This window comes from Streptomyces sp. NPDC005878 (assembly GCF_040629815.1).
Lineage (GTDB): Bacteria > Actinomycetota > Actinomycetes > Streptomycetales > Streptomycetaceae > Streptomyces.
Genome location: NZ_JBEXWK010000007.1, coordinates 115,343 through 173,013 on the forward strand (window position 1 = coordinate 115,343; position 57,671 = coordinate 173,013).

General features: G+C 72.2%; 45 protein-coding genes and 1 tRNA gene (2 of these 46 running past the window's edge). 23 read left to right on the forward strand and 23 right to left on the reverse strand.

The window, feature by feature from the left end; genetic code table 11:
• Window positions 1-195 carry the start of an acyl-CoA dehydrogenase family protein gene (locus ABZ404_RS14160; RefSeq protein ID WP_358834120.1) on the reverse strand. It extends 807 nt beyond the left edge of the window, so only the first 195 of its 1,002 coding nucleotides appear in the window; its start codon is at window positions 193-195; its stop codon lies off the left edge, out of view.
• Complete coding sequence (locus ABZ404_RS14165) at window positions 192-1,340, reverse strand: acyl-CoA dehydrogenase family protein (protein WP_358834121.1); 1,149 nt, start codon at window positions 1,338-1,340, stop codon at window positions 192-194. Before ABZ404_RS14165 ends, ABZ404_RS14160 begins: the two co-directional genes overlap by 4 nt.
• A gap of 60 nt (window positions 1,341-1,400) precedes the next feature.
• Here ABZ404_RS14165 and ABZ404_RS14170 point away from each other — a divergent pair, with 60 nt between their 5' ends.
• From ABZ404_RS14170 to ABZ404_RS14190, 5 genes are all read left to right on the forward strand, one after another.
• The gene (locus tag ABZ404_RS14170) at window positions 1,401-2,189 is read left to right on the forward strand and encodes an SDR family oxidoreductase (protein WP_358834122.1); all 789 of its coding nucleotides are present in this window, start codon (window positions 1,401-1,403) and stop codon (window positions 2,187-2,189) included.
• A 22-nt stretch (window positions 2,190-2,211) separates the two neighbouring features.
• Complete coding sequence (locus ABZ404_RS14175; protein ID WP_358834123.1) at window positions 2,212-2,823, forward strand: TetR/AcrR family transcriptional regulator; 612 nt, start codon at window positions 2,212-2,214, stop codon at window positions 2,821-2,823.
• A gap of 29 nt (window positions 2,824-2,852) precedes the next feature.
• The gene (locus ABZ404_RS14180) at window positions 2,853-4,010 is read left to right on the forward strand and encodes an acetyl-CoA C-acetyltransferase (protein ID WP_358834124.1); all 1,158 of its coding nucleotides are present in this window, start codon (window positions 2,853-2,855) and stop codon (window positions 4,008-4,010) included.
• Window positions 4,011-4,210: 200 nt separating this feature from the next.
• The gene (locus tag ABZ404_RS14185; RefSeq protein ID WP_358834125.1) at window positions 4,211-4,414 is read left to right on the forward strand and encodes a cold-shock protein; all 204 of its coding nucleotides are present in this window, start codon (window positions 4,211-4,213) and stop codon (window positions 4,412-4,414) included.
• Window positions 4,415-4,508: 94 nt separating this feature from the next.
• Window positions 4,509-6,134, forward strand: a complete 1,626-nt coding sequence (locus ABZ404_RS14190; protein WP_358834126.1) for a DEAD/DEAH box helicase — start codon at window positions 4,509-4,511, stop codon at window positions 6,132-6,134.
• Between the two features lie 407 nt (window positions 6,135-6,541).
• Here the strand turns inward: ABZ404_RS14190 and ABZ404_RS14195 are convergent, their stop codons facing one another.
• From ABZ404_RS14195 to ABZ404_RS14210, 4 genes are read right to left on the reverse strand one after another with little or no spacing between them, the layout of a single operon-like run.
• The gene (locus ABZ404_RS14195) at window positions 6,542-7,609 is read right to left on the reverse strand and encodes a nitronate monooxygenase (RefSeq protein WP_358836688.1); all 1,068 of its coding nucleotides are present in this window, start codon (window positions 7,607-7,609) and stop codon (window positions 6,542-6,544) included.
• The gene (locus ABZ404_RS14200) at window positions 7,609-8,397 is read right to left on the reverse strand and encodes a CoA-transferase (RefSeq protein ID WP_358836687.1); all 789 of its coding nucleotides are present in this window, start codon (window positions 8,395-8,397) and stop codon (window positions 7,609-7,611) included. Before ABZ404_RS14200 ends, ABZ404_RS14195 begins: the two co-directional genes overlap by 1 nt.
• Window positions 8,394-9,242 carry a CoA-transferase gene (locus tag ABZ404_RS14205; RefSeq protein ID WP_358836686.1) on the reverse strand — a complete coding sequence of 283 codons (849 nt, stop codon included), beginning with the start codon at window positions 9,240-9,242 and terminating at the stop codon, window positions 8,394-8,396. The genes ABZ404_RS14200 and ABZ404_RS14205 overlap by 4 nt, the downstream gene beginning before the upstream one ends.
• A complete protein-coding gene (locus tag ABZ404_RS14210; RefSeq protein ID WP_358836685.1) occupies window positions 9,239-10,003 on the reverse strand; it encodes an enoyl-CoA hydratase family protein in 765 nt (254 codons plus the stop codon). The genes ABZ404_RS14205 and ABZ404_RS14210 overlap by 4 nt, the downstream gene beginning before the upstream one ends.
• A gap of 55 nt (window positions 10,004-10,058) precedes the next feature.
• Here ABZ404_RS14210 and ABZ404_RS14215 point away from each other — a divergent pair, with 55 nt between their 5' ends.
• Window positions 10,059-10,835: an SDR family oxidoreductase gene (locus tag ABZ404_RS14215; protein WP_358836689.1), complete on the forward strand. Its 777-nt coding sequence runs from the start codon at window positions 10,059-10,061 to the stop codon at window positions 10,833-10,835.
• Window position 10,836: 1 nt separating this feature from the next.
• On the forward strand, window positions 10,837-11,718 hold the full coding sequence (locus tag ABZ404_RS14220) for an SDR family oxidoreductase (protein WP_358836684.1): 882 nt from the start codon (window positions 10,837-10,839) through the stop codon (window positions 11,716-11,718).
• 42 nt (window positions 11,719-11,760) lie between these two features.
• Here the strand turns inward: ABZ404_RS14220 and ABZ404_RS14225 are convergent, their stop codons facing one another.
• Window positions 11,761-12,243 carry a MarR family transcriptional regulator gene (locus tag ABZ404_RS14225; RefSeq protein ID WP_358836683.1) on the reverse strand — a complete coding sequence of 161 codons (483 nt, stop codon included), beginning with the start codon at window positions 12,241-12,243 and terminating at the stop codon, window positions 11,761-11,763.
• Between the two features lie 178 nt (window positions 12,244-12,421).
• Between ABZ404_RS14225 and ABZ404_RS14230 the strand changes: the two genes are divergently transcribed.
• Window positions 12,422-12,820, forward strand: coding sequence for a ribonuclease domain-containing protein (locus ABZ404_RS14230; protein WP_358836682.1), 399 nt, complete (start codon window positions 12,422-12,424; stop codon window positions 12,818-12,820).
• A gap of 71 nt (window positions 12,821-12,891) precedes the next feature.
• Here the strand turns inward: ABZ404_RS14230 and ABZ404_RS14235 are convergent, their stop codons facing one another.
• Complete coding sequence (locus ABZ404_RS14235) at window positions 12,892-13,818, reverse strand: hypothetical protein (RefSeq protein WP_358836681.1); 927 nt, start codon at window positions 13,816-13,818, stop codon at window positions 12,892-12,894.
• A 203-nt stretch (window positions 13,819-14,021) separates the two neighbouring features.
• Here ABZ404_RS14235 and ABZ404_RS14240 point away from each other — a divergent pair, with 203 nt between their 5' ends.
• Together ABZ404_RS14240 and ABZ404_RS14245 are read left to right on the forward strand one after the other, a co-directional pair.
• Entirely contained in the window at window positions 14,022-14,804 is a 783-nt protein-coding gene (locus ABZ404_RS14240; protein WP_358836680.1) for a serine protease, read from the forward strand.
• Between the two features lie 324 nt (window positions 14,805-15,128).
• Window positions 15,129-18,209, forward strand: a complete 3,081-nt coding sequence (locus tag ABZ404_RS14245) for an endo-alpha-N-acetylgalactosaminidase family protein (RefSeq protein WP_358990430.1) — start codon at window positions 15,129-15,131, stop codon at window positions 18,207-18,209.
• Between the two features lie 57 nt (window positions 18,210-18,266).
• On the opposite strand, the gene ABZ404_RS14250 is transcribed toward ABZ404_RS14245, so the two are convergent.
• Both ABZ404_RS14250 and ABZ404_RS14255 read right to left on the reverse strand, forming a co-directional pair.
• Complete coding sequence (locus ABZ404_RS14250) at window positions 18,267-18,683, reverse strand: enediyne antibiotic chromoprotein (RefSeq protein ID WP_358836475.1); 417 nt, start codon at window positions 18,681-18,683, stop codon at window positions 18,267-18,269.
• Window positions 18,684-18,742: 59 nt separating this feature from the next.
• Entirely contained in the window at window positions 18,743-20,506 is a 1,764-nt protein-coding gene (locus ABZ404_RS14255) for a beta-galactosidase (RefSeq protein WP_358836476.1), read from the reverse strand.
• Between the two features lie 119 nt (window positions 20,507-20,625).
• On the opposite strand from ABZ404_RS14255, the gene ABZ404_RS14260 reads away from it, so the two are divergent.
• The 5 genes from ABZ404_RS14260 to ABZ404_RS14280 all read left to right on the forward strand — a co-directional run bounded on the left by ABZ404_RS14260 (window position 20,626) and on the right by ABZ404_RS14280 (window position 27,497).
• On the forward strand, window positions 20,626-21,513 hold the full coding sequence (locus ABZ404_RS14260) for an AraC family transcriptional regulator (RefSeq protein WP_358836477.1): 888 nt from the start codon (window positions 20,626-20,628) through the stop codon (window positions 21,511-21,513).
• Window positions 21,514-21,524: 11 nt separating this feature from the next.
• A complete protein-coding gene (locus ABZ404_RS14265; protein WP_358836478.1) occupies window positions 21,525-21,827 on the forward strand; it encodes a chorismate mutase in 303 nt (100 codons plus the stop codon).
• Between the two features lie 87 nt (window positions 21,828-21,914).
• Window positions 21,915-24,401: an aminopeptidase N gene (gene pepN, locus ABZ404_RS14270; RefSeq protein WP_358836479.1), complete on the forward strand. Its 2,487-nt coding sequence runs from the start codon at window positions 21,915-21,917 to the stop codon at window positions 24,399-24,401.
• Window positions 24,402-24,723: 322 nt separating this feature from the next.
• The gene (locus tag ABZ404_RS14275; RefSeq protein WP_358990433.1) at window positions 24,724-26,088 is read left to right on the forward strand and encodes an aminotransferase class V-fold PLP-dependent enzyme; all 1,365 of its coding nucleotides are present in this window, start codon (window positions 24,724-24,726) and stop codon (window positions 26,086-26,088) included.
• Window positions 26,085-27,497, forward strand: a complete 1,413-nt coding sequence (locus ABZ404_RS14280) for a SidA/IucD/PvdA family monooxygenase (RefSeq protein WP_358835150.1) — start codon at window positions 26,085-26,087, stop codon at window positions 27,495-27,497. Before ABZ404_RS14275 ends, ABZ404_RS14280 begins: the two co-directional genes overlap by 4 nt.
• Window positions 27,498-27,521: 24 nt before the next feature.
• Here ABZ404_RS14280 and ABZ404_RS14285 read toward each other — a convergent pair whose 3' ends face one another.
• A complete protein-coding gene (locus ABZ404_RS14285) occupies window positions 27,522-29,327 on the reverse strand; it encodes a 5'-nucleotidase C-terminal domain-containing protein (protein ID WP_358835149.1) in 1,806 nt (601 codons plus the stop codon).
• Window positions 29,328-29,504: 177 nt separating this feature from the next.
• On the reverse strand, window positions 29,505-31,670 hold the full coding sequence (locus tag ABZ404_RS14290) for an NPCBM/NEW2 domain-containing protein (RefSeq protein WP_358835148.1): 2,166 nt from the start codon (window positions 31,668-31,670) through the stop codon (window positions 29,505-29,507).
• 239 nt (window positions 31,671-31,909) lie between these two features.
• Here ABZ404_RS14290 and pyk point away from each other — a divergent pair, with 239 nt between their 5' ends.
• Window positions 31,910-33,346, forward strand: a complete 1,437-nt coding sequence (gene pyk, locus ABZ404_RS14295; RefSeq protein WP_358835147.1) for a pyruvate kinase — start codon at window positions 31,910-31,912, stop codon at window positions 33,344-33,346.
• Between the two features lie 122 nt (window positions 33,347-33,468).
• Here the strand turns inward: pyk and ABZ404_RS14300 are convergent.
• A tRNA-Leu gene (locus tag ABZ404_RS14300) sits at window positions 33,469-33,541 on the reverse strand.
• Between the two features lie 102 nt (window positions 33,542-33,643).
• Between ABZ404_RS14300 and ABZ404_RS14305 the strand changes: the two genes are divergently transcribed.
• The gene (locus ABZ404_RS14305; protein ID WP_358835146.1) at window positions 33,644-34,294 is read left to right on the forward strand and encodes a response regulator; all 651 of its coding nucleotides are present in this window, start codon (window positions 33,644-33,646) and stop codon (window positions 34,292-34,294) included.
• Window positions 34,295-34,409: 115 nt separating this feature from the next.
• Here ABZ404_RS14305 and ABZ404_RS14310 read toward each other — a convergent pair whose 3' ends face one another.
• From ABZ404_RS14310 to ABZ404_RS14345, 8 genes are all read right to left on the reverse strand, one after another.
• Complete coding sequence (locus ABZ404_RS14310) at window positions 34,410-35,126, reverse strand: ABC transporter ATP-binding protein (RefSeq protein WP_358835145.1); 717 nt, start codon at window positions 35,124-35,126, stop codon at window positions 34,410-34,412.
• The gene (locus tag ABZ404_RS14315; RefSeq protein ID WP_358835144.1) at window positions 35,123-36,160 is read right to left on the reverse strand and encodes an ABC transporter ATP-binding protein; all 1,038 of its coding nucleotides are present in this window, start codon (window positions 36,158-36,160) and stop codon (window positions 35,123-35,125) included. The genes ABZ404_RS14310 and ABZ404_RS14315 overlap by 4 nt, the downstream gene beginning before the upstream one ends.
• Window positions 36,161-36,165: 5 nt before the next feature.
• Window positions 36,166-37,953: a branched-chain amino acid ABC transporter permease gene (locus ABZ404_RS14320; protein ID WP_358835143.1), complete on the reverse strand. Its 1,788-nt coding sequence runs from the start codon at window positions 37,951-37,953 to the stop codon at window positions 36,166-36,168.
• 5 nt (window positions 37,954-37,958) lie between these two features.
• The gene (locus ABZ404_RS14325) at window positions 37,959-38,891 is read right to left on the reverse strand and encodes a branched-chain amino acid ABC transporter permease (RefSeq protein WP_358835142.1); all 933 of its coding nucleotides are present in this window, start codon (window positions 38,889-38,891) and stop codon (window positions 37,959-37,961) included.
• A 208-nt stretch (window positions 38,892-39,099) separates the two neighbouring features.
• On the reverse strand, window positions 39,100-40,326 hold the full coding sequence (locus ABZ404_RS14330) for a branched-chain amino acid ABC transporter substrate-binding protein (RefSeq protein WP_358835141.1): 1,227 nt from the start codon (window positions 40,324-40,326) through the stop codon (window positions 39,100-39,102).
• A 521-nt stretch (window positions 40,327-40,847) separates the two neighbouring features.
• Window positions 40,848-41,276 carry a hypothetical protein gene (locus ABZ404_RS14335; RefSeq protein WP_358835140.1) on the reverse strand — a complete coding sequence of 143 codons (429 nt, stop codon included), beginning with the start codon at window positions 41,274-41,276 and terminating at the stop codon, window positions 40,848-40,850.
• 738 nt (window positions 41,277-42,014) lie between these two features.
• On the reverse strand, window positions 42,015-42,482 hold the full coding sequence (locus tag ABZ404_RS14340) for a hotdog fold thioesterase (RefSeq protein ID WP_358837232.1): 468 nt from the start codon (window positions 42,480-42,482) through the stop codon (window positions 42,015-42,017).
• Window positions 42,483-42,559: 77 nt separating this feature from the next.
• Window positions 42,560-44,842, reverse strand: a complete 2,283-nt coding sequence (locus ABZ404_RS14345) for an FdhF/YdeP family oxidoreductase (protein WP_358837233.1) — start codon at window positions 44,840-44,842, stop codon at window positions 42,560-42,562.
• Window positions 44,843-44,974: 132 nt separating this feature from the next.
• Between ABZ404_RS14345 and polA the strand changes: the two genes are divergently transcribed.
• The 4 genes from polA (at window position 44,975) to ABZ404_RS14365 (ending at window position 51,012) form a co-directional block, all read left to right on the forward strand.
• Window positions 44,975-47,683, forward strand: coding sequence for a DNA polymerase I (gene polA, locus ABZ404_RS14350; protein ID WP_358837234.1), 2,709 nt, complete (start codon window positions 44,975-44,977; stop codon window positions 47,681-47,683).
• A 290-nt stretch (window positions 47,684-47,973) separates the two neighbouring features.
• Window positions 47,974-49,668, forward strand: a complete 1,695-nt coding sequence (locus tag ABZ404_RS14355) for a lytic murein transglycosylase (protein WP_358834885.1) — start codon at window positions 47,974-47,976, stop codon at window positions 49,666-49,668.
• 153 nt (window positions 49,669-49,821) lie between these two features.
• Window positions 49,822-49,980, forward strand: coding sequence for an SPW_0924 family protein (locus tag ABZ404_RS14360; protein ID WP_358834886.1), 159 nt, complete (start codon window positions 49,822-49,824; stop codon window positions 49,978-49,980).
• Between the two features lie 42 nt (window positions 49,981-50,022).
• Entirely contained in the window at window positions 50,023-51,012 is a 990-nt protein-coding gene (locus ABZ404_RS14365) for a DUF3068 domain-containing protein (protein WP_358834887.1), read from the forward strand.
• Window positions 51,013-51,061: 49 nt separating this feature from the next.
• Here the strand turns inward: ABZ404_RS14365 and hrpB are convergent, their stop codons facing one another.
• Together hrpB and ABZ404_RS14375 are read right to left on the reverse strand one after the other, a co-directional pair.
• Window positions 51,062-53,665, reverse strand: a complete 2,604-nt coding sequence (gene hrpB, locus ABZ404_RS14370) for an ATP-dependent helicase HrpB (RefSeq protein WP_358834888.1) — start codon at window positions 53,663-53,665, stop codon at window positions 51,062-51,064.
• Window positions 53,666-53,853: 188 nt separating this feature from the next.
• Window positions 53,854-54,672 carry a methyltransferase domain-containing protein gene (locus ABZ404_RS14375; protein WP_358834889.1) on the reverse strand — a complete coding sequence of 273 codons (819 nt, stop codon included), beginning with the start codon at window positions 54,670-54,672 and terminating at the stop codon, window positions 53,854-53,856.
• 375 nt (window positions 54,673-55,047) lie between these two features.
• Here ABZ404_RS14375 and rpsA point away from each other — a divergent pair, with 375 nt between their 5' ends.
• Both rpsA and ABZ404_RS14385 read left to right on the forward strand, forming a co-directional pair.
• On the forward strand, window positions 55,048-56,556 hold the full coding sequence (gene rpsA / locus ABZ404_RS14380; RefSeq protein WP_067157914.1) for a 30S ribosomal protein S1: 1,509 nt from the start codon (window positions 55,048-55,050) through the stop codon (window positions 56,554-56,556).
• A 257-nt stretch (window positions 56,557-56,813) separates the two neighbouring features.
• On the forward strand, window positions 56,814-57,671 hold the 5' portion of the coding sequence (locus ABZ404_RS14385; protein ID WP_358834890.1) for a PAC2 family protein. 81 nt of this gene lie beyond the right edge of the window; 858 of the gene's 939 nt are visible here — the first part of the coding sequence; its start codon is at window positions 56,814-56,816; its stop codon lies beyond the right edge, outside the window.

A 57,671-nucleotide genomic window follows, 5' to 3' on the forward strand; every position in this document is an offset into this window, starting at 1 on the left:
GCCGGCCCCGCCGTACGCCTGCGGAGCCGCCAGCGCGAACACCCCGGCCCCGGCCAGCCGCCGCCACAGCGCCCGGCCGGGGCCGTGGTCCCCGGCCGCCCAGGACCGTACGGCCTTCGGGGTGTCGCAGGCGGTCAGGAGCGCGTCCAGGGAGCGGGTGAAGTCGCGCTGCTCGGTGGTCGGCACGAACCTCATCGGGGACGGCCCTTCGGGAGGCCGAGCAGGCGCTCGGCGACGATGTCGCGCTGGATCTCGTTGGTGCCGGCGTACACCGGCCCGGCCAGCGCGAAGACGTACCCCTGCGCCCAGCCGCCCGGGCCCTCCGCCAACTCGCCCTCCGGGCCGAGGAGTTCCAGGGCGCTCTCGTGCAGCGCGATGTCGTACTCGGACCAGAACAGCTTGTTCAGGCTCGACTCCGCGCCCATCGCGCCGCCCGCCGCGACGCGCGACGCGGCCGCGCAGGTGAACAGCTGGTACGCCCGCGCCCCGATCACCGCGTCCGCGACCCGGTCGCGCAGCCCCCGCTCCTCGCCCCGCTCGCGCCACAGCCGCACCAGCCGGTCGGCGGCGGCCAGGAAGCGGCCGGGGGAGCGCAGGGTGAGCCCGCGCTCGTTGCCGGTCGTGGACATCGCGATGCGCCAGCCCTGCCCCGGCTCCCCGATCACGTCCTCGTCGGGGACGAACACCTCGTCCAGGAACAGCTCCGCGAACGCCGGCTTGCCGTCGAGCCGTCCGATCGGGCGGACGGTCACCCCCGGCGCCCGCAGGTCGAACATCAGATACGTCAGGCCCCGGTGCGGCCGGTCCGCCGCCGGGTCCGTACGGAAGACGCCGAAGGCGCGGTCGGCGAACGCGGCCCGCGAGGACCACGTCTTCTGGCCCGACAGCAGCCAGCCCCCTTCCGTGCGCACGGCCCGCGAGCGCAGCGAGGCGAGGTCGGAGCCGGCCTCCGGCTCCGACCAGGCCTGCGCCCACACCACCGCCCCGCTCGCCATGTCCGGCAGCACCCGGGCCCGCTGCTCCTCGCTGCCGTGGTCGAAGAGCGTCGGCGCGAGCAGGCTGATGCCGTTCTGGGAGACCCGGCCGGGCGCGCCCGCCGCCCAGTACTCCTCCTCGAAGGCCAGCCACCGGAAGAGGTCGGCGCCCCGGCCCCCGAACCGCTCGGGCCAGGAGACGGCCGACCACCGTCCCGCGTACAGCTCCGCCTCCCACCGCCGGTGCGCGGCGAAGCCCTCGGCCGTCTCCAGCGAGGGCAGCGGCGCGGCCGGCACGTGCGCCGCGAGCCAGTCGCGCGCCTCGGCGCGGAAGGCGTCCTCGTCGGCCGTGCGGTCCAGGTCCATCGCGGGGCCCGCCCTCCGTCACCGTTCCCTAACAAGTGTTTGGTAGGTTAGCCTGCGGGCGTGACCGACAACAAGGTTCCGTATGTGCCCGGACACGGCCTGCTCGACGGCCGTACCGCCGTCGTCACCGCCGCCGCCGGGGCCGGGATCGGCGGCGCGACCGCCCGCCGCTTCCTGGAGGAGGGCGCACGGGTGCTGGTCAGCGACGCGCACACGCGCCGGCTGGGCGAGACGCACGAGGCGCTCGCGGCCGAGTTCGGCGCCCGGGCGGTGGCGGCGCTGCCCTGCGACGTCACCGACGACTCCCAGGTGCGCGCGCTCTTCGCCGCGGCCGTACGGATCCACGGCCGCCTCGATGTCGTCGTCAACAACGCGGGCCTCGGCGGCACGGCCGAACTCGCCGACATGGCCGACGAGCAGTGGGACCGCGTCCTCGACGTCACCCTCAACGGCACCTTCCGCTGCACCAGGGCCGCCCTGCGCGCCTACCGGGCCGCCGGCCGCGGCGGCGTCATCGTCAACAACGCCTCCGTCGTCGGCTGGCGCGCCCAGGCCGGGCAGGCCCACTACGCCGCCGCCAAGGCGGGCGTCATGGCGCTCACGCGCTGCGCGGCGATCGAGGCGGCCGCGTACGGAGTACGGGTCAACGCGGTCTCGCCGTCCCTCGCCCTCCACCCCCACCTCGCCAAGGTCACCTCCGCCGCCCTCCTCGACGAGCTCGCCGCGCGCGAGGCCTTCGGGCGGCACGCCGAGCCCTGGGAGGTGGCCAACGTCATCGTCTTCCTGGCCAGCGACTACTCCTCGTACATGACCGGGGAATCCGTCGCCGTCAGCAGTCAGCGCGCCTAGCGGACGGGACCACAATGGACCCGTGCCGAACAACAAGAAGCAGCAGGTGACCGCCGTGCCCGAGCGGCGCGCGGAACTCCTCGCCACCGCGGCCGAGGTGTTCGCCGCCCAGGGCTACAACGCCACCACCGTCCGCAGGATCGCCGACGAGGCGGGCCTGCTCGCGGGCAGTCTCTACTACCACTTCGATTCCAAGGAATCGATGCTGGACGAGATCCTCTCCACCTTCCTCGACCAGCTGTGGCAGGGGTACGACGCCGTGCTCGCGGCCGGACTCGGACCGCGCGAGACCATCGAGGCCCTGGTCACCGAGTCCTTCCGGGAGATCGACCGGCACCGGGCCGCCGTCGCGATCTACCAGAAGGAGTCCAGGCACCTCACCGAGCTGCCCCGGTTCGCCTATCTGACCGACTCCCAGCGCCGCTTCGAGCAGGCGTGGCTGGGGACCCTGGAGCGCGGGGTCGCGGCCGGGGCGTTCCGGGCGGACCTGGACGTCCGCCTCACCTACCGGTTCGTCCGCGACACGGTGTGGGTGGCCGCGTCCTGGTACCGGCCCGGCGGGCAGCACAGCCCCGAGGAGATCGCCCGCCAGTACCTGTCGATGGTGCTGGACGGGATCGCCGTACGCGAGTGATCCACCGACACGTCAAGGGAGTTGGGGACATGGCCGAGGCATACGTGGTCGAAGCGGTGCGCACCCCGGTGGGCCGGCGCGGGGGCGGCCTCGCCGGGGTCCACCCGGCCGACCTGGGGGCGCACGTGCTCACCGCGCTCGTCGAGCGCAGCGGGATCGACCCGGCCGCCGTCGACGACGTCGTCTTCGGCTGCCTGGACGCGGTCGGGCCGCAGGCCGGGGACATCGCGCGCACCGCGTGGCTGGCGGCCGGGCTGCCTCAGGAGGTGCCGGGCGTCACCGTCGACCGCCAGTGCGGCTCCTCCCAGCAGGCCGTGCACTTCGCCGCGCAGGCCGTGCTCTCCGGCACCCAGGACCTGGTGGTGGCGGGCGGCACCCAGAACATGTCGATGATCCCGATCGCCTTCGCCTCCCGGCAGGCGGCCGAGCCGCTGGGGCTGACCGAGGGCCCGTTCGCCGGCTCGGCCGGCTGGCGCGCGCGGTACGGGGACCGGCCGGTCAACCAGTTCCACGGCGCTGAGCTGATCGCCCGCGACTGGGGGATCAGCCGCGAGGACCAGGAGGAGTTCGCGCTGCGCTCGCACCGGCGCGCGGTCCGCGCCCTCGACGAGGGCCGCTTCCTCCGCGAGACCGTGCCGTACGGACAGGTCCGCGCCGACGAGGGGCCGCGCCGGGACACCGGCGCCGAGAAGATGGCCGCGCTGAAGCCGGTCGTCGAGGGCGGCACGATCACCGCCGCCTGCTCCTCCCAGGTCTCCGACGGCGCCGCCGCGATGCTCCTGGCGAGCGAGCGGGCCGTACGCGAGCACGGGCTCACCCCGCGCGCCCGCGTCCACCACCTCTCGGTACGCGGCGAGGACCCCATCCGGATGCTGTCGGCCCCCATCCCCGCGACGGCGCACGCGCTGCGCAGGACGGGCCTGACGATCGACGCGATCGACCTGGTCGAGATCAACGAGGCCTTCGCGCCCGTGGTGCTCGCCTGGCTGAAGGAGACCGGCGCCGACCCGGACCGGGTCAACGTCAACGGAGGCGCCATCGCGCTCGGCCACCCTTTGGGGGCCACCGGCGTACGGCTGATGACGACGCTGCTGCACGAGCTGGAGCGCACCGGCGGCCGCTACGGGCTCCAGACGATGTGCGAGGGCGGCGGCCAGGCCAACGTGACCGTGATCGAACGGCTGTGAACTGCGGCGGGAGCGCGGCGGGGGAGTGGCGCGGCCCACACGGGCGCCCCTTCCCCGGGCCGGGTGACGTGGTAGAGTTTTCCCTGTTGCAGTTTTGGTACCCATAGACTTTATGTGCGCCTGACGGGAATGTTCCTCAGGCGCATTATTGTTTTACCGGCTTTCTCCGGATGGGGCCCCTACCTATTCAGGAGAATGACATGGCTACTGGCACCGTGAAGTGGTTCAACTCGGAAAAGGGCTTCGGCTTCATCGAGCAGGACGGCGGCGGCCCGGACGTCTTCGCCCACTACTCGAACATCGCCTCCTCCGGCTTCCGTGAGCTCCTGGAGGGCCAGAAGGTCTCCTTCGACGTCACCCAGGGCCAGAAGGGCCTGCAGGCGGAGAACATCCAGCCCGTCTGATCTTCGGCGAATCCCGAGCCGGGACCCGCACCGCGCAGGTGCGGGTCCCGGCTTGCGTGCTGTCCGTCCCCCGGGCCCAGGAAGGCAACCCCGTATGACGCGTTCGACCCCCCGCAAGCGCTCCAGCTCCAGCTCCAGCTCCGCCAAGCCCGCCGCGAACTCCGCGCGCGGCCGGACCGTGCAGCCGCAGGGTGAATTCACGCTGCCGGAGACGGTCACGCCCGCGCTGCCCGCGGTGGCGGCGTTCGCCGACCTCGACATGCCCGCGGCGCTCCTCAAGACGCTGGCCGCGCAGGGGGTGACCGAGCCGTTCCCGATCCAGGCCGCGACGCTGCCGAACTCGCTCGCGGGGCGCGACATCCTCGGCCGGGGCCGCACCGGCTCGGGCAAGACCCTCGCCTTCGGCCTCGCCCTCCTCGCCCGCACGGCGGGCCGGCGCGCCGAGCCGAAGGCGCCGCTCGCCATGGTGCTCGTACCGACGCGTGAGCTGGCCCAGCAGGTCACCGACGCGCTCACCCCGTACGCCACCGCCGTCAACCTGCGGCTGACCACGGTCGTGGGCGGGCTCTCGCTCACCAAGCAGGCGAACGCGCTGCGGCGCGGCGCCGAGGTGCTCGTGGCGACCCCCGGCCGCCTCAAGGACCTCATAGAGCGCGGCGACTGCGTGCTCGGCCAGGTGGCCGTCACGGTCCTCGACGAGGCCGACCAGATGGCCGACATGGGCTTCATGCCGCAGGTCACGGCGCTGCTGAAGCAGGTCGAGCCGGGCGGTCAGCGGATGCTGTTCTCCGCCACCCTGGACAAGAACATCGACCGTCTGGTCCGGATGTTCCTCACCGACCCGGTCGTCCACTCCGTCGACCCGTCGGCGGGCGCGGTGACGACGATGGAGCACCACCTCCTCTACATCCAGGACGAGACCGACAAGAAGGCCGTCACCGCGCGGATCGCCGCGCGCGACGGCCGGGTGATCATGTTCCTGGACACCAAGCGCTCGGTGGACCGGCTGGTCAAGCGGCTGCTCGCGAGCGGCGTACGGGCGGCGGGCCTGCACGGCGGCCGCTCCCAGCCGCAGCGCAACCGCACCCTGGACCAGTTCAAGAACGGCCAGGTCACCGCGCTGGTGGCGACGAACGTGGCGGCCCGCGGCATCCACGTCGACGACCTCGACCTGGTCGTCAACGTCGACCCGCCGACGGACCACAAGGACTACCTCCACCGCGGCGGGCGCACGGCCCGCGCGGGCGAGTCGGGCAGCGTCGTCACGCTGGTCCTGCCGGAGCAGAAGCGCGAGATGTCCCGCCTGATGACGTTCGCGGGGATCCGTCCGCAGACGGCGGCGGTGAAGTCGAGCGACGAGGAGCTGGTACGGGTCACGGGCGCGCGCGAGCCGTCCGGCGTCCCGGTCGTGGTCGAGGTCCCGGCCCAGCCGCAGCCGGCCGCCCGTCCGCGCACACGGGGCGCGCGCTCGGGCGCCCGCACGCCGTCGGCCCGCGGGACGCAGTCCCAGGGTGGTTCCCGTGCGGGGCAGTCCCAGGGTTCCTCCCGTGCGGGGCAGTCCCAGGGTGCCTCTCGTGCGGGACAGGCGCAGGGTGCCCGTGCCGGGCAGTCCCAGGGCACGCGGTCGGGGCAGTCCCAGGGTGCCCGTGCCGGCCAGGGCGGTAACGGTGCTCGCCGTGGCCGTCCCCAGCAGGGCGGTCGGCGCGGCGCGTCCGCGTAGCGGGATTTCCCCCACCCCGCCCCTTCCCTGAAGCCCTCTGGCGGGCGGCCGGGGGGCGGAGGTGGTCTGCCGGGGGCTCCGCCCCCGGGCCCCTTCTGCGGGGCCCGCGGCCCTGCGTCCCGCCGCCGGGCCCTGCGGGCCGCGTGGCCCCGCTTTCATCTGCGGACCGTGCTGGGTTGCTCGCGCAGTTCCCCGCGCCCCTAGGTATGTAGGGGCGCGGGGAACTGCGCGATCGGCCCCCACCGGCCCGCGGACGAACGTTCCGCCCCGGGAGGGTTCAGGGAGCGGGTGGGGCGGGGGCGAAGCCGCGCCCCTGACTGCCCAGGGGCGCGGGGAACTGCGCGATCAGCCCCCCACCGGCCCGCGGACGAACTCCCCGCTCCGGGAGGGCTTCGCCCCCGGAGGGTTCAGGGAAGGGGTGGGGTGGGGGCGAAACCGTGCAGTGACGACAGCGTCGCCTCCGCCTCCGCCATCACCCTCCCCACCACCTCCCCCACGCTCGGCACATCCCCGATCACCCCCGCCACCTGCCCGGACGCCATCACCCCCGCGTCCACCCGCCCCTGGACCATCGCCGCCCGCAACAGCATCGGCGTGTTCGCGGCGAGCAGCACCTGACTCCACGTCAAGTCCTTGCCGTGGCGCAGGGACCGCCCGTCCCGGACCAGACGGGGCCAGGACAGGCCGGTCAGGGAGCGGAAGGCGGCCGCGTGCCGTACCGCCCGGCCCAGCGCCCGTACCCGCCCGGCACGTTCCAGCGAAGCCACCAGCTCCGTGCGCAGCACGCGGTGCGGCAGGCCGTCCACCGCCCGGGTCACCGTCACGTCCCCGACCCCGGCCGCCAGATACCGCGCCTTCACCGCGTCCGGCACCGGAGAGTCCGAGGTGAGCAGGAACCGGGTGCCCATCGCGACCCCCGCCGCCCCGTACGCCAGCGCCGCCACCAGACCGCGCCCGTCGTGGAAGCCCCCGGCCGCCACCACCGGGATGTCCACCGCGTCCACGACCTGCGGCAGCAGGACCGTCGTCGCCACCTCCCCGGTGTGCCCGCCGCCCTCCCCGCCCTGCACGATCACCGCGTCCGCGCCCCACGCCGCCACCTTCTCGGCGTGCCGCCGCGCCCCGACGGACGGTACGACCACCACCCCCGCGTCCTTGAGCTCCGCGATCAGCTCCCGTGAGGGGGCGAGCGCGAAGGACGCCACCCGCACCCCCTCCTCCACGATGATCCGCACCCGCTCGCGCGCGTCCCCCGCGTCCGCCCGCAGATTCACCCCGAACGGCGCGTCCGTACGCGACCTGACCTTCCGTACCGCCGCCCGCAGCGCCTCGGGCGTCATCGTCGCCGAGGCGAGGATGCCCAGCGCCCCGGCCTCGGCCGTGGCCGTCACGAGCCGGGGGCCGGCCACCCACCCCATCCCCGTCTGCACGATCGGGTGCCGCACCCCCACCAGCCGGGTCAGTGCCGTCTCCATCAGCCGCGCACCTCTCCCTCGCGCCGCCCCCGCGGGTCCAGGATCTCCCGGATCAGGCGCAGTTCCCCGGCGGTGGGGTCGCGCGTGTACGGGACGTCGTCCCGGGCCGTCAGCGCGAAGCCCGTCGCCGCGCGCACCTGCTCGACCGTCACCCCGGGGTGCAGCGAGGCGAGCCGCATGGTGCGATCGGGCGTGGCGAAGTCGAGGACGCCGAGGTCGGTGACGATCCGGGGGATGCGGTGGTAGCGCGCCCCGACGGCCGCCGCCCGGTCGTAACCGACCCCGCACACCAGGTCGACGGCGGGCACGAAGACCCGGGGGGAGTGGCGCGGCACCCAGTAACTCACCGGGTTGTTGAGGGTGTTGACGGGCGCGCCCCGCACCCCGAGCAGCTGGCGCGCGGGCCGGGCCCAGTCGCCGATGCAGGAGATGTTCTGGTTGCCGAACCGGTCGAGCTGGCTCGCGCCCATCATCACGTGCCGCCGCCCCCCGGTGACCATCGTCAGATGGCGGCGGTACGGCAGCCAGCCCTCCGCCGCCCCGTCCGCCCCCACCAGCGTGGCCTCGCCGTCGGTGAGCAGCAGGTCCGGGGCGAAGGTCAGCCGGGCGAGCCGGGCACCCAGCGAGGGGATCAGCCCCATCGGGCTGGCCAGCACCTCCCCGTCGCCGCGCCACGCCTCGGCGCAGGCCACCACGCAGTACTCGGCACGGCTCGCCCCCGGCGCATCGTTTCCCGCCGCCCCCTTTTCCGCCGCCCCCTTTTCCGCCCCTGCGGAGTGCCCGTTCATCGCGCCTCCTCGTGCCAGGCCCGCACGGCCGACTGGTAGTGCTTCTCGTCCGGCCCGGACAGGAACCGCGCCGCGAAGTCCTCCCAGGGCGTCGTCGCGTACAGCTTCTGGAAGGGCTCGTCGCGCCCGTAGTCCGGTACGCATGACGTGAAGTGCGCCCCGTTCGGCGCCTCGACGACGCCCGTGACCGCGTGGCGCGCGACGAGCAGGGTCTGCGGGACGGCGTCCGCGAAGCCGCCGGGCTCCACCAGCCGCTCGCAGGAGACGTACGCGCTGTCGGCGGCCTCGCAGAACAGGTCGTCGAAGTACGGGTCGGGGCCCAGGTACTGGCCGTTGCCGAGCCGGTCGGCGCGGTTGAGGTGGACCAGCGCCGCGTCCAGGCGCAGCGCGGGCACCGCCACGAACGTCTCCCCGTCCTCGTACGGCGAGGTCACCGTCCGCAGCCCCGGGTTGATCCGCATCACGTCGGAGCCGAGCCCGGCCCGTACCGGCAGGAAGGGCAGCCGGTTGGCGGCGGCGTGCAGGCCCCACATGAACATCGCCTCGTCGATCTCCGTCAGGGCGAGGGTCCCCGCCTCGCGCGCCGCCCGGAAGCGCGGTTCTAGGGGAATGGAGTCGAGAGTGGCGAAGGGGGCGACGAGTTCGCGGATCCGCCCGGCGGCCGCGAGCAGCCCGACGTCCGGGCCGCCGTACGACACGACCCGCAGATCCGTCACCGGCGATCGCAGCAGCGCCCGCACCAGCGCCATCGGCTTGCGGCGCGAACCCCAGCCGCCGATGCCGAGGGTCATCCCGCTGCGCAGCCGCGCGACGACGTCCTCGGGCGTCATGGTCTTGTCCGTCATGCCCGCTCGCTCCCCTTCCCCGGCTCCTCGCCGAAGGTGTCGCGGATCCGGCCGGCCACCCCGCTGAGGTTGGCCTCGAAGGTGAAGCCCTGTTCGAAGCGGTAGCTGCGGCGGACGTCGACGGGGTCGATGCCGTTGATGGCGGCCTTGGCCAGCCGGATGAGGGTGCCGTCCTTGCGGGCGATCTCACGGGCCAGCTCCAGCGCCGCGTCCAGGAGTTCGGCCCGGCGCACCACCTTCCACACCGACCCGTGGGCCAGCAGCTCGCGGGCCGTGGCCGTGCGCGAGGTGTAGTACAGCGCGCGCATCAGGTGCTGGGGGACGAGCCGGGCCAGATGGGTGGCGGCGCCCAGCGCGCCCCGGTCCAGCTCGGGCAGCCCGAAGACCGCGTCCTCGCTGGCGACCACCACGTCGGCGTTGCCGACAAGACCGATCCCGCCGCCCAGGCAGTGCCCCTGGACCGCCGCGACCACCGGCACCTCGCACTCGTACACCGCCGCGAAGGCCTCGAAGCAGCCCCGGTTGGCGCCGATGAGCGCGTCGTGGCCGCTCTCGCGCCGCAGCTCCTTGATGTCGACGCCGGCGTTGAAGCCGCGTCCCTCGGCGGCCAGGACGACGCAGCGCACGCCCTGGTCGCGCCCGGCCGCGCGCACGGCGTCGGCCAGCTCGTACCAGCCGCGTACCGGCAGCGCGTTGACGGGCGGGAAGTCGACCGTGACGAGCGACATGCCCTTCTCGGGGGCGGTGGTGGAGACACCCATGGGCGGATCAGCTACCTTTCCACCAAACGTTTGTTAGGTGAGGAAGGTAGCGCGGATGGAGCTGGCCGGGAAGGCGGCGGTCGTCACGGGCGGCACCCGGGGCGTCGGCGCGGGCATCGCGCGGGCGTTCCTCGTGGCGGGCGCCGAGGTGGTGGTCTGCGCCCGCAGACCTCCGCACGAGCCGGTCCGGGCGGCGGGCCGCGAGGCCGTGTTCCGCCCGCTCGACCTGCGCGAACCGGTGGCCGTGAGGGAGTTCTTCGACGCGGTCGCGACGGCGTACGGGCGTCTCGACGTGCTCGTCAACAACGCGGGCGGCACCCCCTACCGCCTCCTGGGCGAGTCCTCCGTCGAGCGGCACGCGCGCGTGCTGGAGCTCAACCTCACCGCGCCGCTCACCGCCTCGCTCGCCGCGTACCCGCATCTGCGGGCGTCCGGCGGCTCGGTGGTGATGATCGGCAGCGTCAGCGGCTGCCGCGCCTCGCCCGGCACCGCCGCGTACGGCGCCGCCAAGGCGGGCCTGGAGAGCCTGGCCCGCTCGATGGCGGTGGAGTGGGCGCCCGGGGTGCGGGTCAACACGCTCGTGCTCGGCATGGTCCGCACCGAGCTCGCGCCCCTGCACTACGGGGACGAGGAGGGGGTCGCGGCCGTGGCCGCCACCGTGCCCCTGGGGCGCCTCGCCGAGCCGGACGAGGTGGGCGGGGCGGCCGTGTTCCTCGCCTCCGCCCGTGCCGCGTACATCACCGGCGCGTCCCTCCTCGTCCACGGCGGCGGTGAGCGGCCGGCGTTCCTGGACGCGGCCACCGTGAACAAGCCACCGGAGCAGGGGAGTTGAGATGACGGACATGAGTGCGGGCCGGGTCGTCGTGGTGACGGGGGCGGGGCGCGGGCTGGGCCGCGCGCACGCCCTGGCGTTCGCGGCCGAGGGGGCGCGGGTCGTCGTCAACGACCTCGGCGTGGGCCTCGACGGCGCCCCGGCCCCCGGCAGCCCGGCCGGCCGGGTCGTCGCCGAGATCCGCGCGGCGGGCGGCGAGGCGGTCGCGCACGGCGGGGACGTCGCGACCGCCAAGGGCGCGGCCTCCCTCGTCGAGGCCGCCCTCGGCCACTTCGGCCGCCTGGACACGCTGGTGAGCAACGCGGGTTTCCTGCGCGACCGGATGCTGGTCAACCTCGACGAGGCTGACTGGGACGCGGTCGTGCGGGTCCACCTCAAGGGCCACTTCCTGCCGCTGCGGGAGGCGGCGGCACACTGGCGCGCCGAGTCGAAGGCGGGCCGCCGCCCGGTGGCCCGGGTCGTCCACACGACCTCGGGCGCGGGGCTGCTGGGCAGCGTGGGCCAGGGGAACTACGCGGCGGCCAAGGCGGGGATCGTGGGTCTGACCCTGGTGGCGGCGGCCGAACTCGCGCGCTACGGCGTCCAGGTCAACGCGATCGCCCCGGCGGCCCGCACCCGGATGACCGAGCGGGTCTTCACCGGCCTGGCGGCCGCGCCCGAGGACGTGTCGCCGCTGGTCGTGTGGCTCGGCTCGGCCGCGAGCAAGGGCGTGACGGGCCGGGTCTTCGAGGCGGAGGGCGGCCGCATCACGGTGATGGAGGGCTGGCGTCCGGGCCCGACGGCGGACAAGGGGGCGCGCTGGACCCCGGCGGAGGCGGGGGAGGCGGCACGCCGGCTTCTGGGGGAGGCCGAGGCGCCGGGAGCGGTGTACGGGGCGGGGTGAACGGGGGACGGTACGCGGCGGAGTGCGGGGCGGGAGAGCGCGTCACGGTCCGAGTCTCGCCGCCGCCTCGCGCTGGAGGGTGCTGTTGCCGGCCAGGAAGCGGACCACGGTCACCAGCTCCTCGGTGGTGAACTCCCCGCAGAACTCGGCCACTTCGCGGGACCAGTCCACGAAGAACCGCTTCAGGCCGTGGAGGTTCTCCCAGCGGATCTCGATGAGTACGCGCCGCTTGTCGGTGGGGTGTTTGGCGCGCCGGACGAACCCCTTGGCCTCCAGGCGGTCGACGAGGCCGGTGACGGAGGCGGGGGCGAGGCCGGTGTGCTGGGAGAGCTCCTTGGCGGTGAGGGGACCGTACCGCTCCAGCAGGTCGAGCGTCTTCGTCTCGGAGGCTCCCAGGCCTTGCCTTTCGGCTATCGCGGTGTGGAACATCACCGTGACGCCGCTGTGTTCGCGTGCCACGTGGAGAAGGTCTTCGACCGCCTTGGCGCGGTCGGCAGCGAGGCTGTGGTCCATGGTGTGGTCCATGGCGGGGAGAGTAGCAAGGCCGTTAGTTCGCCGAAACGAAAGAATGGCCAAAATCTGCCCATGAGGGCAAAGACCGGCGGACGCTCCCGTTACGGGGCGGTGCCGCGGGTTAACTCGGGGAAAATTCAAGGGGATCGGTCTTGACCGCCCTGCCTCTACGCGCGTCATCATGATCGTCATGAGAATCCCCCCACGCCTCACCACGCTCGGCGCGGCCCTGACGGTCGCCGCCACCCTGCTCCTCGGCCCGACCGCCGTCCAGGCCACGGCCTCCACCGCGTCCGTGCGGAGCACCGGAAGCATCTGCTCCTCGGCCCTGCCCCCGCAGGCGCACGACACCCTGCGGCTCATCGACGCGGGCGGCCCGTTCCCGTACGCGCAGGACGGTGTCGTCTTCTCCAACCGCGAGCACGTGCTGCCGTCGCAGTCGAGCGGCTACTACCACGAGTACACGGTGAAGACCCCGAACTCCCCGACGCGCGGCGCCCGCCGCATCGTCACGGGCCGCCAGGCGGACGAGGACTACTACACCTCGGACCACTACGGGACGTTCGACCTGGTCGACTTCGGCTGCTGACGTCCGTAGCGCCTCACCACGGCCCGCGGCCGGAGGGCGGGGTCCGGAGCGGCCCCGGACGCGGGGCGTGGCTAGGTGTCGCAGGCCAGGACCGTCCGGCACACCGCGCACCGCACCCGCACCCGCCCCCGGACCCCCACCCGGATCCGCTGCCCGCACGTCGGGCAGGGGAAGCACACCCGCAGCGCCCCGCCCTCCTCCTCGAAGGAGTACGGCACCCCCGCGGCCGCCCACGCCCCGCCCCGCTCCCGCGCCTCCCGCCGGTCCTTGGCGTACCGGCGCCGCCCCACCCACCCGGCCGCCACCAAGGGCGGCTGCTCCCCGTCGCGGCGTGCGCGGGCGAGGCCGGCCCGGTAGGCGGGGTACGCCTGGGGGCTGGTGAACCACGGCGAGGGGTCCTCCCCGAACACCGCGGCCCGTTTCGCCAGCACGTACCCGAACTCCTCCGGCGTCAGATACCCGAGCTTCTGGCTGGACACCCCGTCCTCCCGGAACGCGTCGAGCAGCAGCCACCCCGCGCCCAGATACGTCGTCACCGTGTCCGTGAGGATCTCGTTGTCCCGCGTCCCGGGGAACGCGAGGCCGAGCCGGTGCAGCAGCACGTGCGTGATCTCGTGGGCGAGCGCCGCCCCGATGTCCCGGCGGTGGGCGCGGAAGCGGTCGTTGAGCTCGATGAAGTACTCGGGGCCCGCGGCCAGTTCGACCGAGGCCGCGTGCCGCATCGCGCGGAACCCGACGATCATCCGCGCGTCCGGCAGGCGCAGATGCCCCACCAGTGCCCGGGCGACGCGCTGGGTGCCCAGATGGAGGTCGTCGTGGTCGGCGAAGGCGACGTCGGCGGGCAGGACGCTCGTCGCGTACCCCTGGACGCCGTCGTACGACAGCCGCCGGTGCAGCGCGGTGATCGCCGCCCGTACGGTCTCGATGTGCGGGAACCCGTGGACGACCGGTCCCGGCGCCGGTCCGTCCTCCGGTCCGCCCGCGCTCTCGTGGGTCACGCTGCCACCCCCGCAGGACGGTGAACGTGCCTTCAGTGTACGGGAGTTGGCCTCATCGGCCGTCCGTGCGCGCATGGCCAAAAAGCCCTCCTTGTCGCCTCCCCGGGCGGCTCTCATAATCCACAGCACGCGCATTGACGCGCCCATGTCATCCCCACGGTGTGTCGGCGCGCGGACGTCCACCCCCCACGAAGGGCAGTCCCTTGACGAACACACTCGCGCGCGCCCTCAAGAGATGCGTCGCCGTCGCCGCGGTCACCCTCGCCGCCTTCACCCTCCAGCCCGCCACCGGCGCCTCGGCGTCCCCGACGCCCGTGGTCGGCGGCACCCGCGCCGCCCAGGGCGAGTTCCCGTTCATGGTCCGCCTCTCCATGGGCTGCGGCGGCGCCCTCTACACCCAGCAGATCGTCCTCACCGCGGCCCACTGCGTGGACGGCTCCGGCGCCAACACCTCCATCACCGCGACCACCGGCGTCGTCGACCTCCAGAGCAGCGGCGCCGTCAAGGTGAAGTCGACCCGGGTGCTCCAGGCGCCCGGCTACGACGGCAAGGGCAAGGACTGGGCGCTGATCAAGCTCGCCAAGCCGGTCGGCCAGCCGACCCTCAAGATCGCCACGACCACCCAGTACAACAACGGCACCTTCACCATCGCCGGCTGGGGCGCCCGCCGCGAGGGCGGCGGCCAGCAGCGCTACCTCTACAAGGCGACGGTCCCCTTCGTCTCCGACGCCCAGTGCCAGCAGGCGTACGGCAGCGACCTCGTCCCGGGCGAGGAGATCTGCGCGGGCTACGTCGACCAGGGCGGCGTCGACACCTGCCAGGGCGACTCCGGCGGCCCCATGTTCCGCAGGGACAACGACAACGCCTGGATCCAGGTCGGCATCGTGAGCTGGGGACAGGGCTGCGCCGAGCCCGGCTACCCCGGCGTCTACAGCGAGGTCTCGACCTTCGCGGCCGACATCGCGAGGGCGGCGGCGACGCTGTAGCTCCGCGGGCCGGCCGGGACTCGGTGCGGGCCGTCCCGGACCGGTGCGCACCGATCCCGGGCGGCCCGTGCGGCCCCCCGTTCGTCCGCGGGCCGTGCCGGCTCGCGCACGCGGCCCCCGGCGCCCCCGAGGTGGCGGCCGCAGCCGCAGAACCGGCGCGGCCAAGGGCTTTCCGGGCGCGGGAACCGCGCGACCCGCCACCCGCCGGCCCCCGGACGAGCCGCTGAGTCCAACAACCCCGCCCATTTGTCCATGGGCGCACCCCACCCGCCCAGCCCATCGTGACCTGGCACGAGACACCCCGTCGCAACCCAGGAGGCTGTCGTGAACGCCGAAGAGACACGCGGACCGAAGCGGAGGACCGTGGTCGCGGCCACCGCGCTCGCCGGGGCGGGGGCCGCGCTCGGCGCGCCCGGCACCGCCCGCGCGGCGGCGACCGGCGAGGGCGTCATCCGCTCGCCCCACCTGGAGGTGAGGGTCGACACCGCCTTCCCGCGCGTCATCGCGTACACCCACCGCCCCACTGGCGCGAAGCTCTACGGGCAGCGGGACCCCGTCACGACCGTGCTGGTCGACGGCGTGGCCCACACACCCGCCGTCACCGCGCGCACGGCCCGCGACCACGTCGCGTACACCCTCGCCTTCGGCGGCACGGGCACCCGCGTCGACGTGGAGATCCGCGTCGACGCCGACCGCGTCCACTGGCGCGTCACCCGAATCCACGACACCCCCGCCCTGCGCGTCGGCACCCTGCGGCTCCCCGGCCTCGCCCTGCTCTCCGTACGCGGTGACCAGCCGGGCGCGACCCTCTACGCCGCCCGGATCCAGCTGGACAAGGCCAAGAGCGGCGACACGCTCGTCCGGGTCACCGCGGACACCGCACCGGACGCGGCACCCGTCGGCTGCGCCTACGCCGTCGTCGCGCACGACACGCTCGGCGGCGCCGTCGAGACCAACACCGTCTACGACAAGCCCGACAGCGCGGCGGGGACCACCTGGGAGAACGGGCGGCTGTGGCGCCAGACCGTACGGCGGGACGGTGACGTCGAGGCGCGGCTCGTCCCGGGCGAGTGGACGCACCGGGCCGCCACCGCCGCCGTGGACGACACCGAGCCCCTGCCGTACGCCACCGTGATCATCACCGGGGACCGGGGCGGCGACGGCACCGTCGACTGGCAGGACGCGGCCATCGCCTTCCGCGACATCATGGCCGATCCGCTCGGCGCGGACGAGCAGCACCTGCGGGTCGTCCCGCACATCCCCTTCAACTTCGCCTCACAGGCGACCAACCCGTTCCTCGCCACCCTCGACAACGTCAAGCGGATCTCGCTCGCCACCGACGGCCTGCGCCAGTACACGCTCCTCAAGGGCTACCAGTCCGAGGGCCACGACTCGGCCCACCCCGACTACGCGGGCAACTACAACGAGCGCGCCGGCGGTCTCGACGACCTCAATCGCCTCGTCCGCGAGGGGAAGAAGTGGAACAGCGACTTCGCCGTCCACGTCAACGCCACCGAGTCCTACCCCGTCGCCCACGCCTTCTCCGAGACCCTGGTCGACAAGACGAACGAGCAGTGGGACTGGCTCGACCAGTCCTACCGCATCGACCAGCGCCGCGACCTGGTCTCCGGCGACATCGCACGGCGGTTCGCCGCCCTGCGCCGCGACACGGACCCGGCACTGAACGCCCTGTACATCGACGTGTTCCGGGAGTCCGGCTGGACCTCCGACCGCCTCCAGCGCGAACTGCGCGCCCAGGGCTGGCTGGTGGCCTCCGAGTGGGGCCACGGCCTGGAGCGCTCCTCGCTCTGGTCGCACTGGGCCAACGAGACCGACTACGGCGGCGACACCTCGCGCGGGATCAACTCCCGGCTGATCCGGTTCATCCGCCACCACCAGAAGGACGTCTTCGCCGACAAGTGGCCGACCCTGCTCGGCCACGCCCGGATGGGCACCTTCGAGGGATGGGTCGGCAAGACCGACTGGACGGCGTTCCACGAGCTGATCTGGACGCACTCGCTGCCCGCCAAGTACCTCCAGGCGTATCCGATCCGGCGCTGGGAAGAGCACGAGATCACCTTCTTCGGGCCCGGCGCCACCGCGGTCTCCGACGCCGACGGCACCCGCCGGATCACCACGGACGGGCGTGTGGTGTACGAGGGCGGGACCTATCTGCTGCCCTGGGAGCCGCGCCGCGCGACCGACCCGGCCAAGCTCTACCACTACCACCCGGCGGGCGGCACGACCCGCTGGCGGCTGCCGCGCGGCTGGTCCGGAGCCCGTACCGTCGTCCTGTACCGGCTCACCGACCAGGGCCGCGCCGACGCGCGCGAGCTGCCGGTCCGCTCCGGCACGGTCACCATCGAAGGCGCGGCGGCCGGGCAGCCCTATGTCGTCCTGCGCGAACGGGCCCGTGCCCGCGACCCGCGCTGGGGCCAGGGCACCGGGCTGTACGACCCGGGCTTCCACTCCGGCTCCCTGGAGGGCTGGACGGTCAGCGGCCCGGCTTCCGTCCGGCGCAGCGCGCTCGGCGATTACGAGCTGGTGATCGGCGCGGGCGCGGCGGCCTCGGCCGGTCAGCGGGCGGCCCGCCTCGCGCCCGGCACCTACGCGGCCTCCGTACAGGTCGAGGTGGGCGAGCGGGCGGGGGAGCGGCGGGTGGCCGCGCTGGAGGTGCGCACCGCCGACGGGGTGACCGCCCGCACCTGGACGGCGACCTCCACGGCCGTCAACTTCGTCGCCGCCGACCGCAAGCACGGCACCCGCTTCCAGCGGATGTTCACCCCCTTCACGGTCCCCGAGGGCGGCGGCCCGGTCGAGCTGCGCCTGTGCGCCGACGCGGGGGAGGCCCGGGTGCGGTTCGACAACGTCCGGATCGTGCCCGCCCGGCCCACCGCGAAGGAGGGCGCGCTGGTGTACGAGGACTTCGAGAACGTGCCGCAGGGCTGGGGCGTCTTCGTCAAGGGCGACGCGGGCGGCGCCACCGACCCGCGCACCCACATCGCGCAGCGGCACGCCCCGTACACCCAGCGGGGCTGGAACGGGAAGGCGATCGACGACGTGCTGGACGGCGGCCAGTCGCTCAAGTCACGCGGCGAGAACGAGGGCCTGGTCTACCGGACCGTGCCGTTCACCGTCCGTTTCCTCCCCAGTAAGCGCTACCGCGTGATCTTCCGTTACGCGTGCGAGAAGGCCGGGCAGTACGCGTGGGTCACGGCCGTCGACGAGGGCTCCGGCACGCGCGAGCTGAGCCGTGAGGTGTTCGGCGAGGCGACCGCTCCGGCCGTCCTCGACTACGAGTTCACCGCCCCCGCGAGCGGCGAGGCGTGGGTCGGGCTGCGCAGGACCGGGGACGACGGGACGGCGGAGTTCACGCTGGACGCGTTCGAGGTGCGGGAGGTGTAGCCGGACGGGACGAGAGGCTGCCCCGCCCCGGAGAAGGGAGGCGGGGCAGCGGCCGGCTCAGCCGAAGGAGATGGTCTGGACGGTGTTGCCGGTGGTCTGCTCCCAGGCCGTGATGTTGCACTGCGCGGCGGCGCAGTCCACGGGGACGTCCTGGCCGGTGGACCAGTCCTTGGCGGTGAAGGCCTTCCGCACGTCGAGGGTCACCGCTATGGCGCCGTCGGCGTCGGCGGTGAGGTACTTGACGTCGTGGGAACAGACGGTGGCGGAGGCGCACTCGCCGACGTTCACGGCGGCGCCGGGCGTGTAACCGGAAGCGGTCACCGAGACGGTCTGGCCGTCGGAGAGCCCCGTGTTCGGGGTCACCGAGATCGTGGTCGCGGCGGACGCGGGAGTGGCGAGCAGCAGGGTGGCTGCCACGGCGGCTCCAGAGGCGGCCAACTTGGCGATGCGGGATCGGCTGATGAGATCCTTCATGTCAACCTCAAAGGGTGCGTCGGAAAGGGAGAACGCGCTTTCTTGGGCGCTCTTCGAGGCTAATGGAAAGTCACTTCCGGACCCGTCGCGTCCTCAACCTCGACCTCCCACACCCATACCTCGTTGGCCAGATCCCGCAGCACCGCGCCGGGGACGTAAAGGGACCGCTGCGGTCCGGTATTCCAGTAACGCCCGACGTTGACGCCGTTCACCCAGACGAAACCCCGCACCAGGCCGCTCAGTTCCAGGCGCGCGTCCCCCCGGTCCGGGGCGTCGAAGGTGCCCCGAAACAGTCCCCGCCCGGCGTCCGCAGTTGAACGGAATGGCAGCCGCCGCATCAGCGCCGGGTCCGCGAACGCCTCCTCGAAGGCGTCGAGCCGCAGGCCACGCGCGCGCACACCGTGCAGGAACTGGCGTTCGTGCAGCACCCCGCCGGTGATCCCCTTCGGCTCACCGAGCGTCGGCCCGTAGTTGACCCGCCCCAGCGACTCCACCCACAGCTCGACCTCGGCGGGCCCCGCCACCGGCTCCGCCGGCACCGCGTCCTCCTCGGTGAGCACCCCGGCCCGCACCCCGTCCACGTACACGACCGCCCGGTCGCGCAGCCCCAGCACCCGCAGCGGATACGGCTGCCGAGGCCCGGGCACCTCGAACCGGTAGCGCACCACCCCCCGGTCCACGTCCAGCTCCTCGAACGTCGGCGGCACCGCGTACACCTCCTCCGCCGTCCCCAGCGCCTCCAGGACATCCTCGGCCGCCACCCACTCCGTCAGCGCCGCCGTGACCGGGGCGCCCAGCCGCGCGGGCGCGGGCGGCGGCTCGGGCAGCGGGCCGGGGGCGTACTCGGCGAGCACCTCGCGGAACGCCCAGAACTTCGGCGTCGGGCGGCCGTACTCGTCGACGGGCGCGTCGTAGTCGTAGGAGGTGACGTCCGGGCGCAGCGTGCCCAGGTGCTCCCCACCGTCCCGGTTGGCGCCCGCCCACCCGGCGAAGCTGGTGCCGCCGTGCGCCATGTAGAGGTTGACGGAGGCGCCGCACTCCAGGATCTCGCGCAGCACCCCGGCCGCCTCCCCGGCGTCCCGCAGCACCGGTTCCGCGCCCCAGTGCGCGAACCAGCCGCACCAGAACTCCATGCACATCAGCGGCCCCCCGGGCCGGTGGCGGCGCAGCACCCCGAAGCCCTCGCGGGCACCCGAGCCGAAGTTGACGGTGGCGAGCAGCCCGGGGACGCAGCCGCCGCTCAGCATGTGGTCCTCGGGCCCGTCGGAGGTGAACAGGGGGACGGTCACGCCCAGTTCGCCCAGCAGGTCCGCGAGCGCCCGCAGATACACCCGGTCCGTGCCGTAGCTGCCGTACTCGTTCTCCACCTGCACCATGAGCACCGGGCCACCCCGGTCGGCCTGCCGGGCCACGACCTGCGGCAGCAGCGCACCGAACCAGCGCTCCACATGCCCGAGGTACTCCCCGTCCCGGGTGCGCGCCCGCCGCCCCAGCGCCCCCGTCAGCCAGTGCGGCAGCCCGCCGTTGTCCCACTCGGCGCAGATGTACGGTCCTGGGCGCACGATCGCCCACAGCCCGGCCGCGCGCGCCGCGTCCAGGAACCGGCCGAGCGCCCCCGGGTCCCGGAAGCGGCCCGGGGCCGGCTCGTGCAGGTTCCACGGCACGTACGTCTCGACGCAGTTCAGCCCCATCGCCCGCAGCATCGCCAGCCGGTGGCCCCACTGCGACTCGTGCACCCGGAAGTAGTGCAGCGCCCCCGACAGCAGCCGCACCGGCCGCCCGTCCAGCAGGAAGTCCTTCTCACCCACGGTGAAGTCAGCCATCGGCCCGCCCGTCTCTCGTTCCGCCCCCGCCACCCTCACCCCTGGCGCGGGCCCCGGTCCATGGACAAAGATCGGCGCTGATTGGACGCAAAGAGGTGACGGGAGGCGGCGGGGGCGGCATGTACCACACCTGGATGCGCTACTTCACGCCGAGCCAGGTCCACCACCGGCTCGGCCTTGTCTGCCTCGGCGTCGGGATGCAGCACGGCGCCCTGCCCAGCGTCGGACCGCGCACCCTGGACCACCACGTGGCCGTGGTCATCGGCGCGGGCGGCGGCTGGTTCGAGGGTCCGGACGGGCGGCGGGTCACCGTCACCGCGCCCGCGCTGCTCTGGCTCACCCCGGGCGTCCCCCACCACTACGGACCCGACCCGGCCACCGGCTGGGACGAGTCGTTCGTCGACTTCGCCGGACCCGCCACCGCCACCTACACCGAGCTCGGCTACATCGAGCCCGACCGGCCCGTCGTCCCGCTCGCCGACACCGCGGGCGCCCGCGCCGCCGTCGGCCGGATCGCCCGGGCGGCCCGCCGGGGCAACCCGCTCCTGGAGGTCGAGACGGCCGCCGCCGTCCACGAACTCCTCGTCGCCCTGCGCCGCGCCCGCGCCGACCTGGCGCCCGACGGCGACCCCGTCCTCCAGGCGCTCGCCCGCGACGCCTTCCAGCCGCTGTCGGTGGCCGAGCACGCCGCCCGGCACGGGATGACCCCCGCCGAGCTGCGCACGGCGGTGCGCCGGGGCGCGGGGTGCAGCCCCAAGGACTATCTGCTCGGCATCCGCCTCGGCCGGGCCAAGGAGCTGCTCGCCGCCACCGAGCTGCCGGTCGCCGCCGTGGCCCGCCGGGTGGGCTACGACGACCCCGCGTACTTCTCCCGCCTGTTCACCCGGCGTGTCGGCACCGCCCCCGTCCGCTTCCGTGAGCAGCAGGGACGGGCCGTCCCCGGCGGCTGGAGCGAGAGGATCCCGGATCCTGAACACCCTCCGACGATCCCCGGCCCGGCCACGTAAGCTCGACGACCATGACCACGATCGACCCCTCCGTGCAGGCGGAACTCGCCCGGCTCCGGGACAGCATCGACAACATCGACGCGGCCGTCGTCCACATGCTCGCCGAGCGCTTCAAATGCACCCAGCAGGTCGGCCACCTCAAGGCCGAGCACAAGCTGCCGCCGGCCGACCCCGCGCGCGAGGCCCAGCAGATCGACCGGCTGCGCCGCCTCGCGGAGAACGCCAAGCTGGACCCGGCCTTCGCCGAGAAGCTCCTGAACTTCATCATCGCGGAGGTGATCAGGCACCACGAGACGATCGCCAAGTCCTCGTGAGCCGCGGCGCACCCGCACGGCGCGTGCGCTGAGAGCGCAACACCATCCCGATGTGCCGACCGGGGCACATCGGGCAGCATGGCCTCCATGTCCGTACTGACGCGCGACGAAGCGCAGACCCGTGCCCGGCTCCTCGACGTCCAGCGGTACGAGATCGCCCTCGATCTCACCACCGGCGAGGAGACCTTCGACTCCCACACCGTCATCCACTTCACCACGCGCGCGGCCGGAGACACCTTCGTCGAGGTCAAGCCGGCCACCCTGCGCTCGGTCACCCTCGACGGGGAGCCGCTGGACCCCGCCGCACTCGCCGGGAACCGCCTCGCGCTCACCGGCCTCGCCGAGGGCCCGCACGAGCTGCGCGTCGAGGCGGAGATGACGTACTCGCACACCGGCGAGGGGCTGCACCGCTTCACCGACCCGGCCGACGGCGAGACCTACCTCTACACCCAGCTCTTCATGGAGGACGTGCAGCGCGTCTTCGCCGCCTTCGACCAGCCCGACCTCAAGGCCGTCTTCGACCTCACCGTCACCGCGCCCGAGAACTGGACCGTGCTCGCCAACGGCGTCACCGAGCACCAGGGCGGGGGCCGCTGGAAGGCCGCCACCACACCGCTGCTCTCCACCTACTTCGTGGCGCTCGCCGCGGGCCCCTGGCACTCGATCACCACCGAGCACGCCGGCCTGCCCTTCGGCCTGCACTGCCGCCGCTCGCTCGCCCCCCACCTCGACGCCGACGCCGAGGAGCTCTTCGAGATCACCCGGCAGTGCTTCGACCGCTACCACGAGAAGTTCGACGAGCCCTACCCGTTCGACTCCTACGACCAGGCCTTCGTGCCCGAGTTCAACGCGGGCGCCATGGAGAACCCGGGCCTGGTCACCTTCCGCGACGAGTTCGTCTACCGCTCCGCCGTCACCGACACCGAGCGCCAGACCCGCGCCATGGTCGTCGCGCACGAGATGGCCCACATGTGGTTCGGCGACCTGGTCACCCTGCGCTGGTGGGACGACATCTGGCTGAACGAGTCCTTCGCCGAGTACATGGGCTACCAGACGCTCACCGAGGCGACCCGCTTCACCGACACCTGGGTGGACTTCGGCATCGTCCGCAAGGCCTGGGGCTACGACGCCGACCAGCGCCCCTCCACCCACCCCGTCGCCCCCGACCCGGACGCCGTGCCCGACACCGCCTCCGCGATGCTCAACTTCGACGGCATCTCCTACGCCAAGGGCGCCTCCGCGCTGCGCCAGCTGGTGGCCTGGATGGGCGAGAAGGACTTCCTCGCGGGCATCAACACCCACTTCCAGCGGCACAAGTTCGGCAACGCCACCCTCGCCGACTTCATCGACAACCTGGCCTCCGCCACCGACCGCGACGTCCACGCCTGGGCGGAGAAGTGGCTGCGCACCACGGGCGTGGACACCCTCACGCCGGTGGTCGGCGAGGCCGAGGGCTCCTGGACGCTCGCCGTCGAGCAGGACGGGGACCGCCCGCACCGGATCGCGGTCGGCGCCTACGACACCGACCCCGCCAGGCCCGGGCGCCTCGTCCTGCGCGAGCGCTTCGAGATCGACGTCCCCGGCACGCCCCTCACCCGGCCCGGTGCCCGCCCCGCGCTCGTGCTCCTCAACGACGGCGACCTCTCCTACGCCAAGGTGCGCCTGGACACCGAGTCCTGGGAGACCGCCCTGCGCTCCCTGTCCGGGCTGCCCGACCCCCTCGGCCGCGCCGTCGTCTGGAACGCCGCCCGCGACATGGTCCGCGACGGCCAGCTGGCGCCCGCCGCCTATCTGGAGGCCGCCCGCGCCCACCTCCCGTACGAGTCGGACCTCGCCGTCGTCCAGGGCGTCCTCGGCTTCGCCCGCGCCCAGGTCGCCGACCGCTACCTCGCGGACAGCGCCCGCCCCGCCGCCCTCACCCTGCTCGGCGACCTCACCCGGGACCTGCTGCGCCGCACCGAGGACGGCGACAACCCGGGCCTGCGCCTCATCGCCGTACGCCACTTCATCGACTGCGCCGCCCAGCCCCACACCATCCAGGAGTGGCTGGCCGACGGCAGCGTGCCCGGCGGCCCCGAGCTCGACCCGGAGCTGCGCTGGCGCGTCCTGACCCGCCTCGCGGTCCTGGGCGCGGTCTCCGAGGCGGAGATCGACGCCGAGCTGGCCCGCGACCACAGCGCCACCGGCGAGGAGGGCGCGGCCCGCTGCCGCGCCGCGCTGCCCGACCCGTCGGCCAAGACGGCCGCGTGGGCCGCGATGTTCGAGGGGGACACCCTCTCCAACTACCTGTTCACCGCCACCGCCCAGGGCTTCTGGCAGCCTGAACAGGCCGATCTCGTACGGGAGTACGTGGCGGCCTTCTACGTGGACGCCGTCCCGCTGGCCGCCCGGCGCGGCCCCGCGATCGCGGAGGCCGCCGGCCGCTACGCCTTCCCGCAGTTCGCGGTCGACGAGGAGGCGGTGGCCCTGGGCGAGGCGTGCCTGTCCCGCGACGACCTCCTGCCGGCGCTGCGCCGCAAGCTGACCGACCAGGTCGACGACCTGCGCCGGGCCCTGGCGGTCCGGAACGCGTGAGGGGGCCGGTCCGGCGGTGGCACGGGGCGAGGCGTGCCTGTCCCGCGACGACCTCCTGCCGGCGCTGCGCCGCAAGTCCGTAACGCGTGACGGGGGAGGTCCAGGGGTTGGTCCTGGGCGAGGCGTGCCCGCCCGGGGCCCGACCGGGGAGGTCCGGTGACGGGGGTGGCGTGCTCATACCAGCGCGCCACCCCCCGGCACCCCGCCTCCGGGGGCCAAGTACCACTTTCGGGTTGAGATCGCCCCGCGCGGCGGTCCGACCGCGCCGGGACGCCGCACGCTGGGGGAGCCGTCGTTCGCGTACCCGAAGGACTCCCCCCGCATGCACACCCCGCCCCTCGCCGGCGGCCCCACCGGCCCCGCCGCCCTGCGCCCCCTCGTCGCCGTCGTCCTCGACGCGCTGGGCGAGGGCGCGGTGGCCCGGGGCGGCCCGCTGCCGCACGGCGGCCCCGAAGCCGTGGCCGTCCGGGTCCGGGCCGCCGTCGGGGAGGTGTTCCCGGCCCACGGCACCGGCGCCGAAGAGGCGCTGACCACCCTGGTCAGGGCCTTGGCCGAAGGCGCGGCCGACCCCGCCGACCCGCGCTGCGCGGCCCATCTGCACACCCCGCCGCTGGCCCTCGCGGCCGCCGCCGACCTCGCCGCCTGCGCCCTCAACCCGTCCCTGGACTCCTGGGACCAGGCCCCCGCCGCCGCCGAGCTCGAAGCCCTCGTCACCCGGGAGCTGGCCGCCGCGTTCTGGCCCGGCGGCGACGCGCTGGTCACCAGCGGCGGCACCGAGTCCAACCAGCTCGCCCTGCTGCTGGCCCGCGAACGGCACGGCGCCGTCCAGGTTGTCCAGGGTGCCAACGCCCACCACTCGCTCGCCCGCGCCGCCTGGCTGCTCGGCCTGCCCGAACCCGTCACCGTCCCCGCGCCCTCCGGCACCCTCGACCTCGCCGCCCTCGACGACGCCCTCACCGATCTGCACCGGCCCCTGCTCGTCACGGCCACCGCCGGCACCACCGACACCGGAGCCGTCGACCCGCTCCCCGAGATCGCCGCCCTGTGCGCCCGGCACGGCGCCGAGCTGCACGTCGACGCCGCGTACGGCGGGCCGCTGATCTTCAGCGACACCCACCGCGCCCTGCTGAACGGTCTGGAGCACGCCCACTCAGTCACCCTCGACCTGCACAAACTCGGCTGGCAGCCGGTCGCCGCGGGGCTCCTCGCGGTCCCCGACCCGGCCCGCCTCGCCCCGCTCGCGCACACCGCCGACTACCTCAACGCCGAGGACGACACCGAGGCGGGCCTACCCGACCTCCTCGGACGCTCCCTGCGGACCACCCGCCGGCCCGACGTACTGAAGATCGCCGTCACCCTCCGCGCCCTCGGCCGCACCGGCATCGCCGCCCTCGTCGACCGCACGATCGAACGCGCGCGAACCCTCGCCGACCTCGTCGAGCAGGACCCCGGGCTCGACCTGTACGTGCGCCCCGCGATCTCCACCGTCCTGTTCCGCCCCGCGGGCGCCACCGACGACGAGGTCGCCGCGGTCCGGCGCGCCCTGCTCACCGAGGGCCGCGCCGTCCTCGGCCGGGCCCGCGCCGACGGGCGCCTGTGGCTCAAGGCCACCCTGCTCAACCCCCACACCACCACCGGCGACCTGGCACAGCTCCTCAAGACCGTGGAAGGCAGCACCCCGCGATGACCGCACCGTCACCCGCCCAAGACATCGACCGTCCGCACGACCTGGTGGGCATCGGAGTGGGCCCCTTCAACCTCTCGCTCGCCGCCCTCGCCCACGGCGTGCCCGGCGGGCTCTCCACCGCCTTCTACGAACAGCGCCGCGCCTTCCACTGGCACCCCGGCCTGCTCATCGAGGGCACCACCCTCCAAGTGCCGTTCCTGGCGGACCTGGTGACCCTCGCCGACCCGGCCAGCCCCTGGTCGTTCCTCAACTACCTGCGCCACCGCGAGCGGCTCTTCCCGTTCTACTTCGCCGAGCGCTTCCACATCCAGCGCACCGAGTACGACGCGTACTGCCGCTGGGTCAGCGAGAACCTCCCCGGACTGCACTTCGGGCACCAGGTGGACGCGGTCCGCTGGAACGCCGAACGGGAGGTGTTCGAGGTCGACTTCACCCAGCTCGACGCCCACGGCCAGGCCGAGGCGCTGGGCCGCGCCTTCGCCCGCAACCTGGTGCTCGGCGTCGGCACCGAGCCGTACGTCCCCGAGGCGCTGAAGCCGCTCGCCGACGCCCCCGCCGTGCCGGTCATCCACTCGGCGGACTACCTGGACCACCGCGAGCGGTTCCTCGCCGCCGACCACGTCACCGTCGTCGGCTCCGGCCAGTCCGGCGCCGAGGTCTTCCTCGACCTGCTGCGTGCCCGCCCGCCGGGCCGCGAGGGCCTCACCTGGCTCGCCCGCACCGAGACCTTCGCGCCGATGGAGTACTCGAAGCTGGGCCTGGAGCACTTCACCCCCGACTACACCCGCTACTTCCACGCCCTGGCCGAGCCCGTCCGCGACGAGCTGCTGCCCCGCCAGTGGCAGCTCCACAAGGGCATCGACGCCGACACCATCGCCGCCATCCACGACGAGCTCTACCGCCGCACCCAGCACGGCGGCTGGCCCGACGCCACCCTCACCCCCGGGGTCAACGTCCGTACGGCGGGCCGGGTCGCCACCACCAAGGTCGAGCTGCACCTCGAACACGCCCAGCAGGGCGTGCGCTCCCGGCTGACCACCGACGCGGTGGTCCTCGCCACCGGCTACCGGGAGCGCCCCGTGGCCCGCATGCTGTCCGGGCTCGACCCCTACATGCGCCTGGACTCCTGCGAACGGCCGCGCGTAGACGCCGATTTCCGGCTGGTCCTGGACGGCTCGGTCACCGGAGCGGTCTACGTCCAGAACGCGGAGAAGCACACCCACGGCGTGGGCGCCCCCGACCTGGGCCTGGCGGCCTGGCGCAGCGCGGCGATCCTGAACACCCTGACGGGCAAGGAGCCCTACCCGCTCCCCGCCCGCACGGCGTTCACGACGTTCGGCCTCGCCAGGCCGGAGGAACCGCGCCCGGCCCCGAGGACCCCCGAGGGCCTGATCCCCCTGGAGGGCTGAGCCCGGGCGCGCCCGAAGGGCGGCCTAGAAGACGGCGACCCCGTCCCGGACCAGCTTCCAGTCCACGGAGGCGAACGCGGCGGGGTCCACGACGCCCTTGGCCTTCACCCACGCGATGATCGTGTTGCGGATCTCCTCGGAGTTCGCCCACACCTGCTTCGCCCCGGCGACGTGCGGGAAGTTGCCGCCGCCGTTGGCACGGTAGTTGTTGACCGCCAGCACGAACTGCGCGGCCGGGTCCAGCGGCTTGCCCTGGAAGGACAGGTTCACGATCCGCGAGCCGGCCGGCTGCGCGATGTCGATGTCGTACACCAGCCCCGACACCGCGTCGTAGTTGTAGTCCGGCGTGTTCTCCGCGTTCGTCAGCTTCGCCGGGTCCACCGGCGCCCCGGCCGGCGTCCGCACGTAGTACCGCGCCGAGAACTCCAGGTAGTCCTTGAGCTGCGCGCCCGTCAGCACCCGCGCCTCCAGCGTGTTCTCGAACGGGTACAGCCCGGCCGCGTCCTTGATGGTGACCTGGCCGGCCGGGATGACGGCCGTGCGCGAGAAGCAGGAGGCCTGCGACAGCACCGGCAGCGCCGCGTAGGCGCCGCCCGCGAGCGCCGCCTTCACCGTGTCCGTCTGGACCGCGTTGATCAGGTCGATGATCGGCTCGTCCTTCCAGGCCGCCTCGGCGGTGCTCATCGCCGCCTTCGACGTGCCGATGACCTGGTTGACGTAGGCCACGACCTTCCGGTGCTCGTCGGAGAGCAGCCGGACGATCTTCGGGTCCTCGACGGCGGTGCTGGAGTCGAGGACCTTCGCGCCCGCCTTCTCGACCGTCCAGCGGCCCTTCTCCCACACCAGGTCGAAGTCGAAGACGGTCAGCCGCTGACCCCACTTCAGCGGCTCGGAGAGCACGACCTCCTTGCCGGTCTCCTTGTTCGCCACCCGGTACTCGGGAATCTCCGTGTGCGCGTGCCCGACCAGGATCGCGTCGATCCCCGGCACCTGCTGGGCCACCAGCGCCGCCGCGTTCTCGATGTACGGCAGCTGGTCACCGTAGGAGGAGGTGCCGGAGGAGCCCGAGTGGGCGGCCACGACCACCACGTCCGCGCCCATCGACCGCAGCCTCGGCACCCACTTCGCGGCCTGCTCCTCCAGGCCCGGGAAGACCATCCTGCCGCTGACGTTGGCCTTGTCCCAGATGGCGATGCCGGGGTTGGTCAGCCCGAGGACCGCGACCTTCACGTCCCGCCCGTGCGGGGTGCACAGCCGCTTGATGACGTACGGCGGGAAGGCCGGCTTCAGGGTCTTCGCGTCCAGCGCGTTGGCGCCGAGCAGCGGGAAGTCGCACTGCTCCTCGAACGTGCGCAGCACCGGGATGCCGTAGTTGAACTCGTGGTTGCCGAGGGCGGCTGCGTGGTAGCCGATCGCGTTCATGGCCTGCGCCATCGGGTGGACCGGGCCGTGCTTGGCCGTGATCGGGTCGACCTTGGCGTAGTAGTACGACAGCTGGGTGCCCTGGATGGTGTCACCCGCGTCGATCATGAGGGTGTTGTGGCGGCCCTTCTCCTTGCGGACCTGCTCGACGAGCGTGGAGATCTTGGCGAGGCCGACGTCGTTGTGGGCCTTGTCGTCGAACTCCTTGTCGGTGAAGTAGTCCCAGTTGAAGACGTTGCCGTGCAGGTCGGTGGTGCCCATGACGCTGAACGAGTACCGCTTCGGCGTGTGGCCGTGCCCGTGCCCGCGCTCATGGGCCTCGGCGGGGGCGGCGACGCCCCCGGCTATGGCCGCACCGGCTCCGGCGGCGGCCGTGGTGCCCAGGAACGTCCTGCGGTTCAGCGGCATGTGATGCACTCCCTGACGAGGTGTTACGCGCGTAGACGTCCTCGACGCGCGTAGAAGGTCGAGAGGATTTTGGCGTAGAACCGGCCATCCGCAACACCCCTGGCGGGTTTCGATCGGATGACCACCGGAAAACACGCGGTCCCGGGCGGCCCTCGCCACCCGGAACCGCGCCCCCGCCTATCCGCAGGTCACCCGGGGACCCGCCCAGTCGGCGTGGTCGTAGTCGACGCCGTCACCGGCGTCGGTGACCACCAGCCGTACCTCCATGGCGCCCGTGACGTCCGCGCTCAGCGGCCGCGCCGCGTCCGCCGACGTCAGCTTCCCGCTGTCGGCGGCGAGCTTCCCGTCCCGCCAGATCTGGAACACCACCGACCCCTTGGTGGTGACCTCGTCGTCCACCCCCACCGCCGTGGTCAGCGAGGAGCAGCCCCCGCCCAGGTAGTACGCGACGGTGGAAGCCGCGTGGGTGCCGAGCCCCTTCGCGTACACCGTCCCGCCCACGGTGAGCGGCCGGCCGTCGCCCGCCGCCTGCTCGGCGTTGCTGCGGTCCTTCTCGACCGGCCCCCACCCGTTGGCGGCCGAGGACCAGGTCAGGTCGCCGAGGTCGTGCGTACCGGCCGAGGGGCCGCTGCCGCAGGCCAGCTTGGCGTCGGCCCAGTCGGCGTGGTCGTAGGCGGTGCCGTCACCGGCGTCGGTGACCACCAGCCGCAGCGCGGTACCGCCCCGCAGGTCGGCGCTCAGGTGTTTGGGTCCGTCGGCGGCGGTCCGCACCCCGCTGTCGGCGGCCAGCGTGCCGTCGCGCCAGATCTGGAACCGCACCGACCCCTGGCTCACCGACTCGTCGTCGACGCCCACGTCCACCCCGAGGGAGGTGCAGACGCCGCCCAGGTGGTACGTGATCTCACTGGGCGCGTGGGTGCCGAGGCCCTTGGCGTACGCCGTGCCGCCGATGGTCAGCGCGCGCCCGTCGCCCGCCGTCTGCTCGCCGTTGCTGCGGTCGCGCTCCACCGGGCCCCAGCCGCCCGTCGCCGAGGTCCAGGAGAGATCGCTCAGCTGGCTCAGGCCGGTCGGCGGCGGCACCGGACTGCCCGGCGTCACCCGGAACATGACCGTGCCGTGCGCGGGCACCGAGGCGCTGATGGCGCTGGTGGTGGTGCTGGTGGCCTTCGACCAGAGGTCTTTGAGCGCGTACGAGGACGCCCCGCCGATGCCGATCTCCCGCACCGTCGTGGAGATCGTCCTGGGGGAGGTGGTCTCGTTGGTGAGCGTGACCGAACGGCCGCCGTCGGCCAGCGGTTTCGCCATCACCACGAGCCCGCTGGAGCTGGAGACGACCGTGCCCTGGCGGCCCAGCGGGTCCTGGTCCACCGCGATCACGTCGGTGTTCTTGAGGATGGCGAGCGTCGAGGGGCTCGCGGTGCGCAGATCGCTGCCGATCAGCAGCGGCGCGGCCATCTGCGACCAGAGGCTGAAGTGGGTGCGGTACTCGGCGTCGCTCATCCCGCCGTTGCCGACCTCCAGCATGTCGGGGTCGTTCCAGGCGCCCGGACCGGCGTACGGCGCGAGCGGCTGGTTCTGGTGGGCGATGGAGATCATGCTCGACCAGGAGTCGCTGATGTCCCCGGTGGTCCGCCAGGAGTTGCCGATCTCCGGTGCCCAGGTCCAGGGCTGGTTGGAGCCCCATTCGCAGATGCTGTACAGGATGGGGCGGCCGGTGGAGCGGGTGGCGGCCGTCAGCGCGTCGCCCATCGCCCGGTAGCGCTGCCTGGCGTCGACACCGGCGTTGTTGCAGTTGTCGTACTTGAGGTAGTCGACGCCCCAGGAGGCCCACAGGTTCGCGTCCTGCTGCTCGTGGCCGAGACCGCCGGGGAAGCCCTGGCCGTCGCAGGTCTTGGTGCCCGCGCTGGAGTAGAGGCCGAACTTCAGGCCTTTGGCGTGCACATAGTCGGCCACGGCCTTGATCCCGTGCGGGAAGCGCACCGGGTCGGGGACGAGGTTGCCGCTCGCGTCCCGGTTCGGCAGGGCCCAGCAGTCGTCCAGGTTGACGTAGGTGTACCCGGCGTCCTTGAGGCCCTGCGAGACGAAGGTGTCGGCGATCCCCTTGACCATCGTCTCGTTGAACTCGGCGCGGCAGTGCGTGGAGTTCCAGTTGTTGAACCCCATCTGGGGGGTCCGGGCCAGCCCGTTGCCCACGGTCGCGGCGGAAGGCGCGGCGGCGGCGGGCGGAGCCCCCGTGGCGGCGAGGGCGACCAGGCCGCCCGCGAGGAGGGGCAGGGCGGCGAAGGCTGTGCCGGCCCGTTTGCCGACTGTTCTGAGCCTGGTGAGTCCTTTGAGCGATGACATGTGCGGCTCCGTCGAGGTAGGAACGCCAAATTCAACGAGCTCAAACGAAAACGCACATATTCCAGCGTTGAGATCTGAACATGTCAAGGGTTTGCGCCGGGCTCGGGACAAGGCGCCACCCGCTCATCGGAGCACCCCCGCGCACAATTCAACAGTTGTCAATAACCCTTCATGCAAAGGTTGTTGAGTAGTCATGCCGGACCAATTCTCTACCGGCCGGTAAGCCCTAGGCTCGAAGCATGCGCCGAGCAAAGATCGTCTGTACCCTGGGGCCCGCCACCGACACGTACGACCAGATCAAAGCACTGGTCGAGGCCGGAATGGACGTCGCCCGCTTCAACCTCAGCCACGGCACGTACGCGGACCACGAGGAGCGCTACCACCGCGTGCGCAAGGCCGCCGACGAGACGGGCCGCAGCGTGGGAGTGCTCGCCGACCTTCAAGGCCCGAAGATCCGCCTCGGACGTTTCCGCGAAGGTCCCGTACTGCTTGAACGCGGCGACGAGTTCACCATCACCGTGGAGAACATCGAGGGCGACCGCCAGACCTGCGGCACCACCTACTCCGGCCTCGCCGACGACGTCACCACCGGCGAGCGCATCCTCGTCGACGACGGCAAGGTCGCTCTGGAAGTCGTCGGCGTCGAAGGCCCGCGCGTACGCACCCGCGTCGTCGAGGGCGGCATGGTCTCCGACCACAAAGGGCTCAACCTCCCCGGCGTCGCCGTCTCCGTCCCCGCGCTCTCCGAGAAGGACGTCGAGGACCTGCGCTGGGCCCTGCGCACCGGCGCCGACGTCATCGCGCTCTCCTTCGTCCGCAGCGGCCGCGACATCGAGGACGTCCACCGCGTCATGGACGAGGAGGGCCGCCGCGTCCCCGTGATCGCCAAGATCGAGAAGCCGCAGGCCGTCGACAACATCGACGACATCGTGGCCGCCTTCGACGGAATCATGGTGGCGCGCGGCGACCTGGGCGTCGAGATGCCCCTGGAACAGGTCCCGATCGTCCAGAAGCGAGCCATCAAGCTCGCCAAGCGGAACGCCAAGCCGGTCATCGTCGCCACCCAGATGCTCGACTCGATGATCGACAACTCCCGCCCCACCAGGGCCGAGGCCAGCGACGTCGCCAACGCCGTCATCGACGGCACGGACGCGGTGATGCTCTCCGGCGAGACGAGCGTCGGCAAGTACCCGGTGGAGACCGTCCGCACCATGAGCCGCATCGTGGAGGCGGCCGAGGAGGACGTCCTCGCCAAGGGACTGCCCCCGCTCACCGAACGCAGCAAGCCCCGCACCCAGGGCGGCGCGGTGGCCCGCGCGGCGGCCGAGATGGGCGACTTCCTGAACGCCAAGTACCTCGTCGCCTTCACCCAGTCCGGCGACACGGTCAAGCGCCTCTCCCGCTACCGCTCCCCGATCCCGCTGCTCGCCTTCACCCCCGACCCCGCCACCCGCTCCCAGCTCAACCTCACCTGGGGCGTGGAGGCCTTCCTCGGGCCGCACGTGGAGTCGACGGACGCGATGGTGGCGCAGGTCGACGAACAACTCCTGAAGATCGGCCGCTGCCGGCGCGGAGACATCGTGGTCATCACGGCGGGCTCCCCGCCCGGCGTCGCGGGCTCCACGAACCTGGTCCGCGTCCACCACATCGGCGAGGACGACAGCCCCACGGGCTGAATCGCACTGCGGCGGGAACGGAGGCCGGGCCGGAGGGGGGACCACCCGAGGGCCCGGCTTCGAAGGGCGGGCGCCGACGGGGCCGACCTCAACGGTGCGTGACCATGGATTCGCACGAAAAGTACCCCGGGTCGGATTCGAACCGACGCTGGATGGTGTTTGAGACCATTGCCTCTACCGCTGGGCTACCGGGGCATCCTTGGAACCAAAGGTAGGCGGCTACCCGCCGTGACCACACCTTACCGCAGCTGGGTACGCTCTTGGGAAGCAGTGCCTGCCCCGCAACAAGGAGCCCCCGTGACCGCCCCCGAGTCGCCCCAGCCCGTCGCCGACGACGACCAGTCGCACGTCCCGCCGCTGACGACCCGCGTCGTCATCGCCGAGGACGAGGCCCTCATCCGCCTCGATCTCAAAGAGATGCTCGAAGAAGAGGGCTACGCGGTCGTCGGAGAGGCCGGGGACGGGCAGAAGGCCGTCGAGCTCGCCCGGGAGCACCGCCCCGACCTGGTCATCCTCGATGTGAAGATGCCCGTCCTGGACGGCATCTCGGCGGCCGAGCAGATCGCCAAGGAGTCCATCGCCCCGGTCCTGATGCTCACCGCGTTCTCCCAGCGCGACCTGGTGGAGCGGGCGCGGGACGCCGGTGCGATGGCGTACCTCGTGAAGCCGTTCTCCAAGAGCGACGTCGTGCCCGCGATCGAGATGGCGGTCTCCCGCTTCACCGAGCTGAAGGCGCTGGAGCAGGAGGTCGCGGACCTCTCGCAGCGCCTGGAGACGCGCAAGCTGGTCGACCGCGCGAAGTCGATCCTCCAGACGCAGTACGGGCTGACCGAGCCCGCCGCGTTCCGCTGGATCCAGAAGACGTCGATGGACCGGCGCCTGTCGATGCAGCAGGTGGCGGAGGCGGTCATCGAGGACGCGGAGGAGAAGAAGGCGGCGAAGGGGTAGGCGCGGCCCGGTTTTTGTCTGCGGTGATCCGTGGCTGGTCGCGCGGTTCCCCGCGCCCCTCAACGCGTACGGGCCGCGCCACTCTTCGTGGCGCGGCCCGTACACGTAACCGTCGCTAGTCCTCGCCGAGGTACGTCTTGCGGACGTTCTCGTCGTGGAGGAGGTCCTGCCCGGAGCCGGAGAGCTTGATCTCGCCGACTTCCATCACATGGGCGTGGTCCGCCAGGGACAGCGCGGCCTGGGCGTTCTGCTCGACGAGCAGGATCGTGGTGCCCTGGGCCTTGAGCTCGACGATGGTCTCCATGATCTTCTGCATCATGATCGGGGAGAGGCCCATCGACGGCTCGTCCAGCATCAGCAGCTTGGGCTGGGACATCAGGGCCCGGCCCATGGCGAGCATCTGCTGCTCGCCGCCGGACAGCGTGCCGGCCGCCTGCTTGCGCCGCTCGCCCAGAATGGGGAACAGCTCGTAGGCCCGCTGGATGTCCTTCTCGATGCCTTCCTTGTCGTTCCGCAGGAACGCTCCGAGCTGGAGGTTCTCGGCGATGGAAAGCCTCGGGAAGATGTGCCGGCCCTCGGGGGAGTGGGCCAGCCCCAGCGACACGATCTTGTGCGCGGGGATGTTGGCCAGCGGCTTCCCGTCGAAGGTGATCCGTCCGCCGGAGGGCTTGAGCAGGCCCGACAGGGTCCGCAGGGTCGTGGTCTTGCCGGCGCCGTTGGTGCCGATGAGCGTGACGACCTGGCCCGCCTCGACGCTGAAGGAGATCCCCTTGACGGCCTCGATCTTGCCGTAGGCGACGCGGAGGTCCTCGACTTCCAGAAGAGCGGTCACTGGGAGTCTCCTTCGGTGCGGGTCTTTCGTGGAGCGTCGGCGTCGGCGTCCCTGCCGGCGTCGGCCTCGGCCTCGGCCGGTGCGGTGCCGGACTCGGCCGCGTCGGACTCGGCCTCGGCCGGAGCCGCAGGGGCCTCCGCCGGGGCCTCCGCGAGGGTCTTCGCGGGGGCCGGGGCCTCGGCGGAACCCGCCGCCGCGGCAGCCGCCGCCTCCACCTCCGCGACCTCCTCGTCCCCGGGCGCCCCCTCGAACGGGGTGCCGAGGTACGCCGCGATGACGCGCTCGTCGCCCTGCACCACGTCGGACGTGCCCTCGACGAGCTTCTCGCCCTGGAGCAGCACCGTCACGCGGTCGCACAGGTTGAAGATGAAGCGCATGTCGTGCTCGATGACGAGGACGGCGATGCCCATGTCCCGGATGGCGAAGACCAGTTCCTCGGTGGCCCGGGTCTCCTGCGGGTTCATACCGGCGGTCGGCTCGTCCAGGAGCAGCAGCCCCGGCTCGCTCGCCAGCGCCCGGGCGATCTCCAGCTTGCGCTGCTCGCCGTAGGGCAGATTGCGGGCGAGGTGGTCCGCCTTGTGCGCCAGGCCGATGAACTCCAGGAGTTCCATGGCCCGCTCGCGGGACTTGGCCTCGGCCTTCTTGAAGCCGGGGCCGCGCAGCAGGGCGGACCAGAGGCCCTCCTTGGTGCGGGTGTGGCGGCCGACGAGCACGTTCTCCAGAACGGTCATGTTGGCGAAGAGCCGGATGTTCTGGAAGGTGCGCGCGATACCGGCCTGGGTGACCAGGTGCGGCTTGGGCGGCAGCACGGTGCCCTTGTACGAGACCTTGCCCTCGGTGGGGACGTAGAGCCCGGTGAGGCAGTTGAAGAAGGTGGTCTTGCCGGCGCCGTTGGGGCCGATGAGACCGACGATCTCGCCGCTGTTGACGGTGAGGTCGACATTGCGTACGGCGGTCAGCCCGCCGAACCGCATGGTGACACCGGACGCCTGGAGCACCGGGCTGGGGGCGGTGGTGATGGTCTGTGCGGTCATCGTGGTTACGCCTCCGCCTTGGTGACGCCGACGGTGGTGTCCGGAAGGCCCTTTTCGGGGACGTCCAGCTGGCCGGTCTCGTGGAATTCGAGCTGGCGGCGCCGGTTGGCGACGATGCCCTCGGGGCGGAACCGCATCAGCAGGATGAGGGCGACACCGAAGCCGAAGAGCTCGTACTCCTTGAGGAAGCTGAGCTTCTCGGGGAGGAGGTAGAGCATCGAGGCGCCGAGCAGCGGGCCGCTGACCGTGCCCATGCCGCCGAGGACGACGGCCGCGAGCAGGAAGGCCGAGTTGGGCGGGGCCGCGCCGGCGAACTGGAACGGGGTGGGCACCACGCTGTAGTTGACGTGGGCGAAGACCGTGCCCGCGAGACCCGCGAGGGAGGCGCCCAGGGCGAAGGCGATGAGCTTGACCCGGAAGCCGTTGATGCCCATGGCGGTGGCGGCGGTCTCGTCCTCGCGGATGGCGATCCAGGAGCGGCCGATACGGGAGTTCGCCGCGCGGTTGAAGACGAGCACGATGAGGGCCGTGATCAGCAGCATCAGGAACAGGTAGTTGCCGAAGCGCCCGATGGTGCGTCCGGCGATGTCGTGCGCGGCGCCCAGGTTGAACCCGAAGATCTCCAGGTCGGGAATCTGGGAGATGCCGTTGGGGCCATTGGTGAGGTTGGGACCGGAGTGGCCGTCGAGGTTGTTGACCGTGATCCGGAAGATCTCTCCGAAGCCGAGGGTGACGATGGCCAGATAGTCGCCGCGCAGCCGCAGTGTCGGTGCGCCGATGATCACGCCGAAGACGAGTGACGCTCCCATACCGATCAGCGCGGCGGCCCAGAAGGGGACCTGCACCCCGGAGAAGCGGGAGAACTCGGAGCCGGAGACCAGGGCGGCGGCATAGGCGCCGACGCCGAGGAAGGCCACGTACCCGAGGTCGAGCAGACCGGTGAGGCCGACGACGATGTTGAGGCCGAGGGCGACGGTGCCGAAGATGAGGATGTTGGCGCCGAGGTTGGCGTTGTGGTCCTCGCTCTGGGTGAAGGGGAAGATCACGGCCGCGAGGAAGACCGCGGTGGTGGCGAATCCCTTGTGCCGGGCGTTGAGTTCGGTGAACCGGTCGAAGAGGCCCGCGGCGAACAGCGCCATGGAGGCGAACAGGACCAGGAGCAGCAGACCGATGAAGGTCTCGCTCTCCTCGTCGTCGATGCCGATGCCGTACGTGAAGACGACCAGGCCGAGGGCGGTGGCCAGCGAGATGATCAGCCGCTGGACCCAGCTGGGCACCGGCGCGGCGGCCGGGATGCGGTCGGGCTTGGCGATGTGGTCGCGCAGCGAGCGGCCCGGACGGGGCAGCGCGAGCGCGCCGACGACCGGCAGCAGGGAGGCGACGGCCGCGACGAACGCGCCCGGCTCCAGGTTGGCGAGGCCGCCGAGGTCGTACGCGATGGCGATCGCGGTGTACCAGACGACGGCGAACGCGGAGACCGCGGCGAGCAGCACCGGGTTGTTGGTGCGGCCGGGGTTGACCCAGCCCAGGCCCCGCACCCCGTAGCCCGCGAGGGCGTAGAGCAGGGTGAGCGCGCCGGCGATCAGGGTGAGGGTCTGGAGGCCGGCCGGGTAGCCGGTGACGGTGAGGTCGCCGGGGAACTCGGAGGTCCAGGTCCAGGCGAGGAAGGTCGAGGCGATGGTGGCGACGGCGCCGACCGCGACGAGCAGCCGGGCGGCGGACGCGGGCAGCGGGAGGATGCCGCGCGGCTCGGCCGCGGGGGCGGCCGTGCTGGTGGTGGTGCTGGTGGTCATGTGGATCACGCCCTGTCCGCGACGCGTTCGCCCACCAGGCCTTGTGGCCTGAAGAGCAGGACGAGGATGAGGAGGACGAACGCCCAGACGTTGGCCCAGCCGGAGCCGCCGAGCTGCTGCATCCCGGGGACGTCGGAGATGTAGGCGCTGGCCATGGTCTCGGCGAGGCCCAGGACCACGCCGCCGATCATGGCGCCGTAGATGTTGCCGATGCCGCCGAGGACCGCGGCGGTGAACGCCTTGAGGCCGGCCTGGAAGCCCATCTCGTACTTGATGGAGCCGTACTTCAGGCCCCAGGCGACACCCGCGACGGCGGCGAAGATGCCACCGATGGCGAACGCGATCATGATGATGCGGTTGGTGTCGATGCCCATGAGCTGGGCGGTGTCCGGGTCCTGCGCGGTGGCCTGCATGGCGCGGCCGGTGCGCGAGGAGCGGACGAAGAGCGCGAGCGCCGCCATGCAGAGCGGGGCCGCGGTGATCAGGAAGATGTCACCGGAACCGAAGGTGATCGAGCCGACGTGGAACGGTCCGCCCGGGAGCTGCGGGAACGGTTCGTCGTTCTTGGCCTTCGGGTACCAGTTGAAGACCGCCTGCTGGAGCGCGAGCGAGAGGCCGATCGCGGTGATCAGTGGCGCCAGGCGTGGCGCGCCGCGCAGGGGCCGGTAGGCGAAGCGTTCCGCCCCCAGGGCGATGAGCACGGAGACGAGTGCGCCGCCGATGAGCATCAGGGGGAGGGCTATCCACATGGATATGCCGTCGGGCAGCACGTAGAGGTAGACCGTGAGTCCGCCGAAGGCGCCGGTCATGAAGATCTCGCCGTGGGCGAAGTTGATGAGCTGGACGATGCCGTACACCATCGTGTAGCCGATGGCGATCAGCCCGTACATCGAGCCGAGGAGCAGCCCGTTGGCCAGCTGTTGCGGCAGGGTGTGCACCGCATGGCCTCCATGTGGATGGGGAGTGAGTGCGAGGGAGTAGACGTCGGGCCGCGCGGTAGACGGTTGTCGTGGCCGCGCGGCCCTGTTGTCGTGCGGGTGGTGCGGTGGTGCTGTGGAGCGGTGATGCGGGTGGAACCGGTGCAGCGGGTGGAGCAGGTGGTGCGGGTGGAGCAGGTGGTGCGGGTCGTACAGGAGCGGGCTGGGATCAGCCGGCGTTGTACGTGCCGCTCTTCACGGCCTTCCACTTGCCGTCCGTGACCTGGTAGACGGTCAGCTGCTTGTTGGTGGTGTCACCGAACTCGTCGAACGAGACCTTGCCGGCGATGCCCTCGAAGTTGGTCTTCTGGACCTCGGCGACGACCTGCTGGCGGGCGTCGGCCGGGACCTTGCCGTCCTTCACCACGTTGCCGATGGCCTTGATGATCGCGGTGGCCGCGTCGTACGAGTAGCCGCCGTAGGTGCCGTAGTCGCCCGGGTACTTCTTGTCCTTGTACTTCTGGATGAAGTCCTTGGCGGCCTGGAGGGTGTCGACCGGGACACCGACCGAGGTGGCGAGGTCGCCCTCGCCCGCCTTGCCGGCGGTGGTGATGAAGGTGTCGCTGTAGATGCCGTCACCGCCGAAGAGCGGGATCTTCGCGCCGGAGTCCTTGAGCTGCTTGGTGACGATCTGCGCCTCGTCGTACTGGCCGCCGTAGTAGACCAGGTCCGCCCCCGAGTTCTTGATCTTGGTGACGAGGGTGGCGAAGTCCTTGTCGCCCACGTTGACGTGGTCCTCGCCCGCGACCTTGCCGCCGGCCTTGGTGAAGCCCTGCTTGAAGAGGGCGGCCAGGCCTGCACCGTAGGTCTGCTTGTCGTCGACGACGAAGACGTTCTTCTTCTTCATCGTGTTGACCGCGTAGTCCGCCGCGAAGCCGCCCTGGATGGCGTCGGTGGTGGCGGTACGGAAGTAGGTCTTGAACGGGCGGGTCTTGTTCCCGGCCGCCCAGTCCTTGCCCTGGGTCAGGGTGGGGTTGGTGTTCGAGGGGGAGATCTCGACGAGGTTGGCGTTGGCGAAGACCTGCTGCATCGTCTGGGCGACGCCCGAGTTCAGCGGGCCGACCACACCGAGGACGTCCTTGTTGGCGACGAGGGCCGTGGCGTTCTGCTGGCCGGTCGGCGGCAGCGCCTTGTCGTCCAGCGCCTTGACCGCGAATTTCACGCCCGGGACCAGGTTCTTGGCGTTGGCGTCGTCGACGGCTATCTGCACGCCGTACTGGATGCCGAGGCCGGTGGCCGAGTTCTGGCCGGTGAGCGGGGCGTCGACACCGATGACCACGGTCGTCGTCTTGCCGCCGCCCTCGTCGTCCTTCTTGTCGCGCGAACCGCACGCGGTGAGGGTGAGAGCCCCCGTGGTGAGCACGGTGGTGAGTATGAGCAAGGAACGGTGTCGCACGATATGTCCTCTCCCTGGCGCGACGCCTCCGCTGAGGCGCCGTGTGACTCGCCGGGCCGTACTGGGGGTGGTACAGGGGCCGTGCAGCAGACGCGCCCGGCGGCGCGGTGACTGGCCGTGACTCTAGGCGCAGGTGGCGGAGTCGGGGACCAGGGAAGGTCAGGATGTGACTTTCTTGTTATGACGAGCGGACACGCCGAGGGGAACTCTGTGGACAGATGGGGGCATTGGTGCGCCCGAAGAACGCCCACATACTGAGAATTCCCAGTTCCGCTAAGGGGCTTGAGCGGATCTTGCTACTGACAGGGGGTTTGTCGGGGGTACCCGCCCCACCTGCGGCGTTGTCCCTGTCGCGGATTTTCGTAATGATCTTGTGAATGCGGTCCGGAAGCGCGGATCCCGTTCATCCCTTTCGCCCGAGTTACGGAGCGTTACGATCGGGAGTGGCCGGAAGAGCGGTGTGGCCCCGTCCCGGACGCGACACGGACTGGATGCGGACCGGGCGCGGACCGGGCGCGGCGCTAGTGGCGACCACCCCCCATCGCCCCGTGACGCACGGTGCACTCCTCCCGCGCCCGGCGGTCCACCAGCCGCAGCGCGGCCCCGGTGCCGTGCGCGCGCTGCTCGTCCCGGGCCGCGGCGACGATCCGCTCATGGATCGCGTGCTGGTCGATCGAGAACCCCTTCTGCTCCCAGTCCAGCCCCGACCAGCGGTTGTTCTGGATCACGGCCCGGGCCCAGTAGCCGACCAGCTGCCGGCAGTCCTCTTCGGGGGTGCTGGTGGTGGGGGCGGGGACGGCTGTGACGACAGTGGCGCGCGATCCCTCAGAGGAACACCCGACGACCCCGCCACCGACGAGAAGCACCCCGGCGGCGCACACACCGACCCCGAACCGGAGCGGAATGTACCGCCGCGCGACGGGGTGTCCGATTCCCGATGGGCTCACCATGACGGGAACGGTAGGGGGTCACGATCGGTGACACAACTGGGGTGCGGGGGGAGGGGGTTGGGTTTTTTGAGTGGGTCGCGCCGATGGCCGCCGACGGGGGTTCGTCTGCGGGCGGGTGCGGGGGTGTCGGGGCTTGCTGTTCGTCTGCGGGCCGGTGGGCGGCTGCCCGCGCAGTTCCCCGCGCCCCTCGGCGGCCGGGGGGGGGCTGTTCGTCTGCGGGCCGGTGGTGGGTCACCCGCGCAGTTCCCCGCGCCCGTGCTGAGCCGGACTTTGTCTGTGGGCGGGTGTGTGCGTGGAGGCCCGGGGGGGGGGGCTTGCTGTTCGTCTGCGGGCCGGTGGGTGGCTGGTCGCGCAGTTCCCCGCGCCCCTGGGGGGCCGGGGGTGCGCTGTCCGTCTGCGGGCCCGTGGGTGGTTGCGCGCGCAGTTCCCCGCGCCCCTGGGGGTCGGGGGTGTCTGCGAGTGGGGTGGGGGCTGTTGGGTCCGCGCCCTTTGGGTGCTTCGGTGCGCCGCAGGTTCACTTCCTCCGGCGGGAGGTGTCCGAGGGCCGGAGGCCGAGGACTTCAGGGGCGCGGGGAACTGCGCGACCAGCCCCCACCGGCCCGCGGATCAACACGGAGCGGGGTGCAGGGGGCGCAGCCCCCGCAACGGGGGCCCCGGGGGCGCGGCCCCCGGGAAACCCACCTCCCCCCGCCCACCCCCGGAGGGTTGAGGGAAGGGGCGGGGTGGGGGCATAACCCCTTACCCCCGCGCCCCCTCCGCATCCCGCAGCAGACAAGTAAGCCGAGCCGAACACACCCGCTTACCGTCCTCATCCGTGATCACGACCTCGTACGTCGCCGTGGACCGCCCCCGATGCACCGGCGTAGCCACCCCCGTGACCAGCCCACTGCGCACCCCTCGGTGATGCGTGCAGTTCAGATCCACGCCCACCGCGATCTTGGTGATCCCCCCGTGCAGCATCGCCCCCACGGACCCGAGCGTCTCGGCCAGCACGGCCGACGCCCCGCCGTGCAGCAGCCCGTACGGCTGGGTGTTGCCCTCGACCGGCATCGTGCCGACGACCCGCTCGGCCGAGGCCTCCAGGACCTGCACGCCCATCCGGGTGCCGAGGTGCCCCGCGGAGAACAGCGCGGGCAGGTCGATGCCCAGCGCCGCGTACTCGTCGACGACCCCCTGCGGGAACTTCACCTTGCTCTGCTCACCCATGGCGCGGGACTCCGATCGTGGTGGTCCGGTTCCGTCTCCGTGGCCGGCGGAACAAGCCGACCTGTCTGAGCGAACGCTTAGACGGTCGCCGATTGTTCCAGACGCACGATCACGGACTTGCTGGCAGGGGTGTTGCTGGTGTCCGCCGTGGAGTCCAGCGGCACCAGGACGTTGGTCTCCGGGTAGTACGCCGCCGCGCACCCCCGCGTCGTCGGGTAGTACACGACCCGGAACCCCGGCGCCCGCCGCTCCACCCCGTCCTTCCACTCGCTCACCAGGTCCGCGTACGCCCCGTCCGCGAAGCCCAGCTCCCGCCCGTCCTCCGGGTTCACCAGGACCACCCGGCGCCCGCCCTTGATGCCCCGGTAACGGTCGTCCAGGCCGTAGATCGTGGTGTTGTACTGGTCGTGCGAGCGCAGGGTCTGCAGCAGCAGCCGGCCCTCGGGCACCCTCGGATACTCCACCGGCGCCGCCGTGAAGTTGGCCTTGCCGGTGGCGGTGGGGAAGCGGCGCTCGTCGCGCGGCCCGTGCGGCAGCCGGAAGCCGCCGGGCTTCGCCACGCGCGCGTTGAAGTCCTCGAAGCCGGGGACCACGCGCGCGATACGGTCGCGGATCCGCGCGTAGTCCTTCTCGAACTCCTCCCACTCCACCGTCGATCCCGCACCGAGCGTGGCGCGCGCGAGGCGGGCGACGATGGCGGGCTCGGAGAGCAGGTGCGGGCTCGCGGGCCGCAGGTTGCCGCGCGAGGAGTGCACCAGCCCCATCGAGTCCTCGACGGTGACGAACTGCTTGCCGCTCTTCTGTACGTCCTTGTCCGTGCGCCCGAGCGTCGGCAGGATCAGCGCGCGCCGGCCGGTGACCGCGTGGGAGCGGTTGAGCTTGGTCGACACGTGGACGGTGAGCGAGGCGCGGCGCATCGCGGCCTCGGTGACCTCCGTGTCGGGCGTGGCGCCCACGAAGTTGCCGCCCATCGCGAAGAACACCTTGGCCCTGCCGTCGCGCAGCGCCTCGATGGCGCGGACCACGTCGTAACCGTGGTGGCGCGGCGGGGCGAAGCCGAACTCCTTCTCCAGCGCGTCGAGGAACGCGGGCGCGGGCCGCTCGAAGATGCCCATGGTGCGGTCGCCCTGGACGTTCGAGTGGCCGCGCACCGGGCAGACACCGGCGCCGGTGCGGCCGATGTTGCCGCGCAGCAGAAGGAAGTTGACCACTTCCCGGATGGTCGCGACCGCGTGCTTGTGCTGGGTCAGGCCCATCGCCCAGCAGACGATGGTGCGCCGGGAGGCGAGCGCCATGGACAGCGCCTGCTCGATCTCCGCGCGCGTGAGGCCCGTCGCGGCCAGCGTCTCGTCCCAGTCGGCGGCCCGCGCCGCCTCGGCGAACTCCTCGTACCCATGGGTGTGCTCGCGGACGAACAGCTCGTCCACGGCCCCCTCGGTCTCCACGATCATCTTGTTGAGCAGGCGGAACAGTGCCTGGTCGCCGCCGATGCGGATCTGGAGGAAGAGGTCGTTGAGCTTCTGGCCGCCGAGCGCCAGGCCCTTGGCGGTCTGCGGGTTCTTGAAGCGCTCCATGCCCGCCTCGGGCAGCGGGTTCACCGAGATGATCTTCGCGCCCGCCCGCTTGGCCTCTTCCAGGGCGGAGAGCATCCGGGGATGGTTGGTGCCCGGGTTCTGCCCGGCGACGATGATCAGGTCGGCCTGGTGCAGGTCCTCCAGGGAGACGCTGCCCTTGCCGATGCCGATGGTCTCGGTGAGCGCCGAGCCGGACGACTCGTGGCACATGTTGGAGCAGTCCGGCAGGTTGTTCGTGCCGAACTCGCGCGCGAAGAGCTGGAGCAGGAACGCGGCCTCGTTGCTGGTGCGCCCCGAGGTGTAGAAGAGCGCCTCGTCCGGCGAGTCCAGCGCCTTCAGCTCGTCCGCGATGATCTCGAACGCCCGCTCCCAGGTCACCGCCTCGTACCGGTCGGCGCCCTCCGGCAGGTACATCGGGTGGGTGATCCGGCCCTGCTGTCCCAGCCAGTACCCGCTGCGGCCCGCGAGGTCGGAGAGGGGGTGCGCGGCGAAGAAGTCCGGGGTGACGCGGCGCAGCGTCGCCTCCTCGGCGACCGCCTTCGCCCCGTTCTCGCAGAACTCCGCCACGTGCCGCTTGTCGCCCTCCGGCCAGGCGCAGCCCGGACAGTCGAAGCCGTCCTTCTGGTTGACCTTCAGCAGCGTCCGCGTCGCCCGGGCCACGCCCATCTGCTGCTGGGCCACCAGCGCCGTGTACCCGATCGCGGGCAGCCCGGCGGCGGCGTGCTTGGGCGGCTCGACCTGCGGCGCGTCCTGAACCGGGTCCCCTGCGGGCGGCTTGGTGGCCATGGCGCTCCCCTTCGAGCGACGTGTGCGATACGTACGGTTCCGATCCTGTCACGGACCACTGACAGCGGCCCCGGCGCGGTCCCCGCCGCACACTGGCGGGGATTGTCAGTGGGGCGTGGCAGGATCGGGGACGTGGCTGAGACGGCATCGAAGAAGACCCCTGACAACCGACCGCGCCTGCTCCTCATGGACGGGCACTCCCTGGCGTACCGGGCGTTCTTCGCGCTGCCCGCGGAGAACTTCACGACCGGAGCGGGTCAGCCGACCAACGCCGTGTACGGCTTCATGTCGATGCTGGCGAACACGCTGCGTGACGAGTCGCCCACGCACTTCGCGGTGGCGTTCGACGTGTCGCGCAAGACGTGGCGCTCCGAGGAGTTCCCCGAGTACAAGGCGAACCGCTCCAAGACCCCCGACGAGTTCCGCGGCCAGGTCGAGCTGATCGGCGAGCTCCTGGACGCGATGAACGCCCCGCGCTTCGCGACCGAGGGCTTCGAGGCCGACGACGTCATCGCGACGCTCGCCACCCAGGCCGAGGCCGAGGGCTTCGAGGTCCTCATCGTCACCGGCGACCGCGACGCCTTCCAGCTGGTCTCCGAGCACGTGACCGTGCTCTACCCCACCAAGGGCGTCTCCGAGCTGACCCGCTTCACCCCGGAGAAGGTCGAGGAGAAGTACGGCCTGACCCCGCGGCAGTACCCGGACTTCGCGGCGCTGCGCGGCGACCCGTCCGACAACCTGCCGGGCATCCCGGGCGTGGGCGAGAAGACCGCCGCGAAGTGGATCAACCAGTTCGGCTCCTTCGAGCAGCTGGTCGCGCGCGCGGACGAGGTCAAGGGCAAGGCCGGGCAGAACTTCAGGGACCACCTGGAGTCCGTCAGCCTCAACCGCCGCCTCACCGAGATGGTGCGCGACGTGGAGCTGCCCAAGGCCCCCGCCGACCTGGAGCGCCTGCCGTACGACCGGACGGCGCTGATCGGCGTCCTGGACGTGCTGGAGATCCGCAACGCGTCGCTGCGCGAGCGGCTGCTCGCGGTCGACCCGGGCGAGGGCGAGCAGGAGGCCCCGGCCCCCGCCGCCGGTGTGGAGCTGGACGGCGCGGTGCTGGGCGCGGGCGAGCTCGCCCCCTGGCTCGCCGAGCACGGCTCGGGGCCGCTCGGCCTGGCCACCGTGGACGCCTGGGCGCTCGGCACGGGCAGCGTGAGCGAGATCGCGCTGGCCGCCGCGGACGGCCCTGCCGCCTGGTTCGACCCCTCCGAGCTGGACGAGGCGGACGAGCGCGCCTTCGCCGCCTGGATCGCGGATGCCGCCAGGCCCAAGGTCCTGCACAACGCCAAGGCCGCGATGCGGGTCTTCCCCGAGCACGGCTGGAGCGTCGCGGGCGTCACCATGGACACGGCGCTCGCCGCGTACCTGGTCAAGCCCGGCCGCCGCTCCTTCGCCCTGGACGCGCTCTCCGTGGAGTACCTGGGGCGCGAGCTCGCCCCGGCCGCCGTCGACGGCCAGCTCGCCTTCGGCACCGACGACCAGGCCGAGGCCGAGGCCCTGATGACCCAGGCGCGCGCGGTCCTGGACCTGGGCGAGGCCTTCACCGAGCGGCTCAAGGAGGTCGGCGCCGCCGACCTGCTCCACGACGTCGAGCTGCCCACCTCGGCCCTCCTCGCCAAGATGGAGCGGTACGGCATCGCGGCCGACCGCGCCCATCTGGAGGCGATGGAGCAGCAGTTCGCGGGCGCGGTGCAGCAGGCCGTGAAGGAGGCGCACGCCTCGGTGGGCCACGAGTTCAACCTGGGCTCGCCCAAGCAGCTCCAGGAAGTCCTCTTCGGCGAGCTCGCCCTGCCCAAGACCAAGAAGACCAAGACGGGCTACACGACGGACGCCGACGCGCTGGCGTGGCTGGCCGCCCAGACCGAGCACGAGCTGCCGGTCATCATGCTGCGCCACCGCGAGCAGGCGAAGCTGCGCGTCACCGTCGAGGGTCTGATCAAGACCGTCGCGGCGGACGGCCGCATCCACACCACCTTCAACCAGACGGTCGCCGCGACCGGCCGCCTCTCCTCCACCGACCCCAACCTCCAGAACATCCCGGTGCGTACGGACGAGGGCCGCGCCATCCGCCGCGGCTTCGTGGTCGGCGAGGGCTTCGAGTCGCTGCTCACCGCCGACTACAGCCAGATCGAGCTGCGGGTGATGGCCCACCTCTCGGAGGACGCGGGCCTCATCGAGGCCTTCACCTCGGGCGAGGACCTGCACACCACGGTCGCCTCCCAGGTCTTCGGCGTCGACAAGACCCAGGTCGACCCGGAGATGCGCCGCAAGATCAAGGCCATGTCGTACGGCCTGGCCTACGGCCTCTCCGCGTTCGGCCTCTCCCAGCAGCTGAACATCGAGGCGGCCGAGGCGCGCGGCCTGATGGACACCTTCTTCGAGCGCTTCGGCGGCGTACGGGACTACCTCCAGCGCGTGGTGGAGGAGGCCAGGGCGACCGGTTACACGGAGACGATGCTGGGCCGCCGCCGCTATCTGCCGGACCTCAACAGTGACAACCGCCAGCGCCGCGAGATGGCCGAGCGGATGGCGCTCAACGCCCCGATCCAGGGCACGGCGGCGGACATCGTCAAGGTCGCCATGCTCAGGGTGGACCGGGCGCTGACCGAGGCGGGCCTCGACTCCCGGCTGCTGCTCCAGGTGCACGACGAAATCGTCCTGGAGGTCGCCCCCGGCGAGCGCGAGAAGGTCGAGGCGCTGGTCCGCCGGGAGATGGCCGCCGCGGTGTCGCTGCGCGCGCCGCTGGACGTCTCGGTGGGCGCGGGCGCGGACTGGGAGTCCGCCGCGCACTGAGCACGGGTCCGAGAGCGCCGGAGACGAGAGGACCTGCCCGCCGGGAGCCGCACCCGGCGGGCAGGCCGCCGCACGGCAGCCGCCGCGCGGACGCCCTGGCGCGGTAGCCCACGGAGGGGTCGAGCGACAACCGATTCCTCGCCATATCCCAGTGGCTCAGGGGTGACGAAGCGGTGAAAAGGTGAATAAGGGTCAAGGGGCGGTGTCGCGGCACCCGGTGGGTCCGTTAGGGTCTCCAGGAGCCTGCGCTGGGGAGCGCGAACTGCTGACCACGGGGAGGGGCTGGACACATGGCACCGCAGATCGGTCGACGGCTGCGCAAGGGGGCGACCACGACCGCTGTGGCCGCGGCGGCGGTGGCGGCGCTCTCCGCCTCCCAGGGCCCCGGAGTCCTGGCCGACGGCCCGGCGGGTGAACACGCGGCGTCCGGCACCCCGACGCCTCCCCCCGGAGCCCCGGCCAGCGGCAACTCGCCGTACTACACGGACCTTCCGCCCCTCGTCTCCCCGAACCCGCCGGCCACCCCGAGTACCGGTTCGCCCGTCCTCGGCGCCGACCAGCAGGGCATACCCGCGACGATTCTCGACGCCTACAAGAAGGCCGAGGCCGAACTCGCCCGCGACCGGGCCTCCTGCCACCTCCCCTGGGAGATACTCGCGGCCATCGGCAAGGTCGAGTCCGGCCAGGCCAACGGCGGCCAGGTCGACGCCAACGGCACCACCCTCAGCCCGATCCTGGGCCCGGTCCTCAACGGCGCCGGCTTCGCGAACATCACCGACACCGACAGCGGCGTCTACGACGGTGACGCGGTCCACGACCGCGCCGTCGGCCCCATGCAGTTCATCCCCTCCACCTGGGCGAGCTCCGGCCGCGACGGCAACGGCGACGGCCGCAAGGATCCCAACAACATCTACGACGCCTCGCTGGCCACCGCCTACTACCTGTGCGGCAACCGCGACCTCGCCGTCCAGTCCAAGCTGGACGAGGCGATTCTCAGCTACAACCACTCGCGGACGTACCTGACGACGGTCCAGTCGTGGTTCGACTACTACAAGCGCGGCACGCACGAGATCCCGAACGGTACGGGCGTGCTGCCCGGCAGCCGTAGCGACACCCCGGCCCGCCGCCCCGCCCACACGGTCCCGACCCCGGCTCCGCACCCGGCGAGCCCCACCCCGACGCCGAAGCCGAGCCCGTCCAGGCCGAGCCCCAAGCCGACGCACCCGGAGCCCGCCAAGCCGACCCCGAGCGAGCCCAGCTCGCCCAGGCCGCTGCCGTCGAAGAAGGCCAGCACGTTCGAGGACGCGGGCACCGCGCCCCTGACCGCCACCGCGGGCACCTCGTTCGAGGGCCGGCCCACGGCACGGGTCAAGGACCAGTTCGGCCGGCCGATGGGCAAGGCCACCGTCCGCTTCCAGATCACCGGCACCACCGACGCCCGCTTCCCGGACGGCGCCACCCAGGTCACGGTCACCACCGGCGCCGACGGCCGCGCCACCGCCCCCGCCCTGCTGGCGGGCGAGCAGAGCGGCACCTTCACCGTCCGGGCCACCGTCGCCGGTACCGGCCTGCCCGAGATCACGTGGACGGCCACCGTCAACGCCCGCCAGGCGGACGCCCTCGCGCGCACCGACACCAAGGAGCTGACGGCCGCCCCCGGCGCGGAGTTCGCCAACTACGTGGAGGTCAAGGCCACGTACAAGGGAGCCGTCGTCCCCGGTATCGCCGTCTCCGCCGCGATGATCGTCACGCCCGAGGCGCCCGCCGCCGGCACCCCGGTCGCCGACGCCAAGGTCAACGACAAGGGCCCCTACTTCAAGGACGAGAAGGGCAACCCCCTCCGGTCCCTCAAGGACCTGAAGACCGACGCCAAGGGTGTGCTGCGGCTCCCGAAGATCTACGCGGACGGCCAGACCGGGACCTTCGTGCTCCGCCTCACCACCCCCGGCGGCGGCACCCTCGACGTCCAGCTCAAGGTCGCCTGACCGCCTCGCCTCCCGCGGCCTCCCGCCGCCGTCGTCCACGGACCGCCCCCGCTGCCGCCAGTGCAGCGGGGGCGGTTCCACGTGTTCTCATCTCACCCCCGCGTTGCTACCGTGCCCCAATCCTGACGCCCCATCAGCTCCGGGAGGCCGAGCATGCGCGCCCTCGTCGCCGCGGCCATCGGGCTCGCCGCCGCCCTCGCCATCGTCCTGACCGTCACCGCGATCGGCGGCCCCGAGGGCACCACCTCGCCCAAGCCCCTGCTCACCACCGTCCCCACCGCCCCCGGGGCCGTCCCGCCCGGGAAGCAGTAGAAGAAGTAGAAGCAGCAGAAGACGTAGAGGAGAGCCGGCCGCATGCGACGCAAAGCCAGCCTGATCCTGCTCGCCCTCGCCGTCTTCTTCGCGGCCCTCTCACCGCTGCTGCGCTGGTATGCCTTCCCCCGGCTGGCCAAGGTCCCGCCCAGCCAGTATCAGGAGACGGTCCTGGAGGCCAGGAACGCCACCCTCATCGACTACCAGCGGTTCAGGTCCGTGACGGTCCCCAAGGTGACGATCGTGCAGACCCTCAAGGGCAACGTCGAGGAGTCCCGGAAGATCGAGAAGACCGCGGGCAGGGACGTCGTCGTATGGGACTCGCTGACGTATGTCCTCGACGACAAGGGCCAGTTCGTCTCCAAGATCCCCGAGCGCTATGTCTTCGACGCCCACAGCCAGGCCCCCGTCCACGCCACCGGCGAGATGGTCGACGGCGACCCGGTCAAGCGCGAGGGCCTGGAGTTCAAGTGGCCCTTCCTCACCGAGAAGCGGGACTACGAGTACTTCGACGCCCAGACCCGCACCACCGCCCCCATCCACTACAGGGGCACGACGACCTTCCACGGCCTGAAGGTCTACTACTTCGAGCAGACCGTCCCCTGGACCCAGGTCCCCTTCCCCAAGGCGATGCCCCTCGGCGTCACCCCCGAGGTCGCCAAGCAGACCGGTCTGACCCGGTGGTACTCCACCAAGCGGATGTTCTGGATCGACCCCGTGACCGGCGGACCGGTCAACGGCGAGGAGATCCATCAGGAGGAGCTCCGCAACGCCACGGCTCTGTTCGGCCAAGACAAGATCACCGCCTTCTCCGGTCATGTGAAGATGCGCGAGGACTACGTCGACCACACGGTCGCGCTGATCAAGAAGAACCGCACCCTGGTCCTGCTGCTCACCTCCTACCTTCCCTGGGGCTTCGCCGGACTCGGCGCCGCCCTGCTCGCCCTCTCCCTGTGGCTGGAGGCCCGCGGCCGCCGCCCCGACACCTCGGCCCCGACCACCCGCACCGAACCCGAGCCGGTCGGCGCGTGAACCCGGCACCCGTCGGCCGCGAGGGGAGCCCCGCCCGTGTTTTCGCAGGTCAGCGTTTGAGCCGGGCGTTGGTGTGGCGCGTCGGCCGAGCCTGCGAGGGGTCCTCCGGCCAGGGGTGCTTGGGATAGCGCCCGCGCAGCTCGGCACGGACCGCCCGGTACCCCTCCCGCCAGAAGTTCGCCAGGTCGGCGGTGACGGCGGCGGGCCGGCCCGCCGGGGACAGCAGATGTATGAGCACGGGCACCCCGGCGACCTCCGGCGTCCCCTCCAGCCCGAACATCTCCTGGAGCTTCACCGCGAGCACCGGCTGGGCGCCCCCGTACTCCACTCTGATCCGCGACCCGCTCGGCACCTCGATGCGCTCCGGGGCCAGCTCGTCCAGCCGCGCCGCCTCGCCGCCCGCCCACGGCAGCAGCCGCGTCAGCGCCTGCCCCGCGTCCAGCCGTCCCAGATCCGCCCGGCGCCGTGCCCGGGAGAGCTCCGGCTCCAGCCACTCCTCGGCCCGCGCGAGCAGTGCCTCCTCCGACACGTCCGGCCACGGCTCGCCCAGCGTCCGGTGCAGGAACGCCAACCGCTCCCGCAGCCCCACGGCATCCCGCGACCACCGCAGCAGCCCCGTGCCCTCCCTCGCCAGGCCGTCCAGGAGCGCCTGGCGCACCAGAGCGGGGTCGGGCTGCTTCAGCGGCCGCACCGACAGCTCCACCGCGCCCAGCCGCGCCACCTGACGGGCGACCACGTCGCCGTCCTCCCACCGCACCTCCTCACCCTCGGCCCCCAGCGGTCCGGCCACCGCCCGCGCGATGCCCTCGTCCACGACCGCGGCCAGCCGCACCCGCGCCGAGGCGGCCTGAACCGGTCGGTCCGCCACGGCCACCGCCAGCCACTCCGCACTGCGCAGCCCGGACCCCTGGCCCAGCTCGGCCCGGGTGCCGGACACCATCAGGAACGAGCCCTCGCCCCGAGCCCGGGCCACCCGCTCCGGAAACGCCAGCGCGGTGACCAGCCCGGCGACGGCATCGTCCGACCCCGACCCCGACCCCGCATCCGCACCGGGCGCCCGCCCCTGACCGGATGCCGGCCCCGGCGGGCTTCCGGAGCCGGAGTTCCCGGCGGACGGTGACGGGGAACCCGCCCCCGTGACCGCCGACGTCAGCCGCCGTACCTCCTGGCGCCAGCGCGCCCCGTATCCGTCGCCGCCCCGGCGAGCCGTGCGCCACGCCGCGGCCAGGTCGTCCCCGTACTCCCTCGGAGGCTCCTCGCTCAGCAGCGCCACCACCTCGGCCGCCCGGCGCGCGCCCACCTCGGCCGCGCCGTCGAGGAGCGCGCGGGCCAGCCGGGGATGCACCCCGAGCCTCGCCATCCGTACGCCCCGCTCAGTGGCCCGGCCGTCCTCGTCCACCGCGCCGATCGCGGTCAGGACAGAACGGGCCGCGGCCATCGCCCCGGCCGGCGGGGCGTCGAGCAGTGCCAGCCCCTGTGCGCTCGGATCGCCCCAGCACGCCGCCCGCAGGGCGAAGGACGCCAAGTCCGCGATCTTGATCTCGGGGGAGGGGAAGCGCGGGCGCCGGACGTCGTCGGCCGGTGCCCAGCACCGGTACACCGTGCCGAACGCCTCCCGGCCCGCCCGACCGAGGCGCTGGGTCGCCCCGGCGTCCGACACCGACACGGTCGCCAGCGACCCGAGACCCCGGGCGTGGTCCACGCGCGGCTCGCGGGCCAGTCCCGAGTCGACCACGATCCGTACCCCCGGCACGGTCAGACTGGATTCGGCCACGGAGGTCGCCAGGACCACCCGCCGACGCCCCTCGCCGCCCCGCAGCACCGCGTCCTGGACCGCCGCCGGAGCCCGCCCGTGCAACTGGAGGACTTCCGCGTCCACCCCGTCCAGCATCCCGGCCGTCCGGGCGATCTCGCCGGTGCCCGGCAGGAAGCAGAGCACATCGCCTTCGTGCTCCTCCAGGGCCAGCCGGACCGTCGCCGCGACATGGCGCAGCAGTTGCGGGTCCACCCAGGTGCCGTGGGCCGGGCGGATCCCGGCGGGCGGCGGGGCGTAGCGGATCGCCGCCCCGTGTCCCTGTCCCGTACTCCGCACCACCGGGGCGGGCCCCGAGCCGTCGGCGACGGTGAGAAGCCGCGACCAGGCCTCGGCGTCGCTGGTGGCGGACGCCGCGATCAGCTGGAGCTCCGGGCGCAGGGCGTCCCGTACGTCCACGAGGAAGGCGATCGCGGTGTCCGCGTCGAGATGGCGCTCATGGCACTCGTCGAGCAGCACCACGTCCACCCCGGCGAGCTCCGGGTCGCGCTGGAGCCGTTGCAGCAGGACGCCGGTGGTCACCACTTCGACGACCGTGCCGGGTCCGGTGCGCCGCTCCCCGCGCACGGAGAATCCGACGGCGTCGCCGACCTCCTGGCCCAGCAGCCAGGCCATCCGGCGGGCCGCGGCCCGGACCGCCATCCGCCGCGGCTCGGCCACCAGCACCCGCCGCCGCGGCCCGGCCCCGGTCAGCCCGGCCAGCGCCAGCGGCACCAGCGTGGTCTTGCCGGTGCCCGGCGGCGCGGACAGGACCGCCGTGCCGCGCCCGTCGAGTGCGCTCAGCAGCTCGGGCACGGCATGGCGAACGGGAAGACGCTCGATCGCGTCGGTTCGGATCACGACCACAGTTTCGTACGTCCCGGCCCGGCCCCGTCTCCGGTCATCCACAGACCAGCTGGTTTGTGGGTTTGTATGACTAAAGGGGCTGTGACGTCCGCGGTATCTGCGGTGTCTGCGTTGTCCGCGTCATCGGCGTCATCGGCGTCATCCGCGGTGTCGCGCCCTCCGCCGCCGGGGAACGGACGCGTCTAGTCCCGCTCGCACACGAAGATCGCCGTGCCCGGGATCAGGTTCCCCCGCAGCGGGGACCAGCCGCCCCACTCCTGCGTGTTCCACGCCGGCCACTCCGGCTCGACCAGGTCGAGCAGCCGGAAACCGCCGGCCACCACGTCCCGGACCCGGTCGCCCAGCGTCCGGTGGTGCTCGACGTACACCGCCTGCCCGGCCTCGTCCTGCTCCACGTACGGCGTGCGGTCGAAGTAGGACGCCGCCACGCTCAGCCCCTCCGGCCCCGGCTCGTCCGGGAACGCCCAGCGGATGGGATGCGTGACGCTGAAGACCCAGCGTCCGCCGGGACGCAGCACCCGCCGCACCTCACGGAAGACCCGTACGGGGTCCGCGACGAACGGGACCGCTCCGTACGCGGAGCACGCGAGGTCGAAGGAGCCGTCCGCGAAGGGAAGCGCGCCCGCGTCCGCCTCCACCAGCGGAATCGTTCCGCCGTCGATGCGCAGGGCGTGCTGGAGCTGGCGGTGCGAGAGGTCCAGGGCGACCGGCCGCGCGCCCTGGGCGGCCAGCCAGCGCGAGCACTGGGCCGCCCCGGCGCCGATCTCCAGGACGTCCCGCCCCTTCAGCGACTCCGCCGGGCCGAGCAACGCCGCGTCCGCCTCGTCCAGCCCCTCGGGACCCCAGACGAAACGGTCGTCCCCGAGAAACGCTCCGTGATCGGTCTGGTACTCGTCGGCGTTCCGGTCCCACCAGCCCCGGCTCGCCCGGCTGCTCTCCGCGTCGTCGGCGTCACGCCGCGTCGCGTCCGGCTCGTATTCGGCCTCGTACTCTTGGATCATCGTGTCCGTCGTTGTAGTTTGCGCAGAGCGCGAGCACGTGTTCGGCCCAACGACTTCTGCTGGGCCTTTATGGGTCAGCGTGGCCTCGGAGAACCTCAGTTGTGCCGGGAATGCGGGGATCCTCCCCGGGTGTGCGCCTTCGCGCATTGACCCTGTCCGGCTGCCCCCGTATGCTACAAGTTGCGCTGCGAGCCTGCGCACCTCAGACCTAGCAGGCGCGCTTCCATCTGTTGTATGTCCCCTCGGTTGTCGAGGCGCCATCCGGACCGACCCGGATAGGCGCTTCCCAGGCTGTCCGGCTTCTGCAGAGGCGATACGGGCTCTCGGCGTGGCAGTACCTACGACTTTCTGTCCGTAACCGGAGCCCTTTCCCACATGACGAGCAGCACCGAGACCACCTCTACCACTCCGCAGGTAGCGGTCAACGACATCGGTAACGAGGAAGCCTTCCTCGCCGCGATCGACGAGACGATCAAGTACTTCAACGACGGCGACATCGTCGACGGCGTCATCGTGAAGGTCGACCGGGACGAGGTCCTGCTCGACATCGGTTACAAGACCGAAGGCGTGATCCCGAGCCGCGAGCTCTCGATCAAGCACGACGTCGACCCGAACGAGGTCGTCAAGGTCGGCGACGAGATCGAGGCCCTGGTTCTCCAGAAGGAGGACAAGGAAGGCCGTCTGATCCTGTCCAAGAAGCGCGCTCAGTACGAGCGTGCCTGGGGCACGATCGAGAAGATCAAGGAAGAAGACGGCATCGTCACCGGTACCGTCATCGAGGTCGTCAAGGGTGGTCTCATCCTCGACATCGGCCTCCGTGGCTTCCTGCCGGCCTCTCTCGTCGAGATGCGTCGTGTCCGCGACCTCCAGCCCTACGTGGGCAAGGAGCTCGAGGCGAAGATCATCGAGCTGGACAAGAACCGCAACAACGTGGTCCTGTCCCGCCGCGCCTGGCTCGAGCAGACCCAGTCCGAGGTTCGCCAGACGTTCCTCACCACCCTGCAGAAGGGTCAGGTCCGCTCCGGCGTCGTCTCCTCGATCGTCAACTTCGGTGCCTTCGTGGACCTGGGTGGCGTCGACGGTCTCGTGCACGTCTCCGAGCTGTCCTGGAAGCACATCGACCACCCGTCCGAGGTTGTCGAGGTCGGCCAGGAAGTCACCGTCGAGGTCCTCGACGTCGACATGGACCGCGAGCGTGTCTCCCTGTCGCTGAAGGCGACGCAGGAGGACCCGTGGCAGCAGTTCGCCCGTACGCACCAGATCGGGCAGGTCGTCCCCGGTAAGGTCACCAAGCTCGTTCCGTTCGGTGCGTTCGTGCGCGTCGACGAGGGCATCGAGGGCCTGGTCCACATCTCCGAGCTGGCCGAGCGCCACGTGGAGATCCCGGAGCAGGTCGTCCAGGTCAACGACGAGATCTTCGTCAAGGTCATCGACATCGACCTCGAGCGTCGTCGGATCTCGCTGTCCCTGAAGCAGGCCAACGAGTCCTTCGGTGCCGACCCGGCGTCGGTCGAGTTCGACCCGACCCTGTACGGCATGGCCGCGTCCTACGACGACCAGGGCAACTACATCTACCCCGAGGGCTTCGACCCCGAGACCAACGACTGGCTCGAGGGCTACGAGACCCAGCGCGAGGCGTGGGAGGGCCAGTACGCCGAGGCGCAGCAGCGCTTCGAGCAGCACCAGGCCCAGGTCATCAAGTCCCGCGAGGCCGACGAGGCCGCCGCTGCCGAGGGCGCTGCCGCCCCGGCCGCCGGTGGCAACGCCGGTGCCGGCATCTCGGGTGGTTCGTACTCCTCGGAGTCGGACGACAACTCCGGCGCCCTGGCGTCGGACGAGGCCCTGGCTGCCCTGCGCGAGAAGCTGGCGGGTGGCCAGAGCTGACGCTCTGACCCCGGTCGGTAGATAGCCGAAAGGTAAGGCCCGCTCCCCATGGGGGAGCGGGCCTTACCTCGTTCCCGCCCCATGGTCCTTCGGGACGCCTTCCTCGTGGGCATGTCGCGGTCCGGACCAGCGGCCGGAAATCGCGGCCGGGGTCCCGTACCGGCCGCAGTGAGAACAGCATGTGAAACGGACGCGCGCGGGAATGCCGCTGTCGCATGGGGCGTTCTTCCCTACGAACACGAGGAGGAGCGGTAATCGTGCTTGATCCGCAGGGTTTGTACGAATGGGAGCCGAAGGGCCTCGCAGTCGTCGACATGGCGCTCGCGCAGGAGTCGGCCGGCCTGGTCATGCTGTACCACTTCGACGGATACATCGATGCGGGTGAGACCGGCGAGCAGATCGTCGGGAAGCTGTTGGACAGCCTGCCCCACCAGGTGGTGGCCCGCTTCGACCACGACAGACTCGTCGACTACCGCGCCCGCCGACCGCTGTTGACTTTCAAGCGGGACCGCTGGGCCGACTTCGAGACGCCCGCGATCGAGGTGCGCCTGGTGCAGGACGCCACGGGCGCGCCGTTCCTGCTGATGTCGGGCCCCGAGCCGGACGTGGAGTGGGAGCGGTTCGCGGTCGCCGTACGGCAGATCGTGGAGCGCCTCGGCGTACGCCTTTCGGTCAACTTCCACGGCATCCCGATGGGCGTTCCGCACACCCGCCCCGTCGGCATCACACCGCACGGCAACCGCACCGATCTGATGCCCGGTCACCGCTCGCCCTTCGACGAGGCGCAAGTGCCCGGCAGCGCCGAGTCGTTGATCGAGTACCGCCTGATGGAGGCCGGGCACGACGTCCTGGGCGTGGCCACGCACGTCCCGCACTACGTGGCGCGCTCGGCCTACCCGGACGCGGCGCTGACCGCCCTGGAGGCGATCACGGCCGCCACCGGCCTGGTGTTGCCGAGCATCGCCCACGGGCTGCGCACCGAGGCGCAGCGCACCCAGACGGAGATCGAGCGCCAGATCGGCGAGGGCGACGAGGAACTCGTCACGCTGGTGCAGGGACTTGAGCACCAGTACGACGCGGTCGCGGGCGCCGAGACCCGGGGCAACCTGGTGGCC

Excerpts from the sequence above, each read along its gene's own strand:
- ABZ404_RS14345 (WP_358837233.1), bottom strand. The coding sequence starts at position 44,842 with ATGGCCACCAAGCCGCCCGCAGGGGACCCGGTTCAGGACGCGCCGCAG.
- ABZ404_RS14260 (WP_358836477.1), top strand. The coding sequence starts at position 20,626 with ATGTACCACACCTGGATGCGCTACTTCACGCCGAGCCAGGTCCACCAC.
- ABZ404_RS14200 (WP_358836687.1), bottom strand. The coding sequence starts at position 8,397 with ATGAACGGGCACTCCGCAGGGGCGGAAAAGGGGGCGGCGGAAAAGGGG.
- ABZ404_RS14195 (WP_358836688.1), bottom strand. The coding sequence starts at position 7,609 with ATGGAGACGGCACTGACCCGGCTGGTGGGGGTGCGGCACCCGATCGTG.
- ABZ404_RS14360 (WP_358834886.1), top strand. The coding sequence starts at position 49,822 with ATGCGCGCCCTCGTCGCCGCGGCCATCGGGCTCGCCGCCGCCCTCGCC.
- ABZ404_RS14290 (WP_358835148.1), bottom strand. The coding sequence starts at position 31,670 with ATGTCATCGCTCAAAGGACTCACCAGGCTCAGAACAGTCGGCAAACGG.
- ABZ404_RS14320 (WP_358835143.1), bottom strand. The coding sequence starts at position 37,953 with ATGACCACCAGCACCACCACCAGCACGGCCGCCCCCGCGGCCGAGCCG.
- ABZ404_RS14255 (WP_358836476.1), bottom strand. The coding sequence starts at position 20,506 with ATGGCTGACTTCACCGTGGGTGAGAAGGACTTCCTGCTGGACGGGCGG.
- ABZ404_RS14180 (WP_358834124.1), top strand. The coding sequence starts at position 2,853 with ATGGCCGAGGCATACGTGGTCGAAGCGGTGCGCACCCCGGTGGGCCGG.
- ABZ404_RS14355 (WP_358834885.1), top strand. The coding sequence starts at position 47,974 with ATGGCACCGCAGATCGGTCGACGGCTGCGCAAGGGGGCGACCACGACC.
- ABZ404_RS14280 (WP_358835150.1), top strand. The coding sequence starts at position 26,085 with ATGACCGCACCGTCACCCGCCCAAGACATCGACCGTCCGCACGACCTG.
- ABZ404_RS14165 (WP_358834121.1), bottom strand. The coding sequence starts at position 1,340 with ATGGACCTGGACCGCACGGCCGACGAGGACGCCTTCCGCGCCGAGGCG.
- ABZ404_RS14220 (WP_358836684.1), top strand. The coding sequence starts at position 10,837 with ATGACGGACATGAGTGCGGGCCGGGTCGTCGTGGTGACGGGGGCGGGG.
- ABZ404_RS14215 (WP_358836689.1), top strand. The coding sequence starts at position 10,059 with ATGGAGCTGGCCGGGAAGGCGGCGGTCGTCACGGGCGGCACCCGGGGC.
- ABZ404_RS14205 (WP_358836686.1), bottom strand. The coding sequence starts at position 9,242 with ATGACGGACAAGACCATGACGCCCGAGGACGTCGTCGCGCGGCTGCGC.
- ABZ404_RS14275 (WP_358990433.1), top strand. The coding sequence starts at position 24,724 with ATGCACACCCCGCCCCTCGCCGGCGGCCCCACCGGCCCCGCCGCCCTG.
- ABZ404_RS14375 (WP_358834889.1), bottom strand. The coding sequence starts at position 54,672 with ATGATCCAAGAGTACGAGGCCGAATACGAGCCGGACGCGACGCGGCGT.
- ABZ404_RS14315 (WP_358835144.1), bottom strand. The coding sequence starts at position 36,160 with ATGACCGCACAGACCATCACCACCGCCCCCAGCCCGGTGCTCCAGGCG.
- ABZ404_RS14190 (WP_358834126.1), top strand. The coding sequence starts at position 4,509 with ATGACGCGTTCGACCCCCCGCAAGCGCTCCAGCTCCAGCTCCAGCTCC.
- ABZ404_RS14285 (WP_358835149.1), bottom strand. The coding sequence starts at position 29,327 with ATGCCGCTGAACCGCAGGACGTTCCTGGGCACCACGGCCGCCGCCGGA.
- ABZ404_RS14225 (WP_358836683.1), bottom strand. The coding sequence starts at position 12,243 with ATGGACCACACCATGGACCACAGCCTCGCTGCCGACCGCGCCAAGGCG.
- ABZ404_RS14335 (WP_358835140.1), bottom strand. The coding sequence starts at position 41,276 with ATGGTGAGCCCATCGGGAATCGGACACCCCGTCGCGCGGCGGTACATT.
- pyk (WP_358835147.1), top strand. The coding sequence starts at position 31,910 with ATGCGCCGAGCAAAGATCGTCTGTACCCTGGGGCCCGCCACCGACACG.
- pepN (WP_358836479.1), top strand. The coding sequence starts at position 21,915 with ATGTCCGTACTGACGCGCGACGAAGCGCAGACCCGTGCCCGGCTCCTC.
- ABZ404_RS14230 (WP_358836682.1), top strand. The coding sequence starts at position 12,422 with ATGAGAATCCCCCCACGCCTCACCACGCTCGGCGCGGCCCTGACGGTC.
- ABZ404_RS14265 (WP_358836478.1), top strand. The coding sequence starts at position 21,525 with ATGACCACGATCGACCCCTCCGTGCAGGCGGAACTCGCCCGGCTCCGG.
- ABZ404_RS14210 (WP_358836685.1), bottom strand. The coding sequence starts at position 10,003 with ATGGGTGTCTCCACCACCGCCCCCGAGAAGGGCATGTCGCTCGTCACG.
- rpsA (WP_067157914.1), top strand. The coding sequence starts at position 55,048 with ATGACGAGCAGCACCGAGACCACCTCTACCACTCCGCAGGTAGCGGTC.
- ABZ404_RS14340 (WP_358837232.1), bottom strand. The coding sequence starts at position 42,482 with ATGGGTGAGCAGAGCAAGGTGAAGTTCCCGCAGGGGGTCGTCGACGAG.
- ABZ404_RS14250 (WP_358836475.1), bottom strand. The coding sequence starts at position 18,683 with ATGAAGGATCTCATCAGCCGATCCCGCATCGCCAAGTTGGCCGCCTCT.
- ABZ404_RS14185 (WP_358834125.1), top strand. The coding sequence starts at position 4,211 with ATGGCTACTGGCACCGTGAAGTGGTTCAACTCGGAAAAGGGCTTCGGC.
- ABZ404_RS14365 (WP_358834887.1), top strand. The coding sequence starts at position 50,023 with ATGCGACGCAAAGCCAGCCTGATCCTGCTCGCCCTCGCCGTCTTCTTC.